Genomic DNA, 57,671 nt, shown 5'->3' with positions numbered 1-57,671 from the left:
GCCCTCCAGCGCCGATGGTACTGCACTCGTGAGGGTGTGGGAGAGTAGGACGCCGCCGGACAATCTTCCAGTCGAGGGGCGCCCCATCCGGGTCGGCCCTCGACTGCGTAGCGCCATTGGTGGCGCAATCAGGAAGGATGTACCTGTGAGTTCAGGACCGCAGGGCGGAGATCGTCCCCGTCGTTACGAGGACCGTACTGACGGTGCGGGCGGACGCGACCGCGGCGCGCGGCGCGATGACCGAGACCGGCCCCCGTACCGGGGAGACCGCGACAGCGGCGGCGCCCGGGGGGGTTACGCCGGCGGCCGTGATTCTGGCTCCCGTGGTGGTGACCGGGACAGCTCGCGCTCCAGCGCCCCCCGTGAGGGCGGCTACCGCGGCGGCGACCGCCGCGAGGGTGGCTTCCGCGGCGGCGACCGTGACGGGTCGCGCTCAAGCGCCCCGCGCGAAGGTGGCTTCCGGTCCGGCGCTCCCCGCGAGGGCGGCTTCCGTGGTGGTGACCGCGAGGGTGGCTTCCGTGGTGGTGACCGTCGCGAGGGCGGCTTCCGTGGTGGGGACCGCGAGGGTGGTTTCCGTGGTGGGGACCGTCGTGAGGGCGGTTACCAGGGCGGGGACCGCACCCGTTCCGGCCCGCCGCGTGAGGGTGGCTTCCGGGGCGGCGACCGCGAGGGTGGCTTCCGTGGTGGAGACCGTCGCGAGGGCGGCTTCCGTGGCGGCGACCGTGACGGCTCGCGCTCGAGCGCTCCGCGCGATGGCGGCTCCCGTGGTGGTGACCGCGATGGCGGCTTCCGGGGCGGCGACCGTCGTGAGGGCGGTTTCCGTGGTGGTGACCGCGAGGGTGGTTTCCGCGGTGGCGACCGTCGTGAAGGCGGTTTCCGGGGTGGCGACCGCGACGGTGGCTTCCGTGGCGGCGACCGTGATGGGTCGCGCTCGGGCGGCGCTCCCCGTGAGGGCGGCGGCTTCCGTGGCGGTGACCGGGACGGCTCCCGTTCCGGTGCGCCCCGCGACGGCGGTTTCCGTGGCGGTGACCGCGACGGTGGTTTCCGTGGTGCTGACCGTCGCGAGGGTGGCTTCCGTGGTGGTGACCGCGAGGGTGGTTTCCGTGGTGGGGACCGTCGTGAGGGCGGTTACCAGGGCGGCGACCGCACCCGTTCCGGCCCGCCGCGTGAGGGTGGCTTCCGGGGCGGCGACCGCGAGGGTGGCTTCCGTGGTGGAGACCGTCGCGAGGGCGGCTTCCGTGGCGGCGACCGCGACGGCTCGCGCTCGAGCGCTCCGCGCGATGGCGGCTCCCGTGGTGGTGACCGCGACGGTGGCTTCCGGGGCGGTGACCGTCGTGAGGGCGGTTACCAGGGCGGGGACCGCACTCGTTCCGGCCCGCCGCGTGAGGGTGGTTTCCGGGGTGGCGACCGCGAGGGTGGTTTCCGGGGTGGCGACCGTGAGGGTGGTTTCCGTGGTGGCGACCGTCGTGAGGGCGGCTTCCAGGGCGGGGACCGCACCCGGTCCGGCCCGCCGCGTGAGGGTGGCTTCCGTGGCGGGGACCGTCGTGAAGGCGGCTTCCGCGGTGGCGACCGCGAGGGTGGCTCCCGCGGTGGTGACCGCGAGGGTGGTTTCCGTGGTGGCGACCGTCGTGAGGGCGGCTTCCAGGGCGGCGACCGCACCCGCTCCGGCCCGCCGCGTGAGGGCGGCTTCCGCGGCGGTGACCGTCGTGAAGGCGGCTTCCGGGGTGGCGACCGTGACGGTTCGCGTTCCAGCGCTCCCCGTGAGGGTGGTTTCCGGGGCGGCGAGCGCACCGGCGGTTCCCGGGCCGACGAGCGGCCTCGTCGCGAGGGGGAGTTCCGCCGCGACGACCGCGCGGGTGGCTCCGAGTCGTTCGAGGGCGGGCGTGGTTCGGCCCCGGCGCTGCCGGACGACATCGTCGCGACCGACCTCGACAAGGACGTCCGTGCCGAGCTGCTCTCGCTGAACAAGCCGGTCGCCGAGACGGTGGCCCGGCACCTGGTCGCCACCGGGCAGCTGATCGACGAGGACCCGGCCGAGGCGTTGGCGCACGCGCTGGCCGCCCGGCGGCTCGCGTCGCGCATCTCTGCCGTACGGGAGGCTGTCGGCCTGGCCGCGTACCACGCCGGGGAGTGGCAGTCGGCGATCGCCGAGCTGCGCACGTACCACCGGATGACCGGGTTGCAGAGCCACCTGGCCGTGCTCGCGGACTGCGAGCGGGCTCTCGGCCGGCCGGAGCGCGCCATCGACCTGTTCCGTGGCGCGGACCGGGAGAAGCTGGACCAGGCCGTGGCCATCGAGCTGCTGATCGTGGCCGCTGGAGCGCGGGGTGACCTCGGGCAGAAGGACGCCGCAGTTGCGATGCTCCAGGTCCCGGACCTCACCAGCGAGGCGACCGTGCCGTGGACGGCCCGGCTGCGGTACGCGTACGCCGACGCGCTGCTCGCGGTGGGGCGGCGCGAGGAGGCCCGCGAGTGGTTCTCCCGGGCTGCCGACGTGGACACCGAGGGCGAGACCGACGCCGCCGAGCGGCTGCTCGAACTCGACGGCGTGGTCATCGAGGGTGACGACGAGGACGAGGCCACCGAGGAGATCGCCGCCGGACCGGGCGCTCCTGGCGCGGTGCCGGCCCGCCCGGACGCCGACCTGGCCGGCGACGACGAAGACGACTTCGACGACGACGACGAAGACGACGACGAAGACGAAGACGACGACGACGAAGACGAAGACGACGACGACGAAGACGACGAGGACTTCGACGACGACGAGGAGGACGCCGCTGTCGGCCGTCCCGCCGACGACGAAGGCTTCGACGACGAGGACGAGGACCGTCACCCGACCGGAAGCGGCAACGCCGACGCGGACACCGCTGGCGACAGCGGCGTGACGTCCGGCAGCGTGGCAGACGGCAGCGTGGCGGACGGCAACACGGCCGTCGGCGACCCGGCCGACGGGACCACGGCGGACGCCGATGGGACCGTGGCCGCCCGGGACGACGAGTCGGGGACGACGCAGCGGTGAGCGTGGGCGTGGGGGAGCGGCTGGTCGACGGGTACACCCTCGTCGTCTTCGACCTGGACGGCGTGATCTACCTGATCGACCGGCCGATCCCCGGCGCCGTCGAGGCGGTGGCCCGGCTGCATTCCGAGGGACGGGCGGTGGCCTACGCCACCAACAACGCGTCCCGCCGGTCCAGCGAGGTCGCGGACCTGTTGACCGGGATGGGTGTGCAGGCCCGGCCGGAGGAGGTCCTCACCTCCGCCGCAGCCTCGGCCGAGTTGCTGCGCGACCGGCTGCCCGCCGGCGCGTCGGTGCTCGTGGTCGGCGCGGAGGCGCTGCGTGCGGAGCTGCGCGCGGTCGGTCTGCATCCGGTCACCGGGGCCGACGAGAAGCCGGCGGCGGTGGTGCAGGGGTACGGCCCGCAGGTCGGCTGGGCCGAGTTGGCCGAAGCGTCGATCGCGGTGCGGGCGGGTGCGATCTGGATCGCCACCAACACCGATCGGACCCTGCCCAGTGGGCGGGGGCCACTGCCCGGCAACGGGTCGCTCGTCGCCGTGCTGCGGACGGCGTTGGAGCGGGACCCGGACGTGGTGGTCGGCAAGCCGGAGCCGGCCCTGTTCGAGACCGCCGCCCGGCGCAGTGGCGGTGGGCGGAGCCTGGTGGTGGGTGACCGGCTGGACACCGACATCGAGGGTGCCCGCCGGGCCGGGCTGGACAGCCTGCTCGTGCTCACCGGCGTGCACGGCGTACCGGATCTGCTGGCCGCCGAGCCGCGACGCCGTCCCACGTACGTGGCGAACGACCTGGCGGGGCTCTTCGACCCGGCTGCCGCCGTGCGGGTCCCCGGCCCGGCGGACGCCGGCGGTTGGTCGGTGACCGACCGGGACGGCACGCTCGAGCTGGCGGGGGCCGGTCGGCCGTTGGACGCGGTGGCCGCGCTCTGCGCGGTGGCCTGGTCGGCGGCGGTGCCGGCGCTGCCGAGGATCCGGCCGGTGGGCCCGGACGCGGCCCACGTGGTGGAGAGTTTCGGGCTGACCGCGGCGGCGTGAGCCGGGGCGGTCGTCAGAGCAGCTTGCGCAACTTGAGCAGGTCGAACGGGTTGGCTTTGATCGACACTCGGCGGGAGGTCACCGCGCTGGTGACGTCGAGGTCGCCACGCACCAGGGCCAGCAGGTCGTCGCTCGACGTGCTCAGCGCGATCTTGGCTTTGGGGTCGTCGCCGTCGGTCAGCTCGACCAGTCGGCCGCCGGTGATCCGGCCGTGGAACGCGGTGTCCAGGTCGGTGATCCGGCAGGCGAGTGTCCGGTCCAGGTCGATCCGTTCGCGCACGGTCTCGGCGTTGCGATCCAACCGGGCGGCCAGCTCCTGCAACGCCTGCCGGCACTCGTCCACGCTGGCCACATCTCCCCCTCGCTGATCGCCACGCCGTCCCTCGGCACCGTACCGCACGGGTCGGTCCGGGGTGCCCGGTAGCGTGACACCTGCACACCTCGCCCCGTGGAAGGACTCAGGCATGCAGGACGCGTGGCGCGCCTACCTCGAGCTGGCCATGGGCCTCGCGGAGGCGCCCCGGAAGAAGGCCCAGGACGTGGCACGTCGCCTCGTCGGCTCCGGCGGTGCGACCGCCGCCCAGCTCCAGGCCCTCGGCGAGGAGCTGGTCAGTACCGGCGCCGCCAACCGGGAGGCGCTGACCAAGCTGGTCCGTTTCGAGGTCGACCGGGCGCTCGGTGCGGTCGGTCTTGCCACCGCCGACGAGGTGGCCGAGCTGACCCGGCGGGTGCACGACCTGGAACGGCAGCTACGGGAGGCGCGGTCCACCGAGTCGGCCACCGGCCCGACGCCGCAGCCCGACCCGACGGTCACCGCGCGACCCGGCTCCGGTCTCGTGCCGTCCGACGCCCCCGCCGGTGCCCCGGTCTCCGCGCCGGTGGCGAAGAAGGCCGTGGCGAAGAAGGCGGTCGCCAAGAAGGCAATCGCCAAGAAGGCAATCGCCCGCAAGCCGCCGGCGACGGTAAGCCGCACCGCTGACGAGGACATTCCGACGCCGGCGGTGATGCCCGCGAAGAAGGCGGTCCGCAAGCAGCGCCCGGACGACGCCGGATGACCCGGCCCGGTCCGCCGCCCGGTGGGTCGTTCCCGGGCCGGCCCGGGCCGCCCGCCGGCGGCTCGTTCCCAGCCCGGCCCGGGCCGCCGCCGGTCGCCCGCCCCGGTCCACCGCCGGATCTGGGGGAGGACGAGCCGCGGCACCCGGCGGTGGACGCCGCGGTGCGAGCCATCGCCAATGCCGCGACGCTCGCTCCCGCCGACCAGATCGCCCAGTACGAAGCGGCCTACGAGACCCTGCGGGAAACCCTCGCCACCATCGACCAGACCTGAGCGGGGACGACCAGGCCTGAGCAGACCGGAGAACCACCCATGGCACGTCGTAACCGGCTGGACGCCGAACTCGTCCGCCGCGGTCTGGCCCGCTCCCGTGAGCAGGCCGCCGCGTTGGTGGAGGCCGGCCGGGTCCAACTGCGGGGCGTGGTCGCCCGTAAGGCGGCCGCGATGGTCGACCCCGCCGACCCGCTCCTGGTCACCGGCGCGGACCCGGGCGAGGAGTACGTCTCCCGTGGCGGGCACAAGCTCGCCGGGGCGCTTGCCGCGTTCGCCCCCGGTGGGTTGCACGTGGCCGGGCGGCGGTGCCTGGACGCGGGAGCGTCGACGGGTGGGTTCACCGACGTGCTGCTGCGCGCCGACGCGGCCGAGGTGGTGGCCGTGGACGTCGGTTACGGGCAGCTCGCCTGGCCGCTGCGGACCAACGAGCGGGTTCGTGTTCTGGAGCGGACGAATGTCCGTACCCTCGAACCGGACGCGATCGGCGGGCCGGTCGATCTGACGGTGGCCGACCTGTCGTTCATCTCGCTGCGGCTGGTGCTGCCGGCGTTGGCCGGCTGCACCCGCGACGACGGCGACCTGGCGCTGATGGTGAAGCCGCAGTTCGAGGTCGGCAAGGAGCGGGTCGGCGCCGGCGGTGTGGTCCGCGACCCGGAGTTGCGCGCCGAGGCGGTGCTTGACGTGGCTGCCGCGGCGGCCACGCTCGGCCTCGGGTTGGCGGACGTGGCGGCCAGCCCGCTGCCCGGGCCCAGCGGCAATGTGGAGTTCTTCGTATGGTTGCGCCGGGGCGCACCGCCGGCCGACCCGCAGCGGGTGCGGGCCGTGGTGGCGGCCGGGCCGGACGGCCCGACAGCGGCCGGCGACGTGCCGGACGTGACGGCGGCGGCGGAGGAGGTCGCAGGTTGAACGCGCGCAGCGAGGGCGCCGCGACGACACGCGGTGGGAGTCGGGCGACGGTGGTGCGACGCCGCCCGGTCCGGGACGGGCGGGCGACCCGATGAGCCGGACCGCGCTGCTGGTGACCCACACCGGCCGTCGGCGCAGCACGGAGCACGCCCGGTCGGTCGCGGCCGATCTGATCGACGCGGGTTTCGAGGTACGGGTGGTCGCCGACGAGGCCGAGGACCTCGACCTGCCCGGGGTGGTGCCGGTCGCCGGTCCGCAGGCCGCCGAGGGCGCCGAGATCGTCTTCGCGCTCGGCGGGGACGGGACCTTCCTGCGCGCCGCCGAGCTGGCCCGGCCGGCGAAGGCGCCGCTGCTCGGCATCAACCTCGGCAAGGTGGGCTTCCTGGCCGAGGCGGAGATCGACGACCTGGACACCGCGGTGCGGGACGTCGTCGGGCGCAACTACACGGTCGACGAGCGGCTCACCCTGGACGTGACGGCCGAGTTCGACGGCGGGCCGACCATCGAGTCCTGGGCGCTCAACGAGATCAGCATCGAGAAGGGCGAGCGGGCCCAGATGCTCGAGCTGCTCGTCGACGTGGACGGCCGGCCGTTGTCCCGTTACGGCTGCGACGGTGTGGTCTGCGCGACGCCGACCGGCTCCACCGCGTACGCGTTCTCCGGCGGCGGCCCGGTGGTCTGGCCGGAGGTGGAGGCGCTGCTGTTGGTGCCGATCAGCGCGCACGCGTTGTTCAGCCGCCCGTTGGTCACCGCCCCGACGTCCACGTTCGTGATCACCGTCGACCCGTTCACCACCCTCGCGGTGCTCTCCTGCGACGGCCGGCGGGTCTACGACCTGCCACCGGGGGCGCGGGTGACCGTCCGTCGGGGCGCGCTGCCGGTGCGCATCGTGCGGTTGCGCCCCCGCCCGTTCACCGATCGGCTGGTGGCCAAGTTCGGCCTTCCGGTGCACGGGTGGCGCGGCAGCCGCCGGTGATCGTGGCGCACACCGTGGGTGGACGTGAGTTGTCCACCTGACGACATGTCGCCGCTGCGGCGGCGGGCGACTAGTGACCAGGCGATGTGCTCCGTCGCAGACTCCGATCGGCTCTCATCTACGGATGGTGGGCCCGAAGGAGTAGAGGAGCGCATCGCATGCACTGGTCCCCCCGCTGGCTCGCCGTCGGCGCGGTCGGCGCGTTGGTGGTCGGCGTCGCCGCACCGGCGTCCGCCGTTCCGCCCGCCCGGCCCACCGGCGCGACGTCGGGCACGCCCGCCCCGTACGCCGCACCTGTCCGCATCACCCTGATCACCGGCGACCAGGTCGACCTGGTCCAGGCCGCGCCGGGTCGGGTCGCCGCCACCGTCCGCCCGGGACCCGGGCGCGAGCGGATCGTCTTCCAGACCACGCAGGTCGACGGCTCGCTGCGGGTGCTTCCCAGCGATGCCCTGCCGTACGTGTCCAGCGGGGTTCTCGACGCCGACCTGTTCGACGTGCAGGGGTTGGCGGCCGACGGTTACGGCGACACCGCGCGGGGCAACCTGCCGCTGATCGTGCGGTACCAGGAGCCGACCGCCGGCCGGGTGCGACCCCTCGCCGGGGCCACCGACGCCCGTCCCCTGGAGAGCATCAACGGTGCGGCGCTGCGGGTCGGCAAGGGTGACCTGGGCGGCCTGTGGAGCACGCTCGCCGGTACACCGACCAGCCGGACCACGGCCGCCGCGCCCCGGCTGGGTGGCGGCATCGCCCGGGTCTGGTTGGACGGGAAGGTCCGCCCGACGCTCGAGCACAGTGTGCCGCAGATCGGCGCCCCGACAGCCTGGGCCGCCGGCCGGGACGGCAGTGGTGTGACGGTGGCGGTCCTCGACACCGGCGTCGACGCCACCCACCCCGACCTGGCCGGTCGGATCGCTGAGGCGCGGGACTTCTCCGGCAGCGGCAGCGCCCGGGACGGGCACGGACACGGCACCCACGTGGCGGCCACCATCGCCGGCAGCGGGGCGGCGTCCGACGGGCTCCGCAAGGGCGTCGCGCCCGGCGCGCGGCTGCTGGTGGGCAAGGTCCTCGACGACGGCGGCTCCGGCTACGACTCGTCCATCATCGCGGGCATGGAGTGGGCCGCCCACTCCGGCGCGAAGGTGGTCAGCATGAGCCTCGGCGGTGACCCGACCGACGGCACCGATCCGATGAGCCAGGCGGTCAACGACCTGTCCGCCGAGACCGGGGCGCTGTTCGTGGTCGCCGCCGGCAACGCGGGCGCGGCACGCACCGTCGGTACGCCCGGCGCGGCCGCGGCGGCGCTCACCGTCGGCGCGGTGGACCGCGACGACGACCTGGCCGAGTTCTCCAGCCGTGGTCCGCGGCTCGGCGACAACGGGCTCAAGCCCGAGATCACCGCGCCCGGCGTCGGCATCGTCGCCGCGCGGGCCGCCGGCACCACCATGGGTACGCCGGTGGGCGACGCCTACACGACGGCGTCCGGCACCTCGATGGCCACGCCGCACGTGTCCGGGGCGGCCGCGATCCTCGCTCAGGAGCACCCCGACTGGACCGCCGGGAAGCTCAAGGACGCGCTGGTGAGCACCACGAAGGCGAACCCGGCGCTCACCGTCTTCGAGCAGGGCGCCGGTCGGGTCGACGTGGCGCGGGCGCTCGGCCAGCGGGTGTACGCCTCGGCCACCGCCGACTTCGGCCGGATCTCCACCGACGGCGCGTCGGTCGAGCGGACCGTGACGTACACCAACGGCACGACCGCCGCGCAGACCCTGCGGCTGGCCCTGGACCTGCGCAACCTGGACAGCGGCGCGGCCGAGGCCGACGGTGTGACGGTCGGCTCCGGCACGGTGACCGTGCCGGCGGGTGGCAGTGTGGCGGTGCCCCTGCGGGCCGACCCGGCCAAGCTGGCCCGGGGGCCGCACGGTGGTTGGTTGGTGGCGACCGGGACGGACGGGGTGGCGGTGCGCACGCCGGTCGGGCTCACCGTCAGCGGCCCGCTGCACCAGGTCACCGTGAAGGTGTTGGACCGGCAGGGTCAGCCGGCGCTCTCGCCGGCGTTGACCCTCTTCGGTGAGCAGCCCGAGTCGGACTACTGGGGCTGGTGGCCCGGCGAGGGCACCCTCCAGGTCGAGGAGGGCACGTACCTGCTGACCGCCCTGGTCGAGCACGGCGCACCGCTGGACGAGCAGATGACGCAGACGGTCGAGCCGGAGCTGGTCGTCGACCGGGACCTCACCGTGGTGCTCGACGCCCGCCGGGGCACGCCGGTACGGATCGAGACGCCGAAGCCCAGCGAGCAGCGGGCCACGCTCAGCTGGTACGTGCACCGGGTGTTGGGCAACGGTCGGCAGATCGACCACGGGGTGATGGCCTACAGCACCGTCCAGCAGGTGAACGTCACGCCGACCCGGCAGGTGCGTGCGGGTGAGTTCGAGTTCGCCTCGCGCTGGCAGCTCGTCGCGCCCATGGTGGACGCGACGATCAGTGGGGTGTCCGGTCCGTCGGACATCAACCTGCTGGGAAGCTCACCCGCGCCGACCGGGCGGCGCAAGCTGCCACTGGTCTGGGCCGGCGCCGGAACTCCTGCCGAGCTGGCCCGGGTGCGGGGCGCCGCCGCGCTCCTCGCCACCGACCCGAACCGCGCCGAGGAGGAGCAGGTCGCCGCCGCGGCGGCAGCCGGCGCCGCCGCGGTGCTGATCGTCCGCCCGCAGGACCGGAGCGCGTGGACGGTCTGGCGGCCCGACGGGGAGCGGCTGCCGATCCCGGCGATGGTGGTGGCGTACGACGACGGGCAGCGGCTCATCACGGCGGCGCGCAACGGCCGGGCGACGCTGGACCTGACGTTGACCGTGGACAGCCCCTACCTGTACGACGTGTGGCAGGTGTCGAAGGGTCGGGTGCCGGAGCGGGTCGTGCACACGGTGACCGCGAAGAACACCGCGGAGGTCACCGCGAGCTACGGCGACATGGGCGCGGGGTGGGCCACCGAGGAGCGCTTCGGTTGGCGTCCGTGGCAGACGTACGCCTGGAACGACGACCAGCGTCTGGTCCGTAACGGCACCACCCGGCAGGAGCTGGTCAGTGCCGGGGACAGTTGGTGGCAGCACCGGGTGCTGCACAAGTCGATGTTCATGCAGTGGGGGCAGTTGACAGGTGGTCTGGCCGAGGAGCCGCGGCGGTTCGCCGCCGCCGACCGGGTGACCGAGAACTGGCACGCGCCGGTGGTCCGTCCGGCCGTCCCGGTCAGCGGTGCGCCGGTGCCCACCCGCAGCGGTGACAGCCTGGACCTGCGCGTGCCCGAGTTCGTCGACGCTGGTGGACACGTCAGCGTGGCCGGCATCAGCGAGGAGTCGGACGACGTGCGGGTGCGGGTCAGCCGCGACGGGCGGCAGATCGCGGATCTCTCCGACGGTTGGGCGCCGGTGCCCACGACCGCGGGGGCAGCCCGTTACCGGTTGGACGTGTCGACCGGGCGGTCGTCGGCCGAGTGGCGTTACGGCACCCGGACCGACACGGCGTGGGAGTTCACCTCGGCGCGGCCGGCGGGTGACAAGGCCAGGCCGTTGTCGCTGCTTCAGGTGGACTACCGGGTGCCGGCGGACCTGCACGGCACGGTCCGCGGCGATCGGTCGCACCGGGTGGGGTTGACCCTGCGTCAGCCGGCCGGGGTGGCTGCCCCGACCGGCGCCAGCGTCCGGGTGCAGGTCTCCTTCGACGGGGGCGTCACCTGGCGTGACGCGCGGACCGTGGGGTCGGGTACCCGGTACACCGCCACCGTGCCGGCGGGGCGCGGAACGGTGTCGCTGCGGGTGCACGCCACCGACCGGGCCGGGAACAGCGTCGACCAGACGGTGCTCCAGGCGTACGGGCTGCGCTGACCGGACCGGGCGGGGCGACTGGGCGCCCCGCCCGTCCGGTGCAGGGGTCCACCGTCGGCCGACGGTGGACCCCTGCGGTGTCAGAGCCAGCCGCGTCGGGCCACCTGGAACGCCAACCCGGGCCGGGTGTCCACGCCGGCGGCCGCCATCAGGTCGGCGATGCGCCGTTGCACGGTCCGCCGGCTCACCCCGAGTTGGGAGGCGATGGACTTGTCCGGTACGCCCGCCACGAACAGCGACAGCAGCCGGGCCTCGTCGGCGTCGGGCTGGTAGCGGTCGCCGGGGCGGTCCTCGGGTTCCGGGCGTCGGGCCTCCGGCGTCGTGACGGTGTGGGGGTCGTCGAGCCGGAGCGGGGTGGCCACCCGCCAGTGGCTCTCGAAGAGGGCGAGCAGGGCGTCGAGCAGTTGGCTGCGGCCGATCACGGCGGCGCTCGGTGCGCCGCCGGCGAGGTCCGGCACCAGCGGGCAGATGGCCGTGCTGGCGTCCACGATGGCCAGTCGGACCGGTAGCCGGTCCAGGACGCGGGCCTGCTCGCCGGCGGCGACGCCCTTGGCCAGGTCGGCCAACGCGCCCTGCTCGAGCAGCAGGTCACGCTCGTAGATGGCCCGGTAGCTGACCCCACGGGCCAGCGCGTCGAACTCCTCGACGTTCTCCGGGCCGGCCATGGCGAGGGGGTTGGCCCGGCAGAACCAGAGCACCTCGGTGCGGGCCGAGTCCTGCAGGTCGCGCAGGCGGTCGCGCAGGACCCGGGCGCCGGTGATCACCTCGACGAGGTGGTCGACGTGGTGTCGGCGCAGCCCGGAGCGGTACTCCTCGGCCAGTTGGGTGACCAGTCGGCGGGCCGTTTCCAGGTCCTCCTGGCGGCGCAGCAGGGTCGCGCCGAGGGCGACGTCCGGGGCGGTCGGGCGCAGCGGGGCGTCCGGGTCGTTGTCGGTGGGCTGCACGAGGCCCTTGCCGCGCAGCGCTGCGACCTGCGCGACGACCTGCTCGCGGGGCCGGTGCAGGCGATGGACCAACTCGTCGATGCGGGCCGTGGTGAGCTGGAGCAGGCAGCGGTAGAGCTCCTCCTCAGCCGGGGTCAGGCCGATCACGTCCAACACGGGGCAGAACTGTACGTCGGCCGGGTACGGGCCGAACCCGGGCCCGTCGGCTGGTCAATTGTCGTGCCTCGCGTCTACTGTCGGTGGCTGTGCTGGACGAGCTGCGCATCACCGGACTGGGCGTCATCGAGGACACCACGCTGCCGTTGACCGGCGGCATGAACGTGATCACCGGAGAGACCGGTGCCGGCAAGACGATGGTGGTCACCGGCCTCGGTCTGCTCTTCGGCGGTCGGGCCGACGCCGGGCGGGTCCGTGCCCAACCCGGCCGGGCGGTGGTGGAGGGGCGGTTGCGGCTGCACGGGCGGGTCGCCGACGCCGTGCACGCGCGGATCGCCGAGGCCGGGGGCGAGCCCGACGAGGACGGTTCGGTGCTGCTGAGCCGCACGGTGACGGTGGAGGGGCGCTCGCGTGCCCACGTCGGTGGCCGGAGCATGCCGGTGTCGATGCTCGGTGAGGTCGGCGAGCAGGCGGTCGCCGTGCACGGTCAGTCCGACCAGTTGCGGCTGCTGCGCCCGGCCGAGCAGCGGGCCGCACTGGACCGGTTCGCCGGCCCCGCGCACGAGAAGCTGCTCGACGCGTTGCGGGAGGCGTACACCCGGTGGCGTCGGGTGGTCGACGACCTGGCCGACCGGCGGCGCAACGCCCGCGAACGCAACCAGGAGGCCGACCTGCTGCGGTTGGGCCTCGACGAGATCACCCGGGTCGATCCGCAGCTCGGTGAGGACGACGAGCTGAAGACCGAGGCGCAGCGGCTGGAGCACGCCGAGGGCCTGCGCACGGCCGCGCAGATCGCCCAGCAGTGTGTGGCCGGCGGCGCGGAGGTCGCCGACGAGACCCCGGACGCTGCGGCGCTGCTCGGCACCGCCCGGCGCACCCTGGAGGCGCAGTCCGGCACCGATCCGGCGCTCGGTGAGCTGGCGGCCCGCCTGGAGGAGGCGGCCACCCTGGTCACCGACGTGTCCGCGGAGCTGTCGGCGTACCTGGCGACGTTGGATGCGGACCCGGCCCGGTTGCAGCACGTCTACGAGCGGCGGGCCGCGCTGCGGGCGTTGACCCGTAAGTACGCCGACGACGTGGACGGGGTGATCGCGTGGGCCGACCGGGCCCGCACCCGACTGTCCGATCTGGACATGTCCGACGACGTGCTCGACGAGTTGGACCGGGAGGGTCAGCGGCTCGCCGTCGAGGTGGCCGACCTTGCCGGGCGGGTGTCCACCTCCCGGCAGGAGGCGGCCGTCCGCTTCGCCGACCAGGTCACCGTCGAGCTGGCCGGTCTGGCCATGCCGCACGCGCGGATCGAGGTGGCGGTGCTGCCCCGGCCGGCCGGGCGGGCCGAGCCGACGCTCGAGGTCAACGGCGTCGAGGTGGGTGTCGCCCCGGACGGTGGTGACGAGGTGGAGTTGCGGTTGCTGGCCCACCCGGGTGCGCCGTCGCTGCCGTTGCAGCGCGGCGCCTCCGGCGGTGAGCTGTCCCGGGTGATGCTCGCCATCGAGGTCGTGTTCGCCGGTTCGGGTGGTCCGCCCACGTTGGTCTTCGACGAGGTCGACGCGGGGGTCGGCGGCCAGGCGGCGGTGGAGATCGGCCGTCGGTTGGCTCGGTTGGCCCGCAGTCACCAGGTGTTGGTCGTCACGCACCTGCCGCAGGTGGCCGCGTTCGCCGACCGGCACCTGGTGGTGGCGAAGGACACCGGCGGCGCGGTGACGACGAGCGGGGTCCGGGTGGTGGAGGACACCGAGCGGGCCCGGGAGTTGGCGCGCATGCTTGCAGGTTTGCCCGATTCGGATCTGGGTATCGCTCACGCCGAGGAGCTTCTGGCCGTGGCCGCCAAGGAAAGGCGACCCTGACGCCGCGTATTGTGAGCGCAAGCACACCGGCTTGTGCCGGTGTGTGCTTCCCTGGGTAGGCGGCCCTGCTCAGGCATGTCGCGACAGAAAAGCCTGCCTCACATGCCAGGATGGTCACGATGCGTCTACCCACGTTGCGCCGGAACCGGAACTCCGAACCGGGCAGAGTCCTCGGCACCGCGCGCCTAGACCGGCGGACGAAACGCCTGGTCGGTCGGCTGCGCCCCGGTGACATCGCGGTCATCGACCACGTCGACCTGGACCGGGTGGCGGCCGACTCGCTCGTCGCCGTCGGGGTCGCGGCGGTGCTCAATGCCAAGCCGTCGGTCTCCGGCCGTTACCCCAACCTCGGGCCGGAGGTGTTGATCGCCGCCGGCATTCCGCTCCTCGACGACCTGGGGGAGGGCGTCTTCGAGCGGATCCGCGAGGGCGACCAGGTGCGCATCGAGGGCAACACGGTCTTCGCCGGTGACGAGCCGGTGGCGCACGGCAGCCTCCAGGACGCCGAGTCGGTGGCCAAGGCGATGGCCGACGCTCGGGAGGGTCTGTCGGTGCAGTTGGAGGCGTTCGCCGCCAACACGATGGACTACCTGCGCCAGGAGCGCGACCTGCTGCTCGACGGTGTCGGTGTGCCGGACATCGAGACCCAGATGCAGGGTCGGCACTGCCTGATCGTGGTGCGCGGCTACGACTACAAGGCCGACCTGGACGTGCTGCGCCCGTACATCCGGGAGTTCAAGCCGGTGCTCATCGGCGTGGACGGGGGCGCGGACGCCCTGGTCGAGGCCGGCTACACCCCCGATATGATCATCGGGGACATGGATTCGGTCACCGACGACGTGCTTCGCTGCGGCGCCGAGGTGATCGTGCACGCGTACCCGGACGGGCGGGCGCCCGGTCTGCCGCGGGTCAACGGTCTCGGTGTGCCGGCGATCACCTTCCCGGCGGCGGCGACGAGCGAGGACCTGGCGATGCTGCTCGCCGACGAGAAGGGCGCCTCGCTGCTGGTCGCGGTCGGCACCCACGCCACCCTTGTCGAGTTCCTCGACAAGGGCCGCGGCGGCATGGCCTCGACGTTCCTGACCCGGTTGAAGGTCGGCGGCAAGCTCGTCGACGCCAAGGGCGTGAGCCGGCTCTACCGGCAGAGCATCTCCGGGTCGTCGCTGCTGCTGCTGGTGCTGTCGGCCATCGCGGCGATGGCGTCCGCGGTGGCCGTGTCGACAGTCGGTAAGGCGTACCTGGGCGTGGTCGCCGAGTGGTGGGACAATTTCGTGTTCCAGCTGTACCGGCTCTTCTAGTTCCCGACCGATCAAGAGGCTGCAAGCGTGATCAACTTCCGCTACCACGTGGTGTCCCTCACCGCGGTCTTCCTGGCTCTGGCGATCGGTCTGGTGGTCGGCACAGCCGCCCTCAACGGCCCGGTCGCCGACTCCCTCGAGGGTCAGGTCACCGGGCTGCGCAAGGACAACCAGCACTGGCGTCAGACGGTCAGCAACATGGAGAAGCAACTCGCGCTCGAAGAGGACTTCGCCGAGGAGACCGCTCAGCTCCTCCTGCCCGGCACCCTCACCGGGCGTCGGGTCGTGGTGCTCAGCCTGCCCAACGGGCGTGACCACACCGAGGCCGTGCTCAAGAAGCTCCAGCTCGCCGGGGCCACCATCACCGGCCAGGTCGACCTGCAGGACAAGTTCATCAACCCGGACAACAACTCCAACCTGCTGGAGTTGGCCGTCACCGCCGCCCGCCCGACCGCGCAGACCACCGGCCTGCCCGGCAACGGGCACGGGGTGGAGACCTCGAGCGCGTTGCTCGCCAGCGTCCTGCTGGACCGGCCCCAGGGCGTCACACCGGTCAGCGACGCCGACCGGCGGGCCGTGCTCGCCGCCTACAACAACGCCGGTTACCTGACCACCGACAGCAACAAGGTGACCGCCTCGGCGGAAGCGGTCGTGGTGGTCAGCGGCCAGCCGTACGTCGACAAGGACTCCGACAAGCGGGACGAGTCGGTCGTCAACGTCGCCGAGCAGTTCGACCGCACCGGTTCGATCGTGGTGGCCGGCAACGGGTCGGTCGGCGGCAACCTGGTCGGCGTGGTGCGCGGCGACCCGGTGCTCGCCCAGACCATCTCCACGGTCGACAACGCCAACACCGTGCAGGGTCAGGTGGTCACCACCCTTGCCCTGGTGCAGCAGCTCACCGAGAAGAAGGCCGGGCAGTACGGCGTCGGCGACAACGCCGCGTCCGGCCTGTTGCCTAAACTGCCCCAGTGAGCGAACGACGTACCCCCGTGTCCGTAATCGCCGAGGCGGCGCGTGAGCGTGCGAGCCTGAGGCACCACAGCGAGGTGGCCGCATGAGCGCGCTGGGTCGGCTGTTGATCGCCGGTGCGGGTGCCGCGGCGGCCCGGTACGCGCTGCGGGAGGCCCGTACCTCGCCGGCCGGGCCCGCATTGGAGCGCACCAACTTCCGTGGCCGCACGGTGAGCCTGGCCGCCGGGCCGGCGCTCGCCGCCGGCGCGGCCGCCGCCGGCGCGTTCGGTGCCACCGGCGGTGCCGCAGGTGGGGCCGCCCTGGTCGCCGGTCTCGGCGCGGGCGGCGTCGGCCTCTACGACGACGTGGTCGGCGCGCGGCCGGAGCAGAAGGCGGCAAAGGGTTTCGCCGGGCACCTCGCCGCGCTGCGCGAAGGGCGGGTCACCGCCGGTCTGGTCAAGGTCGTCGGGGTGGGTGCCGCCGGGCTGGGTGCCGCCGCGCTGCTCGCCGCCGACCCCCGGGTGTCCGCGCACCCGCGCCGGCAGCGCCAGGGTGCGTTCGGTCGGGGTGTCGACGTGCTTCTCGGTGCCGGCGTGATCGCCGGCACGGCCAACCTGCTCAACCTGCTCGACCTGCGCCCGGGCCGGGCGATCAAGTCCGGGCTGCTGCTCGCCGCGCCGCTCACCGGCGGGCCGCAGGGCGGGATCGCCGCCGGTGCGGCCGGCGCCGCCGCCGGGCTGCTCCGCGACGACCTGGCCGAGGACGTGATGCTCGGCGACAGTGGCGCGAACGCGCTCGGGGCGCTGCTCGGCGTCGCGCTGGCCGCCCGCAGCGGCCCACTCGGGCGGGCCGGTGTGCTCGCCGTCCTGGCCGGGCTCACCGCGGCCAGCGAGAAGGTCAGCTTCACTGCGGTGATCCAGCGGACGCCGGGGCTGCGCGAGCTCGACGCACTGGGCCGACGCGCCGACTGACGTGAGCAGACCGGCACCCCTCGCCGGCGCCGGCCGGCTGGCCGGGGCAGCCGCGCTCATCGCCGTCCTCACCGTGGCCAGCCGACTCGCCGGCTTCGGTCGTACCGCCGTGTTCACCTGGGTGGTCGAGCAGAGCGACCTCGGCGGCATGTACGTCATCGCCAACACGGTGCCGAACATCGTCTTCGAGATCGTCGCGGGCGGGGCGTTGGCCAGTCTGGTCGTGCCCCTGCTGGCCGGAGCGGTCGCGGCGGAGGACCGGCGGACGGTGGCGGCGACCACCGGCGCCCTGCTCACCTGGACGGTGAGCCTGCTGGTTCCGCTCGCCGTGCTCGTCGTCCTGTTCGCCGACCCGATCATCTCGGTGATCAGCGAGGGACGGTCGGCCGCGGAACTCGCCGCCGGCGCCCGGATGCTGCGCGTGTTCGCCCCGCAGTTGCCGCTGTACGGGATCGGCATCGTGCTCACCGGTGTCCTGCAGGCACACCGACGCTTCGCGTGGCCGGTCATCGCGCCGCTGCTGTCCAGCCTCACCGTGGTCGTCGTCTACGTGGCCTTCGGTGCCGCCCAGGGGCGGGGCGTGTCGGTGGCCCAGGTCGGCCGCAGCGGTGAACTGCTCCTGTCCGGTGGCACCACACTGGGCGTGGTCGTGCTCTCGCTGTCGCTGCTGATTCCGCTGCGGCGGCTGCGGGTGCGACCCCGGTTCGGGTACGCCTTCACCGCTGACGCGCGGGCCCGGATCGGCGGGCTGGCCACGGCCGGCGCGGTGACGGTCGCGGCGCAGCAGGTAGCGCTCCTGGTGGTCCTGAACCGGGTCTCCGGTGGCCCCACCGGCTCACCCCAGGTGTTCAACCTGGCGCAGGCGATCTACCTGCTGCCGTGGGCGGTCCTCGCGGTGCCGCTGGCGGTGGCGTCCTATCCCACGCTTGCCACGGCCAGCGCCGCCGGTGACGAGGACGGTTACCGACGGACCCTCTCCGGCGCGGTGCGGGGTGTGCTGCTGTTCAGTTGTCTCGGCGTCGCGGCGTTGATCGGCACCGCGCAGCCGGTCGCCGCCCTGTTCTACCCGGACAACCCGGCGTCCACCGCGGCGGCGATCAGCGGGTTCGCGCCGGGTCTGCTCGGCTACGGCCTGTTCGCGGTGCTGTCCCGGGCGCTCTACGCGCGCGGCGACACCCGGTCGGCGACGGTGGCGATCACCCTCGGCTGGCTGGTCGTTCCGGCCGTGGCGCTGCCGTTGACGGTGCTGCTGCCCACCGCCGACCGGGTGTTGGCCGTGACGTCGGCGAACTCGGTGGGGATGCTGGTGCTCGGCGCCCTGCTGGTCCTGGCGGTGCGGCGCGGCGTCGGGCGTGCCGCGTTGACCGGCGCGGCGCGGGCCGGGGCCGCCGGTGGCCTCGCCGGTCTGCTCGCCGGGCTCGCCGGATGGGGTCTGGGCCGCTGGCTCGACCAGTCGGACGGCGGCACCCCGACGATGGCGGGCGCGCTCGGTCAGGGCATGCTGTCCGGGGTTCTGGTCGGGGTGGTGTTCCTCGCCGTGGTCTGGTTCCTCGACCGGCGGGACGTACAGCCACTGCTCGTCGGGGTGCTGCGGCGTCTGGGTCGGCGGGGGCCGTCCGGCGGTGCGCCGACACCGGGCGCGGACGCCGCGGAGCGGGGCGACGGGAAGGAGACGGCGACGCGATGACTGAGCCACCTCTGCCTGCCGACTGGTCGGGCACCGTCGCGTTGGTGCTGGCGTCCAGCACCGGCGGTGTCGGCCAGCACGTCCGTTCGGTGGCGCGCGGCCTCGTCGCCGGCGGTGTCACCGTCCTGGTCTGCGGGCCCGCCGCCACTCAGGAGCAGTTCGACTTCACCGGGGTCGGTGCGCGTTTCGCGCCGGTGGAGATCCCGGCCAGCCCGACGCCTGCCGACGCGCGGGCTGTGCTCGCGCTGCGCCGGGCGCTCGCCGCCGCTCACGTCGACCTGGTGCACGCGCACGGCCTGCGGGCCGGGCTGGTCGCCGTGCTGGCCCGTCCGGTCGCCCCGCTGATCGTCACCTGGCACAACGCGGTGCTCGCGGGTGGGCTGCGGGGTGGGGTGTCCCGGCTGGTCGAACGGGTGGTGGCCCGGGGTGTGCGGGTGGCGCTCGGCGCGTCCGCGGACCTGGTGCGTCGGGCCGCCGAGGTGGGTGCCGCCGACGCCCGGCTCGCCCCGGTCGCCGCGCCGACGCTGCCCGCCGCACGTCGACGCCCGGCGGCGGTACGCGCCGAGTTCGGCGTCCGCCCGGACCAGCCGTTGATCCTCTCGGTTGGCCGGCTGCACCCGCAGAAGCGCTACGACGTGCTGATCGACGCGGCGGCCCGCTGGCGGACGCGTACCCCACCGCCGGTCGTGGTGATCGCGGGCAGCGGGCCGGCGTACCTGCCGCTCGCCGCGCGGACCTCCGCCGCCCGTGCGCCGGTGACCCTGTTGGGGCACCGCACCGACGTGGCCGACCTGCTCGCCGGCGCCGACCTGGCGGTGGTGACGAGCGACTGGGAGGCCCGGCAGCTCTTCGCCCAGGAGGCGCTGCGCGCCGGCGTGCCGCTGGTGGCCACCGCGGTCGGTGGGCTCCCGGACCTCGTCGGCGACGCCGCCACGCTGATTCCCGCCGGCGACGTGGACGCCCTCGACGCGGCCGTCCGCGCGTTGCTCGACGACCCGGCGGCGCGGGCCGAGTGGGGCCGGCGTGGCGCCGCACAGGCGGCGACGTGGCCGACCGAGGAGGACACCGTAGCCGCGCTCGTCGCCCTCTACGCGGAGGTGGCCGGGGAGACCGGGGGTTCGGCGGGTGCCGCCCCGGGCTCCGACGCCCCGAGAACGGGACACCGATGATGCTGCGCCGAATCGCGCCCGCCCTGTTGACGGTGCTCGTGGTGGCGCTCGGCGTCACCGCGCTCGCCGCCCGCCCACCCCAGGGCACCCCGCAACGCACCGCCGACTTCGTGGTGCTCGCCGGGATCGCCGGGCTGCGCTGGGAGGACGTGGATCCGCAGAGCACCCCGACGCTGTGGCGGATGGCCCAGAACGGGTCGATCGGCTCACTGTCGGTGCGGTCCGCGCACCGGCCGACCTGCCCGGTGGACGGCTGGTTGACGGTGGGCGCGGGCAGCTTCGCCGCGTGGAACGGCAGCCGGTCGGCCGACGGGTGCCCGGCGCCGACGGCGGTGACCGTCGAACAGCCGGACGGCATCGGCGCGAACCTGCCCGACCAGGAGAGTGTCGTCCACTACAACCAGCAACGGCTGCCCTGGGGTGCCCTGCCCGGCTCGTTGTCCGAGTCGGTGCGGTGCTCGGTCGCGGTGGGGCCGGGCGCGGCGGTGGCCGCCGCCCGACCGTTCGGCCGCGTCGACAGGTACGCCCCGGGGCTGCCGGCCGACCCCCGGCCGCTGCTGGGTTCGTGTGTGCTGAGCATCGTCGACCTCGGCACCGTCGCCGGGGTCGATCCGGCGACCCGCGCCGAGCAGGCCCGTGCGGCGGACGCCGAGCTGGCCCGGGTGTTGGCGGCGCGGCCGCCGCGGTCGTTGGTGCTCGTCGCGGGGATCTCCGACACCGCGCAGCCGTCGCGGCTGCACGTGGCGGTCGCCGACGGGCCGGGCTGGGAGCGGGGGTGGCTCACCTCGGCCAGCACCGGTCGGGACGGGTACCTGCAACTTGTCGACCTCGCGCCGACCGCCCTCGCCGCGTTGGGCCGTCCCATGCCGGAGCGGCTCTTCCTGGGTCGTCCGGCCATCAGCACCGGCGGCCGTCCGACCGACCTGGCCGAGGCCATCGACGCGCCGGCGAACGCCGACCGGGAGGCGGCGGCGCAGCGGTCCGTCTCCGGTCTGTTCTTCGCGCTGCTCGCCGGTGTGCAGGTGCTGTTGGCGCTGGCGATCCTGCCGCTGCTGCGCCGGGCCCGTCCGCACGCCGGCCCGGCCGGTCCGACGCCGGTCTCCAAGCGGGTCGTGGCGGTGGTGGAGCTGCTGCTCGTCGCCGCGGCGCTGACGGTGCCGGCGGCGTTGCTCGCCGACGCGGTGCCGTGGTGGCGCGGTGAGCACCCCGGGTGGATCTTCGCGGGGGTGACCGCGCTGCTGGTGGCCGCGGGCACCGCGGCGGTGCGGTTCGCCCCCGGGTACGCGGGCACCCTCGGGCCGGTCGGCGCGGTGGCCGGCCTCACCACGCTCGTGGTCGGCCTTGACGTGCTCACCGGGTCCCGCCTGCAACTGAACAGCGTGGTCGGCTACTCGGCGTTGCAGGGCGGCCGGTACGCCGGGTTGAGCACGGTGGGGCTGGGAGTGTTCCTCGCCGGTGCGCTTGTCACCGGCGGTTGGCTCGCCCAGCGGGTGCCCCGGGGCTGGCGGCCGGCGGTGATGGTGGCGGTGGGTGGTGTCGCCGTGGTGGTGGTCGGCAGCCCCTACCTGGGTGCCGACCCGGTCGGCGCGATCGCGCTCACCGCCGGGGTGAGCGTCGCCGCGGTGATCAGCGCCGGTGGCTGGTTGACGGTCAGCCGGCTGGCCTGGGCCGCGATGGCCGCGCTCGCGGTCGGTATCGGGTTCGCCGTGGTGGACCTGCGGCGTCCGTCGGCGGAGCGGGGCAGCCTGGGCCGGTTCCTCTCGGCGCTCGGCGACGGGACCGGCGGGTTCGCGGTGCACCGCTCCAGCGCGGAGAACTTCGAGACGTTGGTCAACAGCCCGCTAACGGTGCTGGCGCTGGCCGGTGGGTTGCTGGTGTGGTTCGCCCTGTTGCAGCCGTGGGGTGGGCTGATGCGGTTGTTCGGCATCTACCCGGCGGTCCGGGCCGCGCTTGCCGGCACGGTGGTCGCCGCGGTGTTCGGTGGCGTGCTCGACGGCGCGGCGCTGGACGTGATGGGTGCCGCCGCCGCCCTGGTGGTGCCGATGGCGGCCCTGGCGGCGCTGCGGGTGCTCGGGCACGCCGCGGACCGGACCCGCCCGGCAGCGGGCCGTTCCCGCGCCAACGGCGCCGACGACGACTCGGGGCCCGGCGGGGTCGGCCCGGCCGGTGGGGGCGACGGTCCGACCGGCGGCGGTGGGCCGTTGGGTGCGGTGCACCCGCGTCCGATCAGCGGCCCGCCCGCGAGCGCACCGGCGACGGTCACCCGACCGGCGGCGGCGCCGGCGGGTGACGGGGACGCCGACGACCCGGCCGACTCGACCGCGAGCGGGTCGACGACGGAGCCCGCGCCGACGGCGCCCGTACCGCCGCGTCAGGTCTCCCGGTCGTCGCCGGAGGTTGCCACCTCCTGAGCGCCGGGCGTCGCCCGGACGGCCCGCAGGTGTCACAGCCGGGGTGCGGCCTGCGGGTACCCGTCCGGGAGGTGTTACCGTCGAATCCCGTGGATCGCGTGATCACTCTGCTGATCAAGCACGGCGGTCTGCATGACCGCGACAGACGACACGGGAGCAGGCCTTGGCCCCATCAGCACGGACGACCAGGCACATTTTCGTCACCGGGGGCGTCGCCTCCTCGCTGGGTAAGGGCCTCACCGCCTCCAGCCTCGGCAACCTGCTGACCGCGCGCGGGTTGCGCGTGGTGATGCAGAAGCTCGACCCCTACCTGAACGTCGACCCCGGGACGATGAACCCGTTCCAGCACGGTGAGGTCTTCGTCACCGAGGACGGCGCCGAAACCGACCTCGACGTCGGGCACTACGAGCGGTTCCTGGACCGGGCGCTGTCCGGCAAGGCGAACGTCACCACCGGCCAGATCTACTCCGACGTGATCGCCAAGGAGCGGCGCGGCGAGTACCTGGGCGACACCGTCCAGGTCATCCCGCACATCACCAACGAGATCAAGTCGCGGATCCTGGCGATGGCCGACCCGGACGAGGACGGCCAGCTCCCCGACGTGGTGATCACCGAGGTCGGCGGCACGGTCGGCGACATCGAGTCGCTGCCGTTCCTGGAGGCGATCCGCCAGGTCCGCCACGACCTGGGCCGCGACAACTGCTTCTACCTGCACGTCTCGCTGGTGCCGTACCTGGCGCCGTCGGGTGAGCTGAAGACCAAGCCGACCCAGCACTCGGTGGCGCAGCTACGCAACATCGGTATCCAGCCGGACGCCATCGTGCTGCGCTGCGACCGGGAGATCCCGGTGAAGCTCAAGGAGAAGCTGTCGCTCTACTGCGACGTGGACGCCGAGGCGGTCGTCGCCGCACCGGACGCCCCGAGCATCTACGACATCCCGAAGGTGCTGCACCGCGAGGGCCTCGACGCGTACGTGGTGCGCCGGCTCGGGCTGTCGTTCCGGGACGTGGACTGGGCCAGCTGGGACGACCTGCTGGAGCGGGTGCACCGGCCCCGGCACACGGTCACCGTCGCGGTGGTCGGCAAGTACGTCGACCTGCCCGACGCGTACCTGTCGGTGAGTGAGGCGATCCGGGCGGCGGGCTTCGGCCACCGGGCCCGGGTGCAGCTCAAGTGGGTGCCCAGCGACGAGTGCGTCACCCCGGCCGGCGCCGCCGCGGCGTTGGCCGGCGTGGACGGGGTGCTCATCCCCGGCGGCTTCGGCGTCCGTGGCATCGAGGGCAAGATCGGCACCGCCCGGTACGCCCGGGAGGCCGGCATCCCGCTGCTCGGCCTCTGCCTCGGCCTGCAGTGCATGACGATCGAGGTGGCCCGGCACCTGGCCGGGCTGGACGGCGCCAACTCGGTGGAGTTCGACGAGCAGGCGCTGCACCCGGTCATCGCCACGATGGCCGACCAGGAGGACATCGTCGCCGGCCGGGGTGACCTGGGCGGCACCATGCGGCTGGGCGCGTACCCGGCGACGCTGACCGAGGGTTCGCTCGTCGCCGAGGCGTACGGCAGCACCGAGATCAGCGAGCGGCACCGGCACCGCTACGAGGTGAACAACGCCTACCGGGACGCGCTGACCAAGGCGGGCCTGCACATCTCCGGCACCTCCCCGGACGGCCGGCTGGTCGAGTTCATCGAACTGGACCGCAGCCTGCACCCGTTCTTCGTGGCCACCCAGGCGCACCCCGAGCTGAAGAGCCGCCCGACCCGCCCGCACCCGCTGTTCGCCTCGTTCGTCAAGGCCGCGGTGGCGTACTCGCAGGCCGACCAGTTGCCTGTCGACCTGGACGGGGCGGCGGAGGCCCCGACGACGCGCAAGGCCGCCCGCAACGGCGCCGCGACGAAGGCCACGTCGGCGTCGTGAGCGCGCGGGTCAGCGGCCTCGCCGCGCGGAGCGGGGCGGCGGCGTGAGCGGGGTGGAGCACCGCTACGAGGTGCGGTCCCGGCAGGAGCGGTACCAGGGGCGGATCTTCGACGTGGTCACCGAGGAGGTGGCCATGCCCGGCGGTGGGACCGCGTTGCGGGACCTGGTGCGCCACGTCGGTGCGGTGGCCGTGCTGGCCCTCGACGACGCCGGCCAGGTGGTGCTGATCCGGCAGTACCGGCACCCGGTCGGGCGGCACCTGTGGGAGTTGCCGGCCGGTCTGATGGACGTCTCCGGCGAGGAGTTGCCGGCGGCGGCGTTGCGGGAGTTGGCCGAGGAGGCCGACCTCACCGCCGGGCGGGTCGACGTGCTCGTCGACCTGCACAGCTCGCCGGGGTTCACCAACGAGGTGGTCCGGGTGTTCCTGGCCCGGGACCTCGCCGACGTGCCGGCCGACGAGCGGCACGAGCGCCACGACGAGGAGGCCGACCTCCAGGTCGTCCGGATCGACCTGGACGAGGCGGTCGCCATGGTCCTGGCCGGTGAGGTCACCAACGCCGCCGCGGTGGCCGGGCTGCTCGCCGTGGCCCGCGCCCGGGACACCGGTTTCACGTCTCTGCGCCGGGCGGACGCGCCGCTGACGCGCTGAGCGTCGCCGCCGGTCCAGCCGGTGGGGGAGTACGCGCCAAAGGGGCCCCGCGGTCAGCCGCGGGGCCCCTTTCGGCGTGCTGGGTCAGGAGTCGCGAAGCGGACGGCCCTGCGCGTCCGTACCGCCGTTGACCAGGATGAGAATGCCGTCGATGACGCCCCACAGGGCGCCGACGCCGCAGGTCACCACGCTCACGACGAGCTGGAGGACGGCGATCTTGGTGTGTCCGGTGTAGAACCGACCGGCACCGAAGGTGCCGAGCAGGATGCCGAGGATGCCCGCGACGATCTTGCTCTTGTCGGAGACGCCCTGGGGGTACCCCGGCTGGGGGTACCCGGGCTGGTAAGGAGGAGTGGTCATGGGCGGACACATTAGTGATCCACTCGTCGGCTGTCCGCACCGCCGCCCGGCAGATGGGACGATAATGGCGAAACACTGTCCTGTTGGCTGAGGTGACCCTCGACCGCCGAGCTGGCGCCGGGCCCTGACACATCGTCAGGCCACCCGGTCAGCGGATGCCACTGTGCTGGCTCGCGGCGGCCCCGGGCGCGCCTAGACTGCCGCCGCGGGACCGGTGTACCGCGGTGGCAAAGGGGCCGTCGCGGCACCGAGCAGTCGGGGGAGAGCAGCCCCGAAGAGAGGTGTCTGCATCGTGAAGGTCGGAATCCCACGCGAGGTCAAGAACCACGAGTACCGCGTGGCGATCACGCCAGCGGGCGTCAACGAGTTCACTCGCAGCGGCCACCAGGTCTTCGTCGAGTCCGGCGCCGGGGTTGGCTCCAGCATCACCGACGAGGAGTTCGCCGCCGCCGGCGCGACGATCCTCGCCACCGCCGACGAGGTCTGGGAGACCGCCGAGCTGGTGCTCAAGGTCAAGGAGCCGATCGCCGAGGAGTACCACCGGATGCGCGAGGGGCAGGTGCTCTTCACCTACCTGCACCTGGCCGCCTCCAAGGAGTGCACCGACGCGCTGATCGACCGCGGGGTCACCGGCATCGCGTACGAGACCGTCGAGCTGCCCGACCGGTCGCTGCCGCTGCTCGCCCCGATGTCCGAGGTGGCCGGCCGGCTCGCCCCGCAGGTGGGCGCGTTCTACATGATGCGCACCGGCGGCGGGCGCGGTGTGCTGCCCGGCGGTGTCTCCGGCGTGTACGCGGCCAAGACCGTGGTCATCGGCGCCGGCGTCTCCGGCATGAACGCCGCCGCCATCGCGCTGGGCCTGCAGTCCGAGGTGCTGCTGCTGGACAAGAACGTCGCCCGGCTGCGGCAGGCCGACGCGATCTACCGGGGCCACCTGCAGACCGTCGCGTCGAACGCGTACGAGGTCGAGCGGGCCGTGCTCGACGCCGACCTGGTCATCGGCGCGGTGCTGGTGCCCGGCGCGAAGGCCCCGACGCTGATCAGCAACGAGCTGGTCTCCCGGATGAAGCCGGGCAGTGTGCTCGTCGACATCGCCATCGACCAGGGCGGCTGCTTCGAGGACTCGCGCCCCACCACGCACGCCGACCCGGTCTACAAGGTGCACGAGTCGATCTTCTACTGCGTGGCGAACATGCCCGGCGCGGTGCCGAACACCAGCACGTACGCGCTGACGAACGTCACCCTGCCGTACGCCCTGGAGCTGGCCAACCAGGGCTGGCGCGAGGCGCTGCGCAACGACCCGGCCCTCGCGCTGGGCCTCAACACCCACGCCGGTCAGGTCACCTACGGCCCGGTCGCCGAGGCGCACGGCATGGACGTGCTGCCACTGGCCGACGTACTGGCCTGAACGGTGGCGCGCTGAGCGGCGGCACGGACTCCGCCGGCGTGGGCACCGCACCCACGCCGGCGCTGCTGCGTGCCGTCCGGGGTTACCTCGACCACCTGACCGTCGAGCGTGGCCTCTCCGCGAACACGCTCTCCTCGTACCGTCGGGACCTGGAGCGTTACCTGGCGACACTCGCCGACGCCGGCGTCGCCGACCTCGCGTCGGTCGGCGCCGGCCTCGTCGAGTCGCACCTGGCGCGGCTGCGCGCCGGCGACGACGCGCACCCGCCGCTCGCCGTCTCCTCCGCCGCCCGCGCCGCCAGCGCGGTCCGTGGCCTGCACCGCTTCGCGCTGCGCGAGGGCCTGGCCGGCGCCGACCCGAGCCGCGACGTCCGCCCACCCACGCCGCCCCGGCGGCTGCCCCGGGCGCTACCCGTCGACGACGTGGTCCGGCTGCTGGAGACCGCCGGCCCGATCACCGCGACCAGCGACGACGCGCCCCTCGCGCTGCGCGACCGGGCGCTGCTGGAGTTCCTGTACGGCACCGGCGCGCGGATCTCCGAGGCGGTCGGCGCCGCCGTGGACGACCTCGACACCGACGAGGGCACCGTGCTGCTGCGCGGCAAGGGCGGCCGGGTGCGGCTGGTGCCCATCGGCGGGTACGCCGTCGACGCGGTCCGCGCCTACCTGGTCCGGGCCCGCCCCGGGCTGGCCGCCGCCGGCCGGGGCACCCCCGCGGTGTTCCTCAACGCCCGCGGCGGCGCGCTGTCGCGCCAGGGCGCCTGGGGCATCCTGCGCCGCGCCGCCGCCGGCGCCGGGCTCCCCGTCGACGGTCCCACCGCCGTCTCCCCGCACACCCTGCGCCACTCCTACGCCACCCACCTGCTCGACGGCGGCGCCGACGTCCGGGTGGTCCAGGAGTTGCTCGGCCACGCCTCGGTGACCACCACCCAGGTCTACACACTCGTCACCGTGGAGCGGCTGCGCGAGGTGTACACCACCGCCCACCCCCGCGCCCGGGGCTGACCCGGCCACGGTCGGCGCCGACACGCCGGGCCGGTGCCGAACCCCCTGCTGGTCGGTGGCGTACAGTCGGCATCGGCGCGGACCTCCTGGAGCGGCACGACCGGGGTGCGCAGCGGCGCCGCGAAGGACGTCGGACGGCTCCGACGCCGGGTGGGTCGTCGGGAGGGGGCAACGAGCACATGGCTGGCAACGGTGACCGTGCCGAGACCTGGACGTCGGAGCTCCGCGAGCAGCAGGCCACGCTCGGCGCGGACCTGGGTCCTGCGGACCCGGCTGCCTACACGATGCGCAAGCCCATCCCCGAGCCGATGCCCACCGACCGGCACGGCCCCGCCCGCATCATCGCGATGGCCAACCAGAAGGGTGGCGTCGGCAAGACCACCACCACCATCAACCTGGGTGCCGCCCTCGCCGAGTACGGCCGCAAGGTGCTGCTCGTCGACTTCGACCCGCAGGGCGCCCTGTCGGTGGGCCTCGGCGTCAACCCGCACAACCTCGACCTGTCCGTCTACAACCTGCTCATGCAGGACGACGTGATCGCCGAGGACGTCCTCATCAAGACCGACGTGGCGGGCCTGCACCTGCTACCGGCGAACATCGACCTCTCCGCCGCCGAGATCCAGCTCGTCAACGAGGTCGCCCGGGAGATGGCCCTGGCCCGGGTGCTGCGCACGGTCCGCAAGGAGTACGACTACATCCTGATCGACTGCCAGCCGTCGCTCGGCCTGCTGGCGATCAACGCGCTGACCGTCGCGCACGGTGTGCTCATCCCCCTGGAGTGCGAGTTCTTCAGCCTGCGCGGTGTGGCCCTGCTGCTCGACACCATCGACAAGGTGCGCGAGCGGCTCAACTTCGACCTGGAGCTCGAAGGCATCCTCGCCACCATGTACGACAGCCGCACCACGCACTGCCGGCAGGTCCTCCAGCGGGTGGTCGAGGCGTTCGGCGACAAGGTCTACCAGACGGTCATCACCAAGACGGTGAAGTTCCCCGAGTCCACCGTGGCCGGTGCCCCCATCACGACGATGGACCCGGCCTCCTCCGGGGCCCGCAACTACCGTCAGCTGGCCCGCGAGGTGATCGCCGCCCAGTCGGAGCGGTAGCCGGAACGCCCGGTGCCCGCCTCGTGGACTACGGTCGTCCGGTGACCGCGCCACCCCTCGACCCGCCCGAGACCGCCGATCCGGCAGTGGTCGACGGTGCGCAGCCCGCCGAGCCGGCTGTCAGCGGCTTCACGGTGCGGTTGGCCAACTTCACCGGCCCGTTCGACCTGCTGCTGCAACTCATCGGCAAGCACAAGCTCGACGTCACCGAGGTGGCCCTGCACACGGTCACCGACGAGTTCATCGCCTACATCCGGGCGATGGGCGACGACTGGGACCTGGACGAGGCCAGCGAGTTCCTGCTCATCGCCGCGACCCTGCTCGACCTGAAGGCCGCCCGGCTGCTGCCCGCCGCCGACGTCGAGGACGAGGCCGACCTCGCCCTGCTGGAGGCCCGGGACCTGCTCTTCGCCCGGCTGTTGCAGTACAAGGCGTACAAGGAGGCGGCGGCGCACATCGCCGAACTGGAGGCCGTCGGCGGCCGACGCTATCCGCGCGCGGTCAGCCTGGAGGCCCGCTACGCCGAGGCGCTGCCCGACCTGGTGCTCGGCATCGGCCCCCAGCGGCTGCTGAAACTGGCCGTGAAGGCGATGACCCCGAAGCCGGTGCCGGAGGTCTCCGTCGCCCACGTGCACATGGTCCGGGTCAGCGTCCGGGAACACGCGGCGATCCTCAGCGCCCGGCTGCGCCGGGCCGGCACCGCCACGTTCTCGCTGCTCTGCGCCGACTGCGAGGCCACCCTTGAGGTGGTGGCCCGGTTCCTCGCGCTGCTGGAGCTGTACCGGGAGGGCCTGGTCTCGTTCGTGCAGGAGCAGGCCCTGGAGGAGCTGACCGTGCGCTGGACCGGCCCGACCGACGGCGACACCGAGCTGCACGTCGACGAGTACGCCGGCAGTCCGGCCGACCCGGAACCTGAGCCGTCGGGGTCTGCGCTTTCGGAGCCGGTGGGGGAGGCCGGCGGGTCGAACGGGACGGGTACGACGGAGGGTGAGCGGGATGAGTGAGCAGGAACGCCGGGACTCACTGGCCGAGCAGGCCGCCGCCTGGGTCCCCCCGTGGGACCGCCCCCGCCCACCTGCCGCCGACACCCCGACGCCGTCCGAGGAACCCGCCACGCCATCGGACGCCGAGGAGCAGCCAGGCTCGTTGGAGGCGGCTCCGGACGGCGTGAGTCGGGGTGCACGGGGCCCGGTCGAGGCGGCGTCGGAGGAGATCGGCTCGGCGGATTCGGACCTCGGAGGGGTGACGGAGAACACGCCGGGGCCGGTCCTCGCAGCGACGGTGGAGGACGCGCCGGGGCCGGACCGCGCGGCGGTGCCGGAGGGCACGGCGGGGGAGTCGGGGGGCGCTGGGGACGTACCCCGGCGGCAGTTGGCGGGGCGGCGGAGGGCGACGGCCGCGCCGGAGCCCGCGCCCGAGCTGGCCGACGCCGAGCTGCGCGGCGCGCTGGAGGCGATCCTGCTCGTCGTCGACGAGCCGGTCAGCGAGCTGGTGCTGGCCCAGGTGCTGGAGCAGCCGGCCGAGCGGGTCGGGCCGATGCTCGACGAGATCGCCGCCGGCTACACGGCCGCTGGGCACGGGTTCGAGCTGCGCCGGGCGGCCGGCGGGTGGCGGCTGTACACCAGGCCGGAATACGCTACCTACGTTGAGCGGTTCGTGCTGGACGGGCAGTCCGTGCGGCTGACCCAGGCGGCGCTGGAGACGCTCGCCGTGGTCGCCTACAAGCAGCCGGTGACCCGTTCGCGAATCTCAGCCATCCGGGGTGTGAACTGCGACGGGGTCATCCGTACCCTTGTCACCCGTGGCCTCGTCGAGGAGTGCGGCACCGAACAGGACAGCGGGGCGTTCCTCTACCGGACCACCACGTTGTTCCTGGAGAAGCTCGGGCTGAACACCGTCGACGAGCTGCCGCCCCTCGCACCCTTCCTGCCCGACGACGTAGAAGAGCTTGCTGATGCGACCCGATAACCGTTCCCCCAAATCCGACGCCCCCGTGTATGAGGGGGCTGAGCGCCTGCAGAAGGTGCTCGCCGCCGCCGGCGTCGGTTCCCGGCGCGCCTGCGAAGACCTGATCTTCCGCCGGCGGGTCACGGTGGACGGGCGGGTCGCCAAGCTCGGCGACAAGGTCGACCCGGCCACCGCCGTGATCCACGTGGACGGGGAGCGCCTCCAGGTCGACGTCCGCCTGGTCTACGTGGCGATGAACAAGCCGCGCGGGGTGGTCACCTCCATGGCGGACGACAAGGGACGAAACGAGCTTGCGGACTTCATCGGCGCCCGGCTGGAGCAGCGGGTCTACCACGTGGGGCGGCTCGACGCGGACAGCGAGGGGCTGCTGCTGCTCACCAACGACGGCACCCTCGCGCACAAGCTCATGCACCCCTCGTACCAGGTGCTGAAGACCTACCTCGCCGAGGTGGTCGGCCCGATTCCGCGCAACCTGAGCAAGCGGCTCCTCGCGGGCGTCGAGCTGGAGGACGGGCCGGTCAAGGTCGACTCGTTCAAGGTGGTGGACACCCTGGGTAAAAGCGCCCAGGTGGAGCTGAGCCTGCACGAGGGCCGCAAGCACATCGTCCGGCGGTTGATGGACGAGGTCGGGCACCCGGTCACCCGGCTGGTGCGTACCTCGATCGGTCCGATCCGGCTCGGTGAACTGCGCACCGGGCGGCTCCGGCGGTTGACCAACGCCGAGGTCGCCGCCCTGTTCAACGCGGTGGGTGACTGACCCCCGAGTTCGGGGTACGGCAGCCGGTAGGCTCCGCAACGGCCGAGACGCGGTCGTCCGGGTGGCGTGGGTCGCCTCCGGCGGTGTCGCGCGCGGGCCCGTCAGAGGGCCCGGGCATGATTGATGACGATTGACCAAACCGCTTGCGGCGCCGAATCACCGGGCGATCCGCGAGGTACGGGCTGAGGAGGACACGGTGGAGAAAAACGTACGGGCCGAGCGATGTGTGGTCGCTGTGGACGGGCCGTCCGGTTCGGGTAAGTCCACCGTGTCGCGGCGACTCGCCGTGAGCATCGGCGCGCGCTACCTGGACACCGGGGCGATGTACCGGGCGATCACGTGGGCCGTGCTGCGCTCCGGCGTGGACCTGACCGACGCCGCGTCGGTGGCCAAGGTCGCCGGCGAGGTCAAGCTGCACATCGGCACCCACCCGCAGGGGTACGCCGTGACCGTCGACGGTGTGGGCGTGGACGCGGACATCCGGGGCCCGGAGGTGACCGGAGCCGTGTCCGCGGTCGCCGCCGTGCCCGCCGTTCGCGAGCTGCTCGTCACCCGCCAGCGCGAGATGATCGCCAACGCTGGGCGGATGGTGGTCGAGGGGCGCGACATCGGCTCGGTCGTGGCGCCGGACGCCGACCTGAAGGTCTTCCTGACCGCCTCCGAGGCGGCCCGTGCGGCCCGGCGCAGCGCCGAGGACTCCGCCGACGTCGCGGCCACCGCCGCCGACCTGGCCCGGCGGGACCGTCTCGACTCGACCCGCAAGGTCAACCCGCTGGCCCAGGCGCCCGACGCGGTGGTGCTGGACACCACCGAGCTGGGCATCGACGAGGTCGTGGCGCGGCTGCGCGAGCTGCTCACCGAGCGGGGCGTGGCATGAGTGTCGCGGTTGTGCCTCATGGCGCTCCGGAGCGAAGCGGAGGAGCGGCATGAGCGAGGGTTCTTGGGTCGAGTTGCGGGAGCCGGACCTCGCCGTCGAGGAACCGACCGGCCCGCAGCCGGTGGTGGCCGTCGTCGGTCGCCCCAACGTGGGTAAGTCGACGCTGGTCAACCGGATCATCGGCCGCCGGCAGGCGGTCGTCGAGGACGTCCCTGGCGTGACCCGCGACCGGGTTCCGTACGACGCGCAGTGGAACGGCCGGGCGTTCACCGTGGTGGACACCGGCGGCTGGGAGCCGGACGCGAAGGACCGGGCCGCGGCCATCGCGGCGCAGGCCGAGACGGCGGTCGTCACCGCCGACGTGGTGCTCTTCGTGGTCGACGCAATGGTGGGCTCCACCGACGTGGACGAGGCCGCGGTGAAGATGCTGCGGCGCAGCGCCAAGCCGGTGATCCTGGTGGCGAACAAGGCCGACAACAACTCCATCGAGATGGAGGCCACCTCGCTGTGGTCGCTCGGTCTCGGTGAGCCGTTCCCGGTGTCCGCGCTGCACGGGCGCGGCTCCGGCGACCTGCTGGACGCCATCCTCGCCGCGCTGCCGGAGGCGCCGGCGATCGTGGAGAACCGTCCGCGTGGACCGCGCCGGGTGGCGCTTGTCGGACGGCCGAACGTCGGCAAGTCCAGCCTGCTCAACCGGTTCTCCGGTGAGGAGCGGGCGGTCGTCGACTCGGTGGCGGGCACCACTGTGGACCCGGTGGACAGCCTGGTCGAGATCGGCGGCCAGACCTGGCAGCTCGTCGACACGGCCGGGCTGCGTAAGCGGGTCGGCAAGGCCAGCGGCACCGAGTACTACGCCAGCCTGCGGACCGCCGGCGCGATCGAGGCCGCCGAGGTGGCCGTGGTGCTGCTGGACTCCAGCGAACCGATCAGCGAGCAGGACCAGCGGATCCTGTCGATGGTGACCGAGTCGGGTCGGGCGCTGGTCATCGCGTTCAACAAGTGGGACCTGGTCGACGCCGACCGGCGGTACTACCTGGACAAGGAGATCGACCGGGAACTGCGCCGCATCCCCTGGGCGATCCGACTGAACCTGTCGGCGATGACCGGCCGTGCCGTGGACAAGCTCGCTCCGGCCCTGAACAAGGCGCTGGCCAGCTGGGAAACCCGGGTTCCGACCGCGCACCTCAACCAGTGGCTCACCGCGTTGGTGCAGGCCACCCCCCACCCCGTGCGAGGTGGGCGGGCGCCGCGGATCCTGTTCGCGACGCAGGCCGGTGTGGCGCCGCCGCGGTTCGTGCTCTTCACCACCGGCCCGCTGGACGCCGGGTACCAGCGCTTCGTCGAGCGCAAGCTCCGCGAGGAATTCGGGTACGAGGGCAGCCCCATCGAGATCTCGGTCCGCCCGCGTAAGAAGCTCGGCCCCGGCGGCCGAGGTAAGGCGCACGGCTGACGGTTCTGCCGTTCTGCCGTTCTGCCGTTCTGCCGTTCTGCTCCGCGAATGCCGGATGGGTGAACCTGCCCATCCGGCATTCGTCCATCCAACCCCACCCTCCTAGGACGCTCTAGGGGTTGTGCGGTGGTTCGGTCCAGTCGCGGTGGCGGTGGGGCCTGTGCGGACGACCCGGAGCTGCTGCGCTAAGCTGTACCGGCTGCCGCGGGGGAAACCACGCGGAGGCGGGACGTGGCGCAGCTTGGTAGCGCACTTGACTGGGGGTCAAGGGGTCGTCGGTTCGAATCCGGCCGTCCCGACCGATTGACCTGGGGAGATGAAGATCTTCTCAGGTAACGGCGGTAACATCCTGTAACGGATGATCATTGTTGGCGGTAACCACGGGGGTGGTTGGCCGTCGGTGTGCGCCCTGTAGAACGCTCTGACCTGCCGCTTCATCTGCGTTCTGGATGGAGCGGCATTTTGGTTCTTGATTCGGCGTCAAGCGCTGCAGATGTTGCCACCTGTCTAGCTAGGTCGGGCGGTCCCAGGAGCCCCTGGCGCAGCAGGATCTCCGGTTGGCCCGGCTCCTGGCCTCAGTAAGGCGACGGTCGCAGGTGCCGATGCCCTGTCCTGTGGATGACGTGAAGGCGTGGCCTGGTCGCGTGCTCGCGGCTCTCGGCTCAAGTCACCACCTCGTCCGTGCCGCTGCAAGAGCCATCACGTCGCGTGCCACGATTCCCGGATGACGTCAGGACCAGAGCCGGCCACCCCGATTGCGGTCCGGGTAGCCGACCGATTGAACGACCGGCTGGAAGCAGGTGGATGGCGGCGTCATCGTTTCGTGCCCGATGATGAGGTTGCCTTTGTGCGTAAGCCCTTCAACGGGTTTGTCTTCCACTTCGGAGTCAACCTCGCAGGACGCCACATTGTCTCGCTCGACTCCACCGCAGGCGTCGAACACGTCGCCGCTGCGGAGTTGCAGAGGTGCCTCTATGGTCGAAGGGGCACTGTGTGCCAGGTGGGCGCAAGCATGATCGATTTGATCCGCGGCCAGGAGCCAACGAACGTCGCGCCGTCTCGCTGGTGGGTCGCGTCGCCTGAGCAGGTAGACGAGGCCGTTGCCCAGCTGGTTGCTGACTTGTGGTCTTACGGTGAGCCGTTCTTGGCCAGGCATCAGACGTTGTCGGCCGTGGTTGACACGCTGCTCGGACAGCCTAAGTCACAGGTCGAGTACGGCACTTTGGCTGTCTGCCTGGCAATGTTGGGCGACCTGCCCAAGGCCCGCGCCATGCTTGCGCAGTTTGGTGCGGCACGCCAGGTGTTCGCGGGGGGTCCAACCGAGACGTTTATCCACAACTTCACCCAGCGGTTCGGCATCTAGAGGGCTCGCCCCGATCGTGGAAGCGCGATGGTCGCAGCGAACAGGACGAGCCTGGCCCGGTGAAGTTTTCCGCCTAGAGACGGGTCCGCAGGCTAGCGACGGCCTGGCAAAGCGTGAGGTCGATGACGACCAACCTGCCGTTCGGCTCCCACACTGTGAGGGTGTTAGCGTGGCGTCGAATACCGATCGCGCCGACAATTGGCGGAAAGACGACGCGTAGATTGCCGTCGACGACTTCCACAGCGGTGTGGTCTGGACGGTCGATGCGTAGAGCGGACGTCTCGCCGCTGGCCAACGGAGTCGGCTTCGTATCCACGGTCCGGGCCTCTGATCCGTGCCCAACCACGTGGTAGGTGTCGGTGTGCTCGTCGTGGCTGGTGGTCGTCAGCGTCGAGGACGCGAGCAGCGCGACGCTGGCGAGGTCGTCGAGGTGGACCGTTCGGCGCGTCCGCAGCATGAGTGAGGGTAAGTCCCAGCGCCACACCTCGGTGCGGGCTGCGCCGGAGCCCAGTTGATGGTTGACCCGGACCAGTGCGGCGAGGCTGGTCGGGCTCCGGGCGATGTCGATAACCGCGCTGGTGGGGTCCAGTTCACGCCAGGTGATGCGGGGGGTGGCGGCGGTCAGGTCGATGAATACGATGCCGTCGTCATCGACCACGGTGAGCAACGCACCGTCGTAGCTGGGCAGCACGTGGTGCGCGGTGATGACGACGGGCGGCCGCAGCCGGCGCGTGCTCAGGTTCAGGCTGCGGATTTCGCAGGCGGGACCGCGCCGCGCTACGAGCAGGACATTGGCACCGTGGTCGGCGACGACAAGCTGGTGTGCAGGCGTGTCCCAGCTGGCGCGGGTCCGTCCATCCAGGCCGATCAGGCGTACACCGAATTCGCCGTGTGCGGTCAGGATGGTGCGGCCGGAGAGCAGGACCGCGTCATGGATCGGTAGTTGTCCGGCCTCGTCGGTCGACGTGATGTCAATCTGGGTGCCCGGGGCGGGCGCTCGTCCGGCCGGCAGCGGTGGCAGGTCGGCGGCGGCCAGTCGGTCAGCCCGGGGCCGGAGCCTGCCGGCGATCCGCCTGCGCTCGTCGGCATCTCCGAGGGGATCACCTCCCGCAATGCGGACCATGAGACGCAGCGCGGTGGTGCAAAGCCGGCGGTCCTGTGCCTTGTCGGCGCAGTGCAGCTCGGACAGTGCCACCAGGAAGCCGCGTTGGGCCGGCGCCAATTCCTGGTCACGACCGTCGAGCAGCGTGATTGCGGTGGTCACCGTGTCGGTGCTCGGGCGCCAGGTTACGAGGTGTGCGAACAGGTACCCCGCAGTGTGGCCGCTGAGCGTCATGCCGGCCTGGAGGTTCGTCACCACGAGCGGGCGCAGCTCGGTGTCCGGCCATGCCGCGTCAATGGCACCGACATGATCGTCGGCGGCCTGTCGTGCGCGCACCCACTCGGCCCGCAACTGTCGGGCAGCCACTGCGTCGACCCGGGCCAGTCGCTCGACAGCTCCGGCAAATGCGCCCCGTGACCGCGCAACGTGCAGCGCACGGTCACGCTCGCCGGCCCGCCACCACAGTCTTACCGCCAGGTCCGGATCGAGCTCACGTCCCTCGGCGAGGGTGGCGGCAAGGCGGTACTGGTGGTGTCGCTCCAGCAGTGCGACGGCCTCGCCGGGTAGACCAAGCAGGTCTGCGAGGACGAAAGCGGATTCCTCGACGCGTCCGGCGCGGTCGAGCTCGGTGGCCGCCTGCCGGTAGAGCGTCCGCAGGTGTTGCTCGGCCCCGAAGCCGAGCGGGACCCTCGACCCGTTCTCGAGCTGGGCGTGCGGCACGAGTTCCCCGGTGCGTGGTCGGGGAAGCCGAAGTGTCGGGGGCCCATTAGAACCACCGACAGCGATCGCCTCACGCAGCGCCTTGTCCCAGTCGCGGCGCTCGAATGCGGCGTCGAGCCGCCGTAGGTAACGCTGCTGCGCGCTGATAGCCAGCCAGGCGGCCCGGCTGGTCAGCACGAGCCGAGCGAGCAGCGTGTTCCACCAGCCACCCGACGACGTGCCGCGACCAGTCTGCGTTGGGCTGTTGTCCGCCGCAGCGGCGTCGCCTGAAGCGATCACCTTGCTGAGGCCGTACAGCAGGCCCGCGCCGACGCCAATAACCAGCATCCGGAGCGGCGCCGCGACGAGCGCGGCAAGGCCAAACACGAAAACGACCGCGCCGACCGCAGCGAGCTTCCCGGAAGCAGTGGGAGAGAGCCGCATCCGACGGTTCGGACGGGTCGACGCGGCCAGCAGCCGGCGGATCCGCCGCGGCGGCGGCGCGACACCGGCCACCGCGCGCAGGCCAGGCGCGGGTGGAAGCGGCTCCCAGGGCGACGGCGCCACCGCCGCGACAACCGGGCCGTCCAAAGCCGCGAGCGGCTCGATCCGCAAAGCGGTCAGGTCGGTCCAGGAATCCCGGTCGACGCGGGTCAGCGCCGCCCGGCTGACCCACGTTGTCGCACCGGCGCGCGGGATCAGCACGTCGCCGGGCGCGGCGCCCTCGACGGGTGTGCCGCTGAGGTGTAAGACGCCGCCGCTGTCGACGAGAACGAGGCCAGGAGCCAGTTCCGCGCGCACCTCAACCGTCTGGTCGAACTCCAGCAGCCACGCCCCGCCGGGTAGCTCGAACAGTGCGGCTGCGGGCTGCCAGGCCTCGACGACCCGACGGCGCGCCTCGGCCTCCCCGATCAGGCAGACGTCGATCAGGAGTGCGCGGGCCGGGAGCCGGCCGCGGAACGAACTCATCCGGTGCTCCGGACGGTACGCAGGATGTGGTTCGTGGCGAGATCGACGACGTCGATCAGCCCTTCCGGGCGTGGCACCGCCAGCCATGGCTCGGTCGGATGCAGGGCCGGCTCGGCGATACCACCCGACCAGCGAGTAAGGGTCTGGGTTCGAGCCGGCGAGACCAGACGGACGATCAGTCCGCCGCTCGACAGGGTCACCAGCTGCGGACCGTCGATGTCGACCAAGCCGATCACCGTTGCCTCCTTCGTGACTGTCACGTCGCCGACGAGACCGGCCGCAGCGTGGATGCGCCAGGTGGTGCCGCCCAACGACCAGGCCGTCCTCGTCCCGGCTCCGAGGACGACCTGAGCATCAGCGGGAATCCGCGCCCCACCAGCCACGCCCGTGACCCCGATATGGGTGCCGGCCCGCCAGGCCAAGCGCGGGTCATCCATCTGCCTGCCGGGGGCAACCGTCACGTACGACGACAGCTGGTGGCTGCCCTCGGTGGACAGACTCCACCAGTTGCCACCGAGCTGGCAGAGCAGGACACCCCCCTGGAAATAGAGTGGCGACAGGGCCCCTTCCGTGGCTGCCTCGACCTCGCTGACCGTCATGCCAATCGCGGCCAGTGGTACCGAGAGCTCCTGCAGTCGGCCCAGCGTCTTACCAGTCACGACCGCCCGTAGCGTCTCGTCGACGCAGGTCAGGACCACGAGCCGGCGACCCAACCAGGAGGCTGCCAGCGCCGGACCGGGCAGCTGGTGTCGTCGCGGTCGCCCGGTCGGCACCCGGACCGAGAGGACTTCAGCAGGGCCGTCGCCACGGGCGATCAGGTACGGCGCCGCGCTCGGGAACATCGGCTTCCGCAGGGGACCGGTGCCAGCGCTGACACCGACGGAGGCGTCACGGAAGCCGGTGCCGCGCAGGACCCGCAGGGCGACCTCACCGCGAGGCAACGGGAGATCGAGATGCCGCTCACCGACGACGACTCGTACAACGGTCGCTCCGTCGACACCCCATTCCTGCTCGTTACTTACCAGCACCCGGCTCCTGTCGGGCAGGTGACTGGCCAGTCGCGGCCCGGTCAGCAGCCAGGCCTGATCGGCCGCATCCAGCTGCTCCCTCCACTCCCTCACGGTCGTCGGGGTCGGTTCGGCAGCTTTGCGGGCGACCAGCCAACCGGCGAGCTGTTTACTCAGTTCACCGCCCCGCCAGCTGCCCGGCCGTTCACCCAGCACTCCGACCACCATTGACCGTCCCTGGCCGGCGGCCCGGCGATGCAGAGCGATGAGCGCAGCGAGCTGGACCAGCCGGGCGGCACCAAGCTGCCCTGGGCCGGTGTCGACGAGGACGGCTACCCGTCCACGCAGCGCGGCCGATCGATTGGCCGGTGCCAGGTACAGAAGCTCCCCGCCGGCGGCGCGGCGAATGAACTCGTCCGGTAGCTCCTGCATCAACAGCAACTGCGACGGGAGCAGCCGCTCGATGGTGCCACGGGCCGCCAGGCCGTCGTACCCGTCTGGCTGGCCGTCTTCCGTCGAGCCGCCCTCCGTCACGGCAAACAGGTCATTGATCTGTCGTACCAACGGGCCCATGGCAAGTGCCACATCGATGGTCAATGCGGACAGCGCCGACGCCCAGGGAACCAGCGCTGCCGGGAGAGCCAAGCGGTCGGTCATGAGGGTGCCAGCCGTGCGGGGTCGAGTGGTTCCCGCGGCAGCGGGCCAGCCAGGACCAGTCCGGGCAACAATGCGATCAGTCCGGTCTGCTGGTTGGTGAGGTGGCGCAGAGGCTCGCGCAACAGATCCGCGCACGGCCACGGCTGGGCGAGCGTCGGTACCAGCACACCATCGTCCCAGCCGAGGTAGATCGCGCCGTCAGCCCACGGAAGCTCTGCCCGATCGCCAAGCACGATCAACCAGCCCTGTTCCCGGCCGGCGCAGGCACGTAGGTGGGCGCCTGCAGTTACCCGCATCAGCGCGTCCGCGCGCAACTCCGCCACCACCGCACCCGACGCTGCCACAGCCGCAGCGGGCAACGGGGTGTCGCGCCCACGCCATTGCAGGGACAGGTGAGGCGCGCTCATCGCCGGATCGCGGCGACTAGGAGGCCGCGCATTTCCTGCAGCGCCTGCGGGGCATCGGCCAGGACGAACCCCGCGTCGATCTCCCGTAGCGTCGCTTCGTAGCGCAGCCGGCCGTCGTGCGTCAGCGGCCCGGTGCCCAGCTCGTCGAGCAGGCGTCGGCCAGTCTCGACCAGCCGGGCTGCACGGGCCTGCGGGCCCCGGGCGAACTCCTCCGCCGCGTACACCAGACTGGCGTTTCGTCCCTGCGCCACCAGGTCTGACAGTGCCTCCAGGGCCGAGGCTTGAGCGTCGAGTGTCGGCGCGATCAGCGGAAGCACCCAGAGGTCGTCGGCAGTCGCCGCACCGCGCCCGTCCAGGGTCGCCGCAGCGGCCACCAGGCGCTGCGAACGCACCACCCGGCGGTCACTGAGCGGTACGCCGGCTTGGCGCATCTGACGGATCGCGGACGCCAGCGGGCCGTGCACACCCGTAAGGTCACATTCACGAGCCGCCTGAGAAAGCCGATCCAATGCCGGCAGCATTGATCCCGTCAGATCGGGCCGCCGAGAATCCACGTTCCACCCCACCTCCAGCAGCTCGTCGAGTCGCGCGTCCGGGACCGGATTGACGAAGACGCGAGCCAGAAACCGGTCCGCGAACGCGGCGAGAGCGGGGTCATCAGGCAGGCTGTTTGCGGCGCCCACGCAGACACGCAGCGGGCACGACAGGACACTTGATCCGCGCCGAAACACTCGTTCGTTCAGAATCCCCAGCAGTGTATTGAGGACCGCCGTCGAACCGAGGAAGACCTCGTCGAGGAACGCCACCTCCGCCTCGGGCAGCATGCCCGAGGTCTCGAACTCCACCGACCCCTCACGTAACCGGCGGAGGTCGACAGGGCCGAAAATCTCGTTCGGCTCGGTGAACCGTCCCAGCAGGTACTCGAAGTACCGGCCGCCGAGCTGGTCAGCCGTTCGCCGTACGGCCTCAGACTTGGCGGTGCCCGGTGCGCCGATGACGAGCACATGCTCGCCGGCGACGGCACAGAGCACGACAACCTCGGCGACCAGCTCCCGGTCGACAAGACCGGTTTGTGCCCGCGTGATGGCTTCGCGAAGGACGATGGCGTCCGTCGACAAGGGGGCCGGCTGCATGGAGATCATTTGCACCGGCGAAGTCTACGAAATCAGAGCCTTCACTGAGTACCACAACCTTTGCCAGATGCGGTGCGACGATGCGCTCCGGTCGGCGTTCCCAGATGTGCCGCGCACGCGCTGGGCAGGGAGTCCTGCAGAACCGGGCTGGGGTGGTGACGGTCTGCCTGGCTGCGTCTTCGCGACGAAACTACCCGAACCTGGCGGCACCAATGGTCCTTGACTTCTCGCGGTAACGGGAACGGTAACGACGAGAGTGTGTGGGTGGCGACGTTCCCAACACCGGGTGGCAGGGGCCGTCATGGGGAGATGTCGCTCTGTCCGAATTAGGGGACGTATAAATAGATTCCGGCATGCCGTGACAGAATCGTTGCAAAACTGGGGGTCAAGGGGTCGTCGGTTCGAATCCGGCCGTCCCGACAGGCAGAAAGCCCTGACCAGCGGAAACGCTGGTCAGGGCTTTAGTTTGTCTATGGGGTTTTGGGCCGCCCCCCGAAAACCCCTCATTTACCGGGGTCGGTGACCAGGTTCGTCCCTGAGCATCGTTGGGCAATGCGGGTGTGGGACATCGCCCGTGGTCGGTGCCGAGTCGCTCGAGGTTGTCCGAGACGTCCGTGGCTTGGGCGTCGCAGGCGATGGCGGCACCCAAGCCGGGCCGGCCGGTACGCGGATCGAGTACCGGGCGGCCCCTCATGGCGGCCCTCGACCTCTTCGGCCGCCGCTGGAATCTGCGCATCGTCTGGGAGCTGCAGCACGGACCGGTCGGGTTCCGCGCGTTGCAGCAGCGCTGCGACAACATGTCTTCCAGTGTCCTGCGGCAACGGCTGACCGAACTCCTTGACGCCCACCTCGTCGCCCAGCAGCCGGACGCGGCCTACACGCTCACCGGTCTGGGCCGTGGCGCCTACCAGGCATTGCGTCCGCTTGTTCGCTGGTCCGAAGCGTGGGCCGCAGCACTGAGCGAGGACGGCGAGAGCTGAACCGCGAAGCATCACCCCTGGCGCTTCGGAAATCGAATCGCTACCGTGCTTCTGAATCCGAAGCTTTGGAGGGTGGCCATGGCTCGCATCTCGACGCTCGAACCGCCGTTCGCGCCGGACGTGGCGGCACAACTCGCCACGATGATGCCGGTCGGGATGCCTCCCATCGGCCTGTTCCGGACGTTCGCCAAGAATCTGCCGATGACCACCGCGATGAGCAACTGGGGCAGGTACGAACTCGGCCGTGACCTGACCCTGACACTCCGCGAGCGGGAAATTGTCATCCTGCGCACCTGCGCGCGCTGCGGCTGCGAATACGAGTGGGGCGTCCACGTGATGGTCTTCGCCGACCGGGCCGGACTCACGCCGGCCGAGGTCACCTCGCTCACCTGCGGTTCCCCTGACGATCCGAGCTGGACGGCCGGCCGCGAAGCCACACTCATCCGGATGGTGGATGCCCTGCACGACTCGTCCGACGTCGACGACGAACTGTGGCGATGCGCGCAGGAACTGCTCGACGAGCGGCAACTGCTCGACGTGCTCCTCCTGTGCGGGTGGTACCACGCGATCTGCTTCGCCGCCCGCACCGCACGCGTCGACCTCGAGCGCGGCGCTCCCCGCTTCGCCGACATCACGGCCGCCTGATGGCTGGCCCACCTATGGCAGTGGTGAACGCCTGCACCCGCGACGGTCAAGGCGGCAGCCCCACCGCGGTCGTGATCGACGACGCTACCCTCACGACGACGACCGACATGCCATCACCTGTAGGACCGCCACCTCCCACACCGCGTTCATCGACACCAGCACAGCGGACACGCTCACGGTGCGCTTCTTCACCAGCGCCGGGGAACTCACGAACTGCGGCCATGGCACGATCGCCGCGCAAGCCGTCCTGCTTCACCGCAGCGGCGCAACCGAGCACCACGGGCGCCAGCGCACCGCAGGCCGCACCTTCGCCACGACCGCCATCCGCCGTCGCGGCGGTGGCGAAGTCTGGTTCGACCAAGGCGTCATCGCCCTGGCGGACCACGCCGACGCCACCGGCGGTGGCATCATCGCGGCCCTCGGCCTGCAACGAACGGACATCGCCGCCGACGTTCGGGTCGCTTCGCCCGGCACGCCACGACTTCTCGTCCCCGTTCGAGATCATCGGACGCTGCTGTCCATGCAGCCCGACTTCGATCGGCTGGCAACCGAGTGCCGCAGACTCGGGTACCTCGGCTGCTTCACCTACGCACTCTCGCCGACCGCAAGGACGGCCACAGCCCGCATGTTCGCCCCCGCGATCGACGTCAACGAGGAAATCGCGAACGCCAACAGCGTCGGCTGCCTCGCCGCCCACCTACTCGACACGTCGAGCAACAGCGAAATCGAAGTCCACCAGGGTGCGGCGCCCCGCAGACCGTCATCGATGTCCGCCAGCGCGACACACACCGGATCCGGCATCGTCGCCAGAATCAGCGGAGCGGTCGACCTCGGTCCGCCCATCGTTCCCAGCTATAACATCAAGCCCTTCACGGTGATGATCGGATGCACGGTCATCGGCACGACCGGAGGCTGGACGCCGGGGGCGGTCGCCGTCTGTGGCGCCGGCTCGGCGGCAGATGTGCGCGTCTGACCAGGGCGATAGAGACAGCCCTCCACTGGAATTGCCGACGACGCTTCGCTCGCCACACACCTGCTCTGGCTTGGGGCTGCCCCGGCAGATGGAACGGCCGGAAAGAGTACGGCTCAGACTAGATCGCGCCAGAACTCGACGCTCGCCGTCGGCTCCCACGGGGTTTCGCCTGGGCCCACTCGACCGAACTCCCGGCCGATGTAGTCGGCCAGATCCAACCCGTAGTAGATGATGTCGGTCTGCCACATCGAAAGCACCGGGTGGCCGAAGGCCCTCGGGTCACCAGGGAGATACCGGTGCCCGTACACGGGCACCATTTTCGGAACCTGCGCCAGCATGCGCGTCGCTGTCGCCAATGCCGCTGCGGTGCCGCTTGGACGTGAACCCCAGCCGTCGTACCAGAAGCCGTTGTTCTCGACGTCGAACAGCACTCCTTCGCTGGGCCAGTCCAGCAGGCTGCGCAGCTGGTCGCGGTCCCCGTTGCGCCAGTCGGGCCACGGCTGCGGGTGGGTGTCGATCACGCCCGGCTCGCGTGGCTCGGACCGGGCGTTCACCGGCAGTCCTGCGGACAGAAAGGCCCGGTGGTCGACGGCAAGCCGGAACCCGAATTCTTGCTCGATCCGGTCAAGTTCGGAGTCGGTGAGTCCGGGGTCGATCGCACAGACGGACCTGAGCCGTAGCCGCCGCATCGCTTCCTGACCGAGACGGCGGCCATCCTCACCCTGTTGATCAACCCCTGCCACCACGACGCGAGACTCTACCTCGTCAACGCGTCACCGATCCGCGCCCTCGTCATCGCACCGAGGCACTTACGTCAGCACGACCGGGCGTTCAACCGATCGCCCTCGTCAAGGAGCCTGGCGCCGCGTCAGCGGCAGAGGCGGATGCCACCGGCTCCCTGCATTTCCACGCCGCAGCGCAGCACCCGATCCGGGCCCTCAGGTCAGGCCACTTATGGAGGCCGAGATGTCGACCGTGGTGAGGTGGCCTTTGCCCATGGCGTGTACCAGGGATCGACTGTCGGGAAGTAGCCGGTCGATGCGTGCGGGAAGTCGCACGCGGGCGGCGATTTCCCCGATCCGGTTCACTGCAACGAGTTGGTTGCCGGACCGGGCGAAGAGGACACCTCCGGGGACGGGGACACCACCGCAGGTGGCACTGTACGGGAGGTCCATCACCTCCGTACGGGCACCGCGGTCGAGATCGATGATCGTAACGCCGGAGTCGTCGGCCAGCCACAGCGTCCGACCGGTGAGGATCGGTGGCAGCAGTGGCAGGTCACGGTCGTGCCGCCACAGGAGCTCCACGCCGCTACCGGGGTACAGGGCCATGACGGTGCGCCTGCCGCTGAGAAAGACGACGCGGCCGTCTTCGCCGACACTGAAGGCGATGCCCGAGTCGCGAAAGCGCACCGGCTCCGGCAGCGACCACTCACCCCTGGTAACACCGGTCCGAGCGTCCAGCAGCAGCAGTGCCGCCTGGTCGGCAGTCGCGACGAGGATCGCATCGGCCGCGGAGCCGCGCTCCGGGTCCAACCGCACGGGCAACGGCCAGGCCAAGCTGCTGCCTGGCGCGGGCGCCGGAAACTGGCCCGGCAGAGGTTGGCCGTTCGTTAGATCGAGCCGCAGCAGTTGGCGGTAGCCGCGCCACCCGCCTAGGAAGACGATGGATCCAGTGACACTGATGTAGCGGTGCAAGCCCAGGTTCGGCGTCGACCACATTCGCTGCCCGTTGTGGATGTCGAAGCAATGCACGACACCGGCCTGACTCAGATAGAGACAGCGTTCCCCCGCGCAGACGGTAGTGCCCCAGCAGTCTTCAACGCCCCGTTCCCATAACGGCACCCCGGTCTCGGGGTCCAGTCGAACCAGACGCGAGTGCCGCTCCGCCACGACAAGGACGCCGAGCGCCGTCGCCAACGTCGACTCGTTCGAGCGCAGGTGCAGAAGCCGTGACCACAGCACCTTCAACGAGTGGTCCACAAGCCCAGTGTCGCGCACCAGTTCCGAGGCCGCTCGCTGTGGACACTCAGCGCTGCCGCCTGGCACTTACTCGTAAGCCTGGCGTAGCCGACCACGTCGCGGCGACGAGCGGAATGCGGCAAGTCCGTGACCTCGGCGTCTAGCGACGGCTACCGCTCCGGCTCTTCGTGGAGGACGTCGCGAACTTGCATGAGCGCGAACCCGAGCAGGTTGAGGCCCCTCCAGCGAGCCGGGTCGGAGGCGACGGGGTCCTCTCGAGTTAGCCCGATACCCCAGATCCGATCCATCGGGCTGGCCTCGACGAGAACCCGTCGTCCGGTACCAGCCAGGAACGCGCGCAGCGAAGCGTGCTGACCGAACTTGGCCAGGTTGCCGGCCACCACGATCTCGAAGCGGTGTTCGTCCCAGGTCCGTTGATCGAAGCAGACGACCCGGCCGCCGAGAGCCTTGGCCGCGTGTGGATGCGGTGCGGCGAGAACCCGCTCGGCCATCGCGTCGTCACCGAACAGAATGGCCTTGCGCCACATCATGTAGTGCTCCGCGGTCGCGAAAACGAGCCCGTCGATCATGAACGGCGCTGGCCACCACTGACTCAAGCATCCGGCGCCGACCCGGCCGTCGCGCTCCGGCTGGTGCCCCCAGAAGAACATAAACCTGATCCGTTCCCCGCGCGCCTGCGCGGCGACCAGATCCGTGACGCTTCGACATGAAGCCAGCATGATCGCGACTGTCCTCGACCCGGACCCCAACGCGCCACAGCATTGTCCGAGGCAGAGCCGAGAGGGCTCGTCGCCCCGCCACAGGAATACACAGCGCAGCGAGCGTCCCGGTTACACACGCGGCAGTGCCGTGAGCCACGCGGACACGATTATCGCCCGGCCGCTGGCCGATCCGGGACGCTTCGGCGATGACGAGTGTCAGCCGGAACAGATGGCGCTCTCGGCGACAATCAGTGACAAGAAGCGACCAGTGTTTGGTCGTTTCTGTGCAGCTTAATGCCTATTTCTGGCAACCAACGACAAGCCCGATTTGGTTACGGATGGTAACAAGGGGTTTTGACAAAAATGACAAGCCTTGAGCGATGCTCGACATGAGGTTCTCGTGGGTTCACATCGCCTCGGTCCGCCGAGCTGCCCAAAGTAGCGATGCGCTCACGTAGTCGCCTCCGGTGATGTGTGTGCTCGTCGGCAGGATGCGGTGGGGTATTGGTCCGTGATGTTGTGACGGGCACGGCCGGACCCCGTGGCTGGAAGGCGTGCGCGTGCACCTGCAACTCGTGGCGTAACCCCGGCACGGGTCACGGCCGACCCGCCCGCGCCAGGTGAACGGTCCAGATCACCCTGGCTTGCCCTGTCCGAATGTTCCGGACCGGGGCATATCGCCTATGCGGGTGGCGGCGCGGTGGATTCCCGGATCCGCAGTGACGGGCTGATGACGATCCGGTGAGTGGGGCGGTCGGGGTCGACAAGCCGGTCTGCGACGAGACGCACGGCGGCCCGCCCGATCGAGCGTCGCGGCGGTCGGACCGCGGTCAGCGGCGGGCTGAAGAGCCCGGCGACCTCGTCGTCGTACGCCACGATGGAGAGGTCGCCGGGAACGGAAAGGTGCCGCTCCTCGCAGTGCTGCACCAGCGCGATGGCCTCGGCGTCGGCGTGCACCAGCAGTGCCGTCGTCCCGGTCGCCTGGCACTGGTCGAGGACGTCGTTGAGTGCGGTGTCCCGCTCCGGTGACCGTGCGTCGGGCACCACGGCCACGACCGTCGCGTCCGGATCGAGGCCGCACTCGGTGGTGGCGTCGAGCCAGCCGCGCCGTACGTGTTGGCTGGTGGGGCTGTTGGCGTCTAGGACCAGGCCGACCTTGCGGTGTCCGAGCGAGGTGAGGTGGCGTACTGCCATGGCTGCACCGAGTGCGTGGTCGGTGACCACCGACTCCATGACCGCGTGGTGGCTGCCTACCGAAGCGGTGCGTTCCAGCAGGACGACCGGGAGGCCGACCTGGTCGAGCCACTCGATGGTGCGCTCGGCGCTCGGGGCGTCCATGCTCGGCGCGATGATGAGCGCGTCGACGCCCATCCGCTCCACGAGACGGGCCAGTTGCGGCTGGTCGTCCTCGGTGTCGTAGGAGGAGCCGCGCAGAACCACGCGCATGTCGAGCTCGCGGGCTGCCCCCTCGACGCCGCGAGCCACGTCCGGCCAGTAGTAGTCCAACGAGGGCACGAGCATGCCGAGGGCGCGCCCGACCAGCGGGTCCAGGCCGGCGGCAGGTGCCTCGTCTGCTGCCGGGGCGTCGTCCGGCAGGATCAGGGCGACCCCACCGTGGACGCGGCGAACCAACCCCTCGGCGGCCAGCTCCGCGATGTCGCGCCGGATGGTGACCGGCGCGGCGCCCAGCACGTGGGACAGGTCAGAGATGCGCATCGAGCCGTCCCGGTGCAGGGCTGCCAACAGTTGCTGGCGGCGGGCGACCTGAAGCGGCCCTCGGGAGCCCTCCGCCGTGGCGACGACAGGACTGTCCTTGGTCATGGGGGACCTCCGGGGAACGCTTCGTGCGGCGAAAGCTCTTGCAGGGTGCGGACAAGCTCGCCGGCCGGGTCGAACGCGGTGACGTCGACCGCGAGCCGGATCGGCTGATCCCCCCATCCGTCAAAGAGCATAGGAGTCGTGCTCCGCCGGGTCGTCGCGGCGCACGGCGCTGAACCCGGCTGCTGGCTGACGCCGTCCAATGCGGAGGTCTCGGCGTGGCCGGCGACGAGCAGGTGGCGGTGGGGCGGCGAGGTCGCCTGGTCCGGGTCGAGGTTCCCGGCGTCGTCCGGCGACGCGAGCACCCATGCCGGCGGTTCCGGCCGGTGACCGTGCCACACCGCGGCCAGCGGGTCCGCGAGGCGGTCTGCGACGGTCATGACTCCTCGGGCGGTAGAGCGGCTATGAACGGTTGTGATCATATCAGAGCACTTGGCTCGCCGAGGCGCTGTTGTGTGCTCTCTTGATCGGTTGTGTCCATAGAGGTTTGAGAACAGCATTGACTTGCTCTGTTGTGAGCGTTTTACTTCGGAAACCCGGCGGATGTCTGTACGTCACATTCATGGGCAACGCCCCGCTCGCCATATTCCACGGAGACGGCTCGATGCGACAGGACCTCGGATGACCTTCGGGACGGCCGGCCGGCTGGCACCGGGGACGAACCCCGGTGCCCCCGCCGCCGCGACCTGGCACCGGGATGACTGGTTGACCCTCGCCGATCGGATGCTCGCCGCCGCCCGGCCGTTCGCGTCGCCCGGGCACGCCCTCGTCACCTTTCCCGGGCCGGAGGGCGGTTACGGTCGGGCCGTCGACGGCCTGGAGGGGTTCGCGCGGACCTTCCTGCTGGCCGGCTTCCGCATCGCGGGCGCCCAGGGGGTGGGCGTGGACGAGCTCGTCGACAGGTACGCGGCCGGCGTCGCCGCCGGCACCGACCCGAGCTCTCCGGACCGCTGGGTGCGCCTGGACGAGCACCCACAGGCCAAGGTGGAGGCTGCCTCCATCGCGCTGGTCCTGGATCTGACCCGCCCGTGGATCTGGGACCGACTGCCGTCGGCGGTACGAGAGCGGGTGGTGGACTATCTGCGCCCGGCGGTCGGCGACGACACGTACCCGCGGATCAACTGGGTCTGGTTCCGGCTGGTCGTCCAGACGTTCCTGCGGTCGGTGGGCGGGCCGCACTCGCTCGACGAGATGAACGAGGACCTGACCACGCATGACGGCTTCGTCCGCGGGGACGGCTGGATGTCCGACGGGCCTGACCGTGCCTACGACCACTATGTGGGCTGGGCCCTGCACCTCTACCCGACGCTGTGGTCCCGGATGGCCGGCGCCGCCGACCTCGCCGAGCAGCGCCGCGAACGGGACCTGGCCGGCCTCGACCGCTTCCTCGTCGACGCGGTCGCGCTCGTGGGCGCCGACGGATCGCCGTTGCTCCAGGGGCGAAGCCTGACCTACCGCTTCGCCGCGGCGGCGCCGTTCTGGGTCGGCGCCGTCGCCGGCGTGCCCTCGGTCAGCCTCGGCCGGTTGCGCGGCGCGGCCACCCGCATCGTGCGTCACTTCGTCGCCAACGGCGCCCTGGACGAACGAGGCCTGCTCACCCTCGGCTGGCACGGGCCGTGGCCGCGACTGGCGCAGTCGTACTCCGGGCCGGGCTCGCCGTACTGGGCCAGCAAGGGCCTGCTCGGCATCGCCCTACCCGCCGACCACCCGGTGTGGACGACTCCCGAGGAGCCGCTGCCGGTCGAGGAGCGGGACACGGTGCGGGCGGTACCCGCGCCCGGCTGGCTGGTCTCCGGCACCCGTGCCGACGGCATCGTCCGCGTCGTCAACCACGGCACCGATCACGCCGTCGAGGGTGCCACCGTCTCGGATTCCCCGCTCTACGCCCGGCTGGGCTACTCCACCGCCACCACCCCGGTCCTCGACGACAGCGGCTGGGCCAGCCCGCTCGACCAGTCCGTCACCCTCGTCGACGACGCGGGTCGGGTCACCCACCGCGCCGGCATGCGCCTGCTGACCGTGCGCGTCGACACCGGCGGCGTTGGTGTGGCCGGGTCACGTGCCCTGGCCCACTGGGTCGACCCGGATCCGGGTCAGCGCGATCACGGCGGCGGCCTCCTGGGCCGGTCCCGACCGGCCGGGCACCTCACGGTGTACTCGCTGGTCCGCGGCCCCTGGGAGCTGCGTCTGACCCGCGTCGACGGCCTCGCCGACGGCGTCGAGGCGGCTGCGCTGCGGCTGCGGATCGGCGGCTGGGCCGTTCCGGGGGACGCGACGGCGACCGTCGGCGACCGGGTGGCGGTCGTGACCGGGGCCGGCCTGACCAGCAGGCTCGAAAGCGTGCACGGCGGCGGAACGGCCGGTGTCACCGCCGTTCCGCACGGCGGGCCGCTGGCCGGCGGACTGGTCGTGCCCTGGCTGGACCACCCCGTCCGGCCGGGCGCATGGGCCACCGCCCTCATCGAGTTGTCCGGAGTGCCGGCAGCCATGGCCGGGCAGGCGTGCCAGGCCGGGGTCGACGAGGACGCCGACGGCCTTCACCTGGCGGTCGACTGGCCCGACGGGATCAGCACGTCGACCCGTCTGGACACGGAGCATGCCCGGCCCACCCAAGCGGCCTGGTAGCAGTACGGGCCCGTCCGGGCCCTTGACCTGAAGGAGAAAGGGATGAAGCGTGCGATACCGGCCGTCATCTGCGCCGCGACGGCCCTGACGCTTGTTCTCGCCGGCTGCGGGGGCGGAGACGAGCCAGTCGACCCCAACGCCCCGGTGACGATCACCCTGGCCGGCTGGACCCTGGCGTCCACGCCGGAGTTCAAGACGCTCGCCGACGGCTTCAAGGCGACCCACCCGAACGTCACGGTGGAGCTCAAGGAGTACGCCCCAGGCAACGACTACGACACCCAGATGATCACGGACCTGGCCGCCGGCACCGCCCCGGACGTCTACGTCATGAAGAACCTCAAGAACTTCTACACGTACCAGAGCGGTGGTCAGCTGCTCGACGTCTCCGACGTCACCTCCGGTCTCGGCTCGGTCCCGGCGCTCGCGTCCTACCAGGTGGATGGCAAGGCGTACGCGGTGCCGTACCGCTTGGACTCGTGGGTGCTCTTCTACAACAAGGATCTGTTCGCGAAGGCGAAGGTGGCGCCGCCGGACGGCAGTTGGACCTGGGACGACTACACCGACGCGACGAAGCGACTGCACACCGGGCTGAAGGGCGCCGGCTCGAACGCGACCGGCGCGTACCAGCACACCTTCCAGTCGACAGTGCAGGGATTCGCGCTCGCCCAGACCCCCAACGCGGACCTGCTCTCCGGGGACTTCGGCTACCTGAAGCCGTACTACGAGCGGTCACTGGACCTGCAGGCGGCCGGCGCGCAGCCAACCTTCGGCACCGCGAAGACCAACAAACTCACCTACCAGGCGCAGTTCGGCAAGCAGCAGTCGGCGATGGTGCTGATGGGCACCTGGTACGTGGCCACGCTGCTCAACCAGCGACAGAGCGGTGACGCCGACAAGTTCCAGTGGGGAATCGCCCCGGCGCCGCAGTTCGACAAGTCCACCACCGGCACCTCCGCCACACCTGTCACCTTCGGTGACCCGACCGGCTTGGGGATCAACCCGAAGATCAGCAAGTCCAAGACCGCCGCGGCCAAGGCCTTCCTCGAGTACGCGGCCGGCTCGGATGCCGCCAAGGCGCTGGCCGGGATCGGCATCACCCCGGCCCAGGTCACCGACGCGGTCACCGCGACGCTGTTCGGGCTGGACGGCGTACCGCAGGACGACCTGTCGAAGTTCGCCTACGCCAAGCACACCATCAAGCCGGAGAACCCGGTGTCGAAGCACACCGCCGGCCTGCAGAACCTCCTCAACGAGACGCACTCGGCGATCCTCTCCGACAGCAAGGGCGTCGACGCGGAGCTGAGCAAGGCGCAGGCCCGTGCCAAGAACGAGGTCCTCAACCAGTGAGCTGATGGCGGGCCCGGCGCGCCTGAGCCGCACGCCGGCCCCGCCACCATGCCGAACGCTCCCGGAGACTCCCTATGGCAACATTGCCCCGCACGAGACCCAGGAACCGGCGGCTGGTGTCGCGTAACACGGTCGCCGGCTGGTCGTTCATCCTGCCCAACTTCGTCGGCTTCGCCGTGCTCACCCTCCTGCCCGTCGCGGTGCTGTTCTACGTGGCCTTCACCAGCTGGAACGTCTTCGGGGTGGCCGAGTGGACCGGCACCGCCAACTTCCGGCGGATGTGGGGTGACGCGAGCTTCTGGACCGCACTGCGCAACACCGTCTACTACACCGTCTTCCACATCCCGCTGACCCTCGCGGCGTCACTCGGGCTGGCGCTGCTGCTCAACCGCAGACTGCGCGGCGTGCGGTTCTTCCGCACCGTCGCGTTCTTCCCCTACATCACCTCGATCGTGGCGATCGCGATCGTGTGGAACCAGCTGTTCAGCCCGGAGTACGGCCCGATCAACGCTCTCCTCGGTGCCGTCGGGGTGGACAATGCGCCGGGCTGGACCACGTCGTCGACCTGGTCGATGCCGGCGGTCATCATCGTCGGCACCTGGCGGTACATGGGCTACTACATGCTGCTGTTCCTGGCCGGCCTGCAAACCATCCCGGCCCAGCTCTACGAGGCGGCCGAGACCGACGGCGCCACACCGTGGCAGCGGTTCGTGCACGTGACCCTCCCCGGGCTGCGGCACACCACCTTCTTCGTCACCGTGCTGCTCACCATCGAAAGTTTCAAGGTCTTCGACCTCATCCTCGTGATGACCGGCGGCGGACCGGGCCAGTCGACCCTGGTGCTGTCGCAGTACATCTACCAGAAGGGCTTCGAGGAGAACCAGTTCGGCTACGCCTCGGCGGTCTCCGTCGTCCTGTTCGCCATCTGCTTCACCATCACGGTCATCCAGTTCATGGTCAACAAGCGGAGGAACAGCTGATGACCGCGACCGACCTCTCGCTGCCCACCCCGGCCGTCGCCAGGCCCGACAACCACAGCGCGCCCGGCCGACCGGTCCGGTCGCAGGGCTGGCGGCTCGTCGGGTACGCCGCACTCGTGCTCGCGGCGGCCGGGCTGCTGCTGCCGTTCTACTGGATGGTGGTGGCGTCGTTGAAGAACAACAACGACGTCTTCACCATTCCGATCACCTGGCTCCCCGATCCCGTGGTGTGGCGAAACTACCTCGACATCTGGCAGCGCTCGGACATGACGACGTGGTTGGGGAACACGCTGCTGCTGTCGGTGGTCGTCACCCTCCTACAGGTGGTGACCGGCAGCTTCGCCGCCTACGGCTTCGCCCGGATCCGCTTTCCCGGCCGCAACGCGCTCTTCCTGGCGTACGTCGGGACAATCGCGGTGCCCTGGCAGTCGTACATGATCCCGCAGTTCATCCTCATGTCGAAGCTGCAGTTGTCGAACACGCTGTGGTCGATCGTCGCGATACAGGCGTTCGGCGCGTTCGGCGTGTTCCTGATGAAGCAGTTCTACGAGACGATCCCCGAGGAACTCAGCGAAGCGGCGCGGGTGGACGGGCTCAGCGAGTTCGGCATCTACCGACGGATCATGCTGCCGCTGTCCCGACCTGCGCTGGCCAGCCTTGCCCTGCTGACGTTCGTGACCACCTGGAACGACTACCTCGGCCCGCTGATCTACCTGCGCAGCCCGGAGCTGCGCACCATCCAGTTGGGGCTGAACACCTTCATCTCCCAGTACAACGCCGAGTACGCGCTGATCATGACGGGCTCGGTGCTGTCCGTGCTGCCGGTCGCGGTCATCTTCCTGCTCGGCCAGCGCTACTTCATCGAGGGCATCGCCTCGACCGGACTGAAGGGCTGAGGCCCATGCGTTCGCGCCACGACACCATCACCGCCGTCTTCGACGGGTTCTACGTCGCGCTCGTCAGCAACCTGCTGCTGGTGCTCGGTTGCCTGCCACTGGTGACGCTCGCGTTCACTACCGAGGCGGCACGCTCCTGGCCGCTGTACGCGCTGACCGCCCCGCTCTGCGCGCCGGGGCTCTGTGCGGTCTTCGCGGTCATGTCCGCCTACTCCGCCGGCGAGTCCGGCGGGGTGCTGCGCACCTACGGCCGTGCCTGGCGAGCCACCGCCCGGCCGGCGATGCTCTGGACGGCGGTAGCCATGGCTGCCCTGGTCGTGCTCGCCGTCGACGCCCGCGTCGCGTGGGGCCACCGGGTCGGGGCACTCGCCCTGCCGGTGCTGGCGACCCTGATCGTCCTCACCGTCGCGACCACGCTGCTCGGGTTGGTGACCGTCGCCGAGCGGCCCACCGCGCCGCTGCGCGAGGTGGCTCGCGCCTGCGTGTACCTGGCGGTGCGCCGGTGGTACCTCACCGCCGTGTCGCTGCTCGTGCTCGCGCTGCTCGCCCAGATTCTGGCAGCCCGCCCCGCGATCGCGCTCGGTCTCGCCGCCGCGCCACTGCTCTACGTCGTGTGGGCCAACAGCCTGTTCACCATGCGCGCCGCCCTCGACCCGCCGGCGACCGCACCCCGAGCCCCGGAACACCACGTGCCGGCCACCGAGCCGGGACGCCGATGACACACCTGCCCGGCACCGACCGGACACACGAGGGAGAACAGCATCCATGACGGCGACCGACGTCCGTCCCAGCTCCGACGCAGAAGCCACGGCCGCCGCGGTGGCCGCCGCGATACGTACCGTCGAGGCGAACATCGTCACCTTCGGCGACCGGTACCCCGGGGACACCACCGAGGCCAACCGCTACCTGCTCCGGCCACCTAGTGCTGGCCAGCCCGAGGGCGCCAACGTCGGCTGGACCACCAGCTTCTGGCCGGGCATGCTCTGGCTGGCACACGACCTGACCGGTGCGGATCGCTACCTGCGGGCCGCGATGTCGCACGTGGACAGCTTCGCGGCCCGGATGACCGACGGCATCGACCTGGACACCCACGATCTCGGCTTCCTCTACACCCTCGCCTGCGTCACCCCGGCCCGTCGTACCGGTGACCCGCAGGCCCGAGGCGCGGCCCTCGCCGCCGCCGACCACCTGATGACGCGCGTTCTCGAACCCGCCGGAATCATCCAGGCCTGGGGCGACCTGAACGACCCCCGCCAACGCGGGCGCACGATCATCGACAGCCTCATGAACACGCCGCTGCTCTTCTGGGCCAGCCAGACCACCGGCGACGACCGCTACGCCGCCGCGGCCCGCCGGCACACCGCTCAGCTACGCCAGCACATCCTGCGTCCGGACGGCACCACCTTCCACACCTTCTACTGGGACACGGACAGCGGTGCGCCGCTACGCGGGGAAACTGAACAGGGCCACTCCGACCACTCCTGCTGGGCGCGCGGGCAGGCCTGGGGCATCTACGGGTTCAGCCTCAACCACCGGCACATCGGCGACCCGGCGCTGCTCGCCGCCGCCAGGACCTGCGCCGACCGCTTCCTCGCCCACCTGCCCGACGACCACGTCGCGTACTGGGACCTGGAGTTCGGCGACGGCAGCGGCCAGGAGCGGGACAGCTCGGCCGCGGCCATCGCCGCCTGTGGCCTGGTCGAACTGGCGGACGGCCTCACCGACACGGCCAGCGCCGACCGGTACCGGACAGCCGCCGCCGAGATCCTGCGATCGCTCATCGGCCACTACTCCACCGACGGCCATCCGGTCTCGAACGCGCTCATCCTGCACGGCGTCTACGACAAACCCAAGAGCGTCGGCGTCGACGAGGGAACCCTGTGGGGCGACTACTTCTACCTGGAGGCCCTCACTCGCGCCACCATCGCGGGTTGGACCAGCCCCTGGTGACCACCGCGCACCGACCCCACCACCCCGCCTCCCGAAAGGTGACCATGGACTACCGCTACCACTGCACCATTCCTGCCGCCGACGGCCGGAACACGCTGCCCGTCAATCCCTGCCGGCTGCTGGACTTCACCCTGCTGCGGCTGTCGGCCGGCGAGTCCTGGACCGGCGGGTCCGGTGACCGGGAGATCCTGGCCGTCATCCTCGGTGGAACGGCCAACTTCACCGTCGCCGGCCGCGACTTCCCGCAGGTCGGCCAACGTCCGGACGTCTTCTCCGGCAAGCCGCACTCCGTCTACCTCCCGGCTGGCTCTTCGGTGACCGTCGAAGCCGTCACCGCCGTGGAGATCGCCCTACCGAGCGCGCCCAGTGAGCTGGCCACCGACCCCTATGTCATCGCGCCGGAGCAGGTCGCGGGCGGCCGTTGGGGAGCGGCCAATTTCGGCCGTACCTACCATCAGATCCTCACCGAGATCTCCCAGCCGGAGCTGCCCGCCCGCCGGCTCATCGTCGGCGAGACCTACACGCCCTCGGGCAACTGGAGCACCTACCCGCCACACCGGCACAAGGTCGACGACCTGCCCGCCGAGGCCGCACACGAGGAGATGTACTACTACCGGGTCAGCCCGGCGAACGGTTTCGGCATCAGCCGGGTCTACACCGACGACGGGTACGAGGAGAACGTCACCATCCGTGACCATGTGATGCAGATGATGCCCGAGGGGTACCACACCGTCGTCAGCGCACCCGGCTACACCACCTACTTCCTGTGGTTCCTGGCCGGCACACAACGCACCCAGGGTGCACGCGAGGACGCCGACCTCGCCTGGGTGGGCCAGACCGTACCGACCCTGCGGGGCCTGGGCCTGTAGTGACGTCGGTGGGACCCATCGCAACGTCGTCGCCGACCTGGGCGTAGGAACAGCTACCTGCTCCGGCTCGACCCGATCTCCGATACGCGGAGCCGTGTCGACGCCACCTTCCGCGTGACCAGCTGAACTCCGACTGTGACCCACACCGATTGGACATGTCATGACACAGAGGAAGTCGTCCCATGGACACGTATTGCCGAGCACCCGATTGCGCCGTCTGCTGATCGCGCTGGTGAGCGCGATGACGGCCATGGTGGGGGTGGTCGTCGTCGCGTCGTCGCCGGCGACTGCCGCGACCAATCAGTTCCGGGGGATGAACTGGGCGGTGTTGGGTGACAACTTCAAGACCGGTCCGCTTGTGGTGCAGGGTCTGAGCGCCTCGGACAGCAACGCGACGGTGCGAGCGAAGGCCAATGCCTTGTACGACGACATGGCGTCCACGATGGGTGTCAACACGGTCCGGTTGCCCATCAACACGCACACGGTGGGGACGGCCTGGTGGGAGGCGTA

At 71.5% G+C, this 57,671-nt stretch carries 48 protein-coding genes, 1 tRNA gene, 1 rRNA gene and 1 pseudogene (1 of these 51 running past the window's edge); 38 read left to right on the top strand and 13 right to left on the bottom strand.

The annotated features are described in order from the left end of the window. Window positions 1-61: ribosomal RNA gene (gene rrf / locus AB0C15_RS28415) — 5S ribosomal RNA — on the top strand (its annotated part extends 28 nt beyond the left edge of the window); the annotation flags it as partial. Window positions 62-433: 372 nt separating this feature from the next. Here rrf and AB0C15_RS28410 read toward each other — a convergent pair. Then, on the bottom strand, window positions 434-1,996 hold the full coding sequence (locus AB0C15_RS28410) for a hypothetical protein (protein ID WP_357356993.1): 1,563 nt from the start codon (window positions 1,994-1,996) through the stop codon (window positions 434-436). Between AB0C15_RS28410 and AB0C15_RS28405 the strand changes: the two genes are divergently transcribed. Both AB0C15_RS28405 and AB0C15_RS28400 read left to right on the top strand, forming a co-directional pair. Beyond that, window positions 1,985-3,019, top strand: coding sequence for a hypothetical protein (locus AB0C15_RS28405; RefSeq protein ID WP_357356991.1), 1,035 nt, complete (start codon window positions 1,985-1,987; stop codon window positions 3,017-3,019). The two genes, AB0C15_RS28410 and AB0C15_RS28405, sit on opposite strands and share 12 nt — an antisense overlap. Continuing rightward, the gene (locus AB0C15_RS28400) at window positions 3,016-4,047 is read left to right on the top strand and encodes an HAD-IIA family hydrolase (protein ID WP_357356989.1); all 1,032 of its coding nucleotides are present in this window, start codon (window positions 3,016-3,018) and stop codon (window positions 4,045-4,047) included. Before AB0C15_RS28405 ends, AB0C15_RS28400 begins: the two co-directional genes overlap by 4 nt. Window positions 4,048-4,060: 13 nt before the next feature. On the opposite strand, the gene AB0C15_RS28395 is transcribed toward AB0C15_RS28400, so the two are convergent. Next, window positions 4,061-4,399, bottom strand: coding sequence for an SCP2 sterol-binding domain-containing protein (locus AB0C15_RS28395; protein ID WP_088947517.1), 339 nt, complete (start codon window positions 4,397-4,399; stop codon window positions 4,061-4,063). A 112-nt stretch (window positions 4,400-4,511) separates the two neighbouring features. Between AB0C15_RS28395 and AB0C15_RS28390 the strand changes: the two genes are divergently transcribed. The 5 genes from AB0C15_RS28390 (at window position 4,512) to AB0C15_RS28370 (ending at window position 11,134) form a co-directional block, all read left to right on the top strand. Then, complete coding sequence (locus tag AB0C15_RS28390) at window positions 4,512-5,102, top strand: hypothetical protein (RefSeq protein WP_357356987.1); 591 nt, start codon at window positions 4,512-4,514, stop codon at window positions 5,100-5,102. Then, window positions 5,099-5,374 carry a hypothetical protein gene (locus AB0C15_RS28385; protein ID WP_357356985.1) on the top strand — a complete coding sequence of 92 codons (276 nt, stop codon included), beginning with the start codon at window positions 5,099-5,101 and terminating at the stop codon, window positions 5,372-5,374. The genes AB0C15_RS28390 and AB0C15_RS28385 overlap by 4 nt, the downstream gene beginning before the upstream one ends. Before the next feature lie 39 nt (window positions 5,375-5,413). Next, entirely contained in the window at window positions 5,414-6,280 is an 867-nt protein-coding gene (locus AB0C15_RS28380) for a TlyA family RNA methyltransferase (RefSeq protein WP_357356983.1), read from the top strand. Window positions 6,281-6,371: 91 nt separating this feature from the next. Further along, the gene (locus AB0C15_RS28375) at window positions 6,372-7,256 is read left to right on the top strand and encodes an NAD kinase (RefSeq protein WP_357356980.1); all 885 of its coding nucleotides are present in this window, start codon (window positions 6,372-6,374) and stop codon (window positions 7,254-7,256) included. 158 nt (window positions 7,257-7,414) lie between these two features. Continuing rightward, entirely contained in the window at window positions 7,415-11,134 is a 3,720-nt protein-coding gene (locus tag AB0C15_RS28370) for a S8 family serine peptidase (RefSeq protein WP_357356978.1), read from the top strand. Between the two features lie 80 nt (window positions 11,135-11,214). On the opposite strand, the gene AB0C15_RS28365 is transcribed toward AB0C15_RS28370, so the two are convergent. Then, window positions 11,215-12,234 carry a helix-turn-helix domain-containing protein gene (locus tag AB0C15_RS28365; protein WP_357356975.1) on the bottom strand — a complete coding sequence of 340 codons (1,020 nt, stop codon included), beginning with the start codon at window positions 12,232-12,234 and terminating at the stop codon, window positions 11,215-11,217. Between the two features lie 89 nt (window positions 12,235-12,323). Here AB0C15_RS28365 and recN point away from each other — a divergent pair, with 89 nt between their 5' ends. The 9 genes from recN (at window position 12,324) to AB0C15_RS28320 (ending at window position 25,131) form a co-directional block, all read left to right on the top strand. Next, complete coding sequence (recN, locus tag AB0C15_RS28360; protein WP_357356973.1) at window positions 12,324-14,081, top strand: DNA repair protein RecN; 1,758 nt, start codon at window positions 12,324-12,326, stop codon at window positions 14,079-14,081. A gap of 119 nt (window positions 14,082-14,200) precedes the next feature. Then, window positions 14,201-15,379 carry a putative cytokinetic ring protein SteA gene (gene steA, locus AB0C15_RS28355; RefSeq protein WP_357356971.1) on the top strand — a complete coding sequence of 393 codons (1,179 nt, stop codon included), beginning with the start codon at window positions 14,201-14,203 and terminating at the stop codon, window positions 15,377-15,379. 27 nt (window positions 15,380-15,406) lie between these two features. Continuing rightward, a complete protein-coding gene (locus AB0C15_RS28350) occupies window positions 15,407-16,351 on the top strand; it encodes a copper transporter (RefSeq protein ID WP_357356970.1) in 945 nt (314 codons plus the stop codon). Window positions 16,352-16,433: 82 nt separating this feature from the next. Continuing rightward, on the top strand, window positions 16,434-17,300 hold the full coding sequence (locus tag AB0C15_RS28345; protein ID WP_357356968.1) for a hypothetical protein: 867 nt from the start codon (window positions 16,434-16,436) through the stop codon (window positions 17,298-17,300). Window position 17,301: 1 nt separating this feature from the next. Then, a complete protein-coding gene (locus AB0C15_RS28340; protein ID WP_357356966.1) occupies window positions 17,302-18,987 on the top strand; it encodes a lipid II flippase MurJ in 1,686 nt (561 codons plus the stop codon). Then, entirely contained in the window at window positions 18,984-20,156 is a 1,173-nt protein-coding gene (locus tag AB0C15_RS28335; protein WP_357356964.1) for a glycosyltransferase family 4 protein, read from the top strand. The genes AB0C15_RS28340 and AB0C15_RS28335 overlap by 4 nt, the downstream gene beginning before the upstream one ends. Continuing rightward, complete coding sequence (locus tag AB0C15_RS28330; RefSeq protein ID WP_357356999.1) at window positions 20,156-22,567, top strand: hypothetical protein; 2,412 nt, start codon at window positions 20,156-20,158, stop codon at window positions 22,565-22,567. Before AB0C15_RS28335 ends, AB0C15_RS28330 begins: the two co-directional genes overlap by 1 nt. Before the next feature lie 163 nt (window positions 22,568-22,730). Then, the gene (locus AB0C15_RS28325) at window positions 22,731-24,482 is read left to right on the top strand and encodes a CTP synthase (RefSeq protein WP_357356962.1); all 1,752 of its coding nucleotides are present in this window, start codon (window positions 22,731-22,733) and stop codon (window positions 24,480-24,482) included. Between the two features lie 43 nt (window positions 24,483-24,525). After that, entirely contained in the window at window positions 24,526-25,131 is a 606-nt protein-coding gene (locus AB0C15_RS28320; protein ID WP_357356960.1) for an NUDIX hydrolase, read from the top strand. An 84-nt stretch (window positions 25,132-25,215) separates the two neighbouring features. Here AB0C15_RS28320 and AB0C15_RS28315 read toward each other — a convergent pair whose 3' ends face one another. Further along, the gene (locus AB0C15_RS28315) at window positions 25,216-25,491 is read right to left on the bottom strand and encodes a TM2 domain-containing protein (protein ID WP_196922376.1); all 276 of its coding nucleotides are present in this window, start codon (window positions 25,489-25,491) and stop codon (window positions 25,216-25,218) included. A 292-nt stretch (window positions 25,492-25,783) separates the two neighbouring features. On the opposite strand from AB0C15_RS28315, the gene ald reads away from it, so the two are divergent. The 10 genes from ald to AB0C15_RS28265 all read left to right on the top strand — a co-directional run bounded on the left by ald (window position 25,784) and on the right by AB0C15_RS28265 (window position 35,421). Continuing rightward, window positions 25,784-26,899, top strand: coding sequence for an alanine dehydrogenase (gene ald / locus AB0C15_RS28310; RefSeq protein ID WP_357356957.1), 1,116 nt, complete (start codon window positions 25,784-25,786; stop codon window positions 26,897-26,899). 38 nt (window positions 26,900-26,937) lie between these two features. Beyond that, complete coding sequence (locus AB0C15_RS28305; RefSeq protein WP_357356955.1) at window positions 26,938-27,903, top strand: site-specific tyrosine recombinase XerD; 966 nt, start codon at window positions 26,938-26,940, stop codon at window positions 27,901-27,903. A 179-nt stretch (window positions 27,904-28,082) separates the two neighbouring features. After that, window positions 28,083-29,006 (top strand): AAA family ATPase, encoded by a 924-nt coding sequence (locus AB0C15_RS28300; protein ID WP_124862901.1) that lies wholly within the window; start codon window positions 28,083-28,085, stop codon window positions 29,004-29,006. A 41-nt stretch (window positions 29,007-29,047) separates the two neighbouring features. Continuing rightward, window positions 29,048-30,010 (top strand): segregation/condensation protein A, encoded by a 963-nt coding sequence (locus tag AB0C15_RS28295; RefSeq protein ID WP_357356952.1) that lies wholly within the window; start codon window positions 29,048-29,050, stop codon window positions 30,008-30,010. Then, window positions 30,003-30,974 carry an SMC-Scp complex subunit ScpB gene (scpB, locus tag AB0C15_RS28290; RefSeq protein ID WP_357356951.1) on the top strand — a complete coding sequence of 324 codons (972 nt, stop codon included), beginning with the start codon at window positions 30,003-30,005 and terminating at the stop codon, window positions 30,972-30,974. The genes AB0C15_RS28295 and scpB overlap by 8 nt, the downstream gene beginning before the upstream one ends. Beyond that, entirely contained in the window at window positions 30,961-31,731 is a 771-nt protein-coding gene (locus tag AB0C15_RS28285) for a pseudouridine synthase (RefSeq protein ID WP_357356948.1), read from the top strand. Before scpB ends, AB0C15_RS28285 begins: the two co-directional genes overlap by 14 nt. Window positions 31,732-31,927: 196 nt before the next feature. Next, window positions 31,928-32,608, top strand: a complete 681-nt coding sequence (gene cmk, locus AB0C15_RS28280) for a (d)CMP kinase (RefSeq protein WP_357356946.1) — start codon at window positions 31,928-31,930, stop codon at window positions 32,606-32,608. Window positions 32,609-32,657: 49 nt separating this feature from the next. Beyond that, window positions 32,658-34,058 carry a ribosome biogenesis GTPase Der gene (der, locus tag AB0C15_RS28275; protein ID WP_357356944.1) on the top strand — a complete coding sequence of 467 codons (1,401 nt, stop codon included), beginning with the start codon at window positions 32,658-32,660 and terminating at the stop codon, window positions 34,056-34,058. 225 nt (window positions 34,059-34,283) lie between these two features. After that, window positions 34,284-34,357 (top strand) — tRNA-Pro (locus AB0C15_RS28270). A gap of 425 nt (window positions 34,358-34,782) precedes the next feature. Then, entirely contained in the window at window positions 34,783-35,421 is a 639-nt protein-coding gene (locus AB0C15_RS28265; RefSeq protein ID WP_357356941.1) for a hypothetical protein, read from the top strand. Window positions 35,422-35,494: 73 nt separating this feature from the next. On the opposite strand, the gene AB0C15_RS28260 is transcribed toward AB0C15_RS28265, so the two are convergent. The 4 genes from AB0C15_RS28260 to AB0C15_RS28245 are packed head-to-tail and all read right to left on the bottom strand — an operon-like array spanning window position 35,495 to window position 41,404. Beyond that, window positions 35,495-38,191 (bottom strand): bpX6 domain-containing protein, encoded by a 2,697-nt coding sequence (locus tag AB0C15_RS28260; protein ID WP_357356939.1) that lies wholly within the window; start codon window positions 38,189-38,191, stop codon window positions 35,495-35,497. Continuing rightward, a complete protein-coding gene (locus tag AB0C15_RS28255; RefSeq protein WP_357356937.1) occupies window positions 38,188-39,855 on the bottom strand; it encodes a hypothetical protein in 1,668 nt (555 codons plus the stop codon). Before AB0C15_RS28255 ends, AB0C15_RS28260 begins: the two co-directional genes overlap by 4 nt. Beyond that, window positions 39,852-40,262: a hypothetical protein gene (locus AB0C15_RS28250; protein WP_357356935.1), complete on the bottom strand. Its 411-nt coding sequence runs from the start codon at window positions 40,260-40,262 to the stop codon at window positions 39,852-39,854. Before AB0C15_RS28250 ends, AB0C15_RS28255 begins: the two co-directional genes overlap by 4 nt. Continuing rightward, window positions 40,259-41,404, bottom strand: coding sequence for an AAA family ATPase (locus AB0C15_RS28245; RefSeq protein WP_357356997.1), 1,146 nt, complete (start codon window positions 41,402-41,404; stop codon window positions 40,259-40,261). Before AB0C15_RS28245 ends, AB0C15_RS28250 begins: the two co-directional genes overlap by 4 nt. Before the next feature lie 683 nt (window positions 41,405-42,087). Here AB0C15_RS28245 and AB0C15_RS28240 point away from each other — a divergent pair. The 3 genes from AB0C15_RS28240 (at window position 42,088) to AB0C15_RS28230 (ending at window position 43,993) form a co-directional block, all read left to right on the top strand. Beyond that, the gene (locus AB0C15_RS28240; protein WP_357356933.1) at window positions 42,088-42,375 is read left to right on the top strand and encodes a helix-turn-helix domain-containing protein; all 288 of its coding nucleotides are present in this window, start codon (window positions 42,088-42,090) and stop codon (window positions 42,373-42,375) included. Window positions 42,376-42,453: 78 nt separating this feature from the next. After that, window positions 42,454-43,020 carry a carboxymuconolactone decarboxylase family protein gene (locus AB0C15_RS28235; RefSeq protein WP_357356931.1) on the top strand — a complete coding sequence of 189 codons (567 nt, stop codon included), beginning with the start codon at window positions 42,454-42,456 and terminating at the stop codon, window positions 43,018-43,020. A 31-nt stretch (window positions 43,021-43,051) separates the two neighbouring features. Further along, the gene (locus AB0C15_RS28230; protein WP_357356995.1) at window positions 43,052-43,993 is read left to right on the top strand and encodes a PhzF family phenazine biosynthesis isomerase; all 942 of its coding nucleotides are present in this window, start codon (window positions 43,052-43,054) and stop codon (window positions 43,991-43,993) included. Between the two features lie 113 nt (window positions 43,994-44,106). Here AB0C15_RS28230 and AB0C15_RS28225 read toward each other — a convergent pair whose 3' ends face one another. The 5 genes from AB0C15_RS28225 to AB0C15_RS28205 all read right to left on the bottom strand — a co-directional run bounded on the left by AB0C15_RS28225 (window position 44,107) and on the right by AB0C15_RS28205 (window position 48,874). Beyond that, a complete protein-coding gene (locus AB0C15_RS28225; protein ID WP_357356929.1) occupies window positions 44,107-44,547 on the bottom strand; it encodes a hypothetical protein in 441 nt (146 codons plus the stop codon). Between the two features lie 384 nt (window positions 44,548-44,931). Beyond that, window positions 44,932-45,975, bottom strand: coding sequence for a PQQ-binding-like beta-propeller repeat protein (locus AB0C15_RS28220; RefSeq protein WP_357356927.1), 1,044 nt, complete (start codon window positions 45,973-45,975; stop codon window positions 44,932-44,934). Between the two features lie 149 nt (window positions 45,976-46,124). Then, window positions 46,125-46,694: an NADAR family protein gene (locus tag AB0C15_RS28215; protein ID WP_357356925.1), complete on the bottom strand. Its 570-nt coding sequence runs from the start codon at window positions 46,692-46,694 to the stop codon at window positions 46,125-46,127. Window positions 46,695-47,357: 663 nt separating this feature from the next. After that, window positions 47,358-48,497 (bottom strand): substrate-binding domain-containing protein, encoded by a 1,140-nt coding sequence (locus AB0C15_RS28210; RefSeq protein WP_357356924.1) that lies wholly within the window; start codon window positions 48,495-48,497, stop codon window positions 47,358-47,360. Further along, window positions 48,494-48,874 carry a hypothetical protein gene (locus tag AB0C15_RS28205; protein ID WP_357356922.1) on the bottom strand — a complete coding sequence of 127 codons (381 nt, stop codon included), beginning with the start codon at window positions 48,872-48,874 and terminating at the stop codon, window positions 48,494-48,496. Before AB0C15_RS28205 ends, AB0C15_RS28210 begins: the two co-directional genes overlap by 4 nt. 241 nt (window positions 48,875-49,115) lie before the next feature. Here AB0C15_RS28205 and AB0C15_RS28200 point away from each other — a divergent pair, with 241 nt between their 5' ends. The 8 genes and pseudogenes from AB0C15_RS28200 to AB0C15_RS28165 all read left to right on the top strand — a co-directional run. Further along, a complete protein-coding gene (locus tag AB0C15_RS28200) occupies window positions 49,116-51,119 on the top strand; it encodes a DUF2264 domain-containing protein (RefSeq protein WP_357356920.1) in 2,004 nt (667 codons plus the stop codon). Window positions 51,120-51,161: 42 nt separating this feature from the next. Continuing rightward, window positions 51,162-52,466 carry an extracellular solute-binding protein gene (locus AB0C15_RS28195; RefSeq protein WP_357356918.1) on the top strand — a complete coding sequence of 435 codons (1,305 nt, stop codon included), beginning with the start codon at window positions 51,162-51,164 and terminating at the stop codon, window positions 52,464-52,466. A 116-nt stretch (window positions 52,467-52,582) separates the two neighbouring features. Then, window positions 52,583-53,446, top strand: coding sequence for a sugar ABC transporter permease (locus tag AB0C15_RS28190; protein ID WP_357356916.1), 864 nt, complete (start codon window positions 52,583-52,585; stop codon window positions 53,444-53,446). Continuing rightward, the gene (locus tag AB0C15_RS28185; protein WP_357356914.1) at window positions 53,446-54,342 is read left to right on the top strand and encodes a carbohydrate ABC transporter permease; all 897 of its coding nucleotides are present in this window, start codon (window positions 53,446-53,448) and stop codon (window positions 54,340-54,342) included. The genes AB0C15_RS28190 and AB0C15_RS28185 overlap by 1 nt, the downstream gene beginning before the upstream one ends. A 5-nt stretch (window positions 54,343-54,347) precedes the next feature. Next, the gene (locus AB0C15_RS28180; RefSeq protein ID WP_357356912.1) at window positions 54,348-55,061 is read left to right on the top strand and encodes a hypothetical protein; all 714 of its coding nucleotides are present in this window, start codon (window positions 54,348-54,350) and stop codon (window positions 55,059-55,061) included. 46 nt (window positions 55,062-55,107) lie between these two features. Next, window positions 55,108-56,292 (top strand): glycoside hydrolase family 88 protein, encoded by a 1,185-nt coding sequence (locus AB0C15_RS28175; RefSeq protein WP_357356910.1) that lies wholly within the window; start codon window positions 55,108-55,110, stop codon window positions 56,290-56,292. Further along, window positions 56,274-57,161, top strand: coding sequence for a 5-deoxy-glucuronate isomerase (gene iolB / locus AB0C15_RS28170; protein WP_357356908.1), 888 nt, complete (start codon window positions 56,274-56,276; stop codon window positions 57,159-57,161). The genes AB0C15_RS28175 and iolB overlap by 19 nt, the downstream gene beginning before the upstream one ends. A 193-nt stretch (window positions 57,162-57,354) precedes the next feature. Continuing rightward, window positions 57,355-57,671: pseudogene (locus AB0C15_RS28165) on the top strand (glycosyl hydrolase family 5); the annotation flags it as partial.

The organism is Micromonospora sp. NPDC048835 (genome assembly GCF_040649995.1).
Lineage (GTDB): Bacteria > Actinomycetota > Actinomycetes > Mycobacteriales > Micromonosporaceae > Micromonospora.
Note: the sequence above shows the minus strand (reverse complement) of the source record. Positions and strands in the feature narration are given on the sequence as shown.

Bases quoted from the DNA above. Each gene is read 5' to 3' on its own strand.
- AB0C15_RS28345 (WP_357356968.1), top strand. From the start codon at position 16,434: ATGAGCGCGCTGGGTCGGCTGTTGATCGCCGGTGCGGGTGCCGCGGCG.
- AB0C15_RS28335 (WP_357356964.1), top strand. From the start codon at position 18,984: ATGACTGAGCCACCTCTGCCTGCCGACTGGTCGGGCACCGTCGCGTTG.
- AB0C15_RS28285 (WP_357356948.1), top strand. From the start codon at position 30,961: ATGCGACCCGATAACCGTTCCCCCAAATCCGACGCCCCCGTGTATGAG.
- AB0C15_RS28180 (WP_357356912.1), top strand. From the start codon at position 54,348: ATGCGTTCGCGCCACGACACCATCACCGCCGTCTTCGACGGGTTCTAC.
- AB0C15_RS28250 (WP_357356935.1), bottom strand. From the start codon at position 40,262: ATGAGCGCGCCTCACCTGTCCCTGCAATGGCGTGGGCGCGACACCCCG.
- AB0C15_RS28210 (WP_357356924.1), bottom strand. From the start codon at position 48,497: ATGACCAAGGACAGTCCTGTCGTCGCCACGGCGGAGGGCTCCCGAGGG.
- AB0C15_RS28260 (WP_357356939.1), bottom strand. From the start codon at position 38,191: ATGAGTTCGTTCCGCGGCCGGCTCCCGGCCCGCGCACTCCTGATCGAC.
- AB0C15_RS28300 (WP_124862901.1), top strand. From the start codon at position 28,083: ATGGCTGGCAACGGTGACCGTGCCGAGACCTGGACGTCGGAGCTCCGC.
- AB0C15_RS28205 (WP_357356922.1), bottom strand. From the start codon at position 48,874: ATGACCGTCGCAGACCGCCTCGCGGACCCGCTGGCCGCGGTGTGGCAC.
- AB0C15_RS28385 (WP_357356985.1), top strand. From the start codon at position 5,099: ATGACCCGGCCCGGTCCGCCGCCCGGTGGGTCGTTCCCGGGCCGGCCC.
- steA (WP_357356971.1), top strand. From the start codon at position 14,201: ATGCGTCTACCCACGTTGCGCCGGAACCGGAACTCCGAACCGGGCAGA.
- AB0C15_RS28265 (WP_357356941.1), top strand. From the start codon at position 34,783: ATGACGTCAGGACCAGAGCCGGCCACCCCGATTGCGGTCCGGGTAGCC.
- AB0C15_RS28380 (WP_357356983.1), top strand. From the start codon at position 5,414: ATGGCACGTCGTAACCGGCTGGACGCCGAACTCGTCCGCCGCGGTCTG.
- AB0C15_RS28245 (WP_357356997.1), bottom strand. From the start codon at position 41,404: ATGATCTCCATGCAGCCGGCCCCCTTGTCGACGGACGCCATCGTCCTT.
- der (WP_357356944.1), top strand. From the start codon at position 32,658: ATGAGCGAGGGTTCTTGGGTCGAGTTGCGGGAGCCGGACCTCGCCGTC.
- AB0C15_RS28175 (WP_357356910.1), top strand. From the start codon at position 55,108: ATGACGGCGACCGACGTCCGTCCCAGCTCCGACGCAGAAGCCACGGCC.
- AB0C15_RS28370 (WP_357356978.1), top strand. From the start codon at position 7,415: ATGCACTGGTCCCCCCGCTGGCTCGCCGTCGGCGCGGTCGGCGCGTTG.
- AB0C15_RS28375 (WP_357356980.1), top strand. From the start codon at position 6,372: ATGAGCCGGACCGCGCTGCTGGTGACCCACACCGGCCGTCGGCGCAGC.
- AB0C15_RS28200 (WP_357356920.1), top strand. From the start codon at position 49,116: ATGACCTTCGGGACGGCCGGCCGGCTGGCACCGGGGACGAACCCCGGT.
- scpB (WP_357356951.1), top strand. From the start codon at position 30,003: ATGAGTGAGCAGGAACGCCGGGACTCACTGGCCGAGCAGGCCGCCGCC.
- AB0C15_RS28185 (WP_357356914.1), top strand. From the start codon at position 53,446: ATGACCGCGACCGACCTCTCGCTGCCCACCCCGGCCGTCGCCAGGCCC.
- AB0C15_RS28330 (WP_357356999.1), top strand. From the start codon at position 20,156: ATGCTGCGCCGAATCGCGCCCGCCCTGTTGACGGTGCTCGTGGTGGCG.
- AB0C15_RS28195 (WP_357356918.1), top strand. From the start codon at position 51,162: ATGAAGCGTGCGATACCGGCCGTCATCTGCGCCGCGACGGCCCTGACG.
- AB0C15_RS28240 (WP_357356933.1), top strand. From the start codon at position 42,088: ATGGCGGCCCTCGACCTCTTCGGCCGCCGCTGGAATCTGCGCATCGTC.
- AB0C15_RS28315 (WP_196922376.1), bottom strand. From the start codon at position 25,491: ATGACCACTCCTCCTTACCAGCCCGGGTACCCCCAGCCGGGGTACCCC.
- AB0C15_RS28215 (WP_357356925.1), bottom strand. From the start codon at position 46,694: ATGCTGGCTTCATGTCGAAGCGTCACGGATCTGGTCGCCGCGCAGGCG.
- AB0C15_RS28390 (WP_357356987.1), top strand. From the start codon at position 4,512: ATGCAGGACGCGTGGCGCGCCTACCTCGAGCTGGCCATGGGCCTCGCG.
- AB0C15_RS28255 (WP_357356937.1), bottom strand. From the start codon at position 39,855: ATGACCGACCGCTTGGCTCTCCCGGCAGCGCTGGTTCCCTGGGCGTCG.
- AB0C15_RS28235 (WP_357356931.1), top strand. From the start codon at position 42,454: ATGGCTCGCATCTCGACGCTCGAACCGCCGTTCGCGCCGGACGTGGCG.